Here is a 57671-nt window from a genome sequence, read left to right on the forward strand (position 1 = left end):
CCGGCCGAAAGCTCATCGATCGAAGGTTCATCGGCCGAGAGCTTCGTGCCCGAAGGCTCGCGAACCGAAGGCCTCGCACCCGCAGGCTTCACGTCCAGAGGGTCACGAGCTGCGGGATCCGGTACCAGAGGCCAATCCGCCGAAGGCGCCGAGCCCAGAGGTTCATGCACCGGAGTCATCCCGCCCACAGGCTCATGGACCGAAGCCTTCGGGCCCCCATGTGTCCGGCCCACATGCGTCTGGCCCGCCTGTCCCTGAGCCCCGTGTCCCTGAACCTCATGTCCCTGAACCCCATGTCCCGGCACCAGCGGTTCCTGCGCCCCCGCCCCCGCCCCCAAGGCCTCCGCACCCGGCCGGCCCACCCCCAGAGCCCACCGCCGCGCGCGACCCGTACTCGGGGCGCCCGCGGCACCCGTACTCGCGGCGCCCGCGGCACCCGTACTCGCGGCTGTCGGAGTCGCCAGGTGCGCAGGATCAGGGCGGCCGGGACGCCCGCCACCGCGGTCCACGCGGCCGCCGCGGGCCCCGTCTGCCACCAGACGGGGCCGAAGTCGGTGAGGGCGTCCGAGCCGAGGGGGCCGCCCGACAGGGCGGCGAGCACCGTGAGGGCCAGTCCGCAGAGGAGGGCCGCGAGGGCCGCGTTCCCGGCGGTCCGGCCGGGCGACCAGGCCTCACCACGGTGGGCCGCCACCGGAACCCGGACCGTCCCGTTCCCGTTCCCCTTCCCACTCCCCTCGCCCTTCGCCTCTCCCCCCTCCGCGTCCTTCCGCCCCGGCACCCCCGCCCTCACCGTGAACCAGGCCACCACCACGCCCGCCGCCAACGGCACTGCCCCCGCCGCCCAGTTCAGCGGGGTGCCGGGACCCGCGCCCGGAACCGCCGCCAGCAGGGGAAAGGGCGGCAGCAGCGGACCGGGGGACGACATCAGGGGATCGGCCGCGTGCCCCGCGCCGAGGACGAAGCCCGGGCCAAGGGCGTACGCGGCCCCCCACACCGCCGCGTTCGGCACGAGGGCCAGCGCCAGCAGCAGTACCGCGAACCGTCCCGACCAGCTCTCCGTGAGATGCAGGAACGACGCGCGGGCCAGACCTCCGTGCCAGACCAGTGAGGCGCCGACCAGCACGGCCCCGCCCCCCACGAGCACCGCCGCCCCCGCACTCGCCGCGCGCACGGCGGCCGGGAGCCGGAACCCGGGGGCGGAGAGGACGAATGAGGCGAGGGGGAGGCCGCGAAGAGCCCGGCGTACGCGTGGCGGCAGAGGCCCCCGGGGGCGCCCGTACGCCGTCCACGCGCCCACCCCCGCCGCGGTCACCGCGAGCAACGGCAGCCATACGGCGACCGACGCCCAGGACGGCCGCAGCGCACCGCCCGAGGCGTACAGGGCCGCGGCCGTGCCGACCGTCAGATAGCCCGCGACGACACCGACCCACGCCGTACGGACGGCGGGCGGTGCCGACTCCTCGTCGCCGTCCGCCGCGTCGCGCCCCGCGCGGTGCAGCAGCCACGCGGGCAGCACGACCAGGAGCAGCGGGGTCACGCCGACCGGCGCGGGTACGCCCGACAGCGTGTCCGTACGGACGAGTTCGCAGCCATGGGCGAGCAGCCACAGCCCGGCGGCGACATGCAACGCCCCGTCAGGACCACTGTCCGGGTAGGGCGAACTGATCCAAAGGACCGTCACCAGTACGGTGAACGCGGCCAGTCCGAGCCCCGCGGCGAGCGCGCCGCCGACCAGGCTCGCGGCCAGTCCGGGCGACCTCCCGCGCCATCGGGCCAGCAGGGCCGGCTTGGTCAGCAGGGTCGGCGGGGACGGGCTGCGGTCCGGACTGCGGTCGGTCGTCTGGGTCACGCGGCCATGCTCCCAACGACACGCGCTTTCTCCTCGTAACAGGCGAACCCCGGATGTGTCGCTCAATATACGTTTTATGTACTTTTACGTACGAAGGGGCGCCCGGTGACGCAGACCCCTGCCTGCCCGCCGCCGCTTCCGGAGGCCGAGGCCGAGGACGGGACCGAGGTGAACACCGAGGCGAAGAAGCAGGCTGAGAAGCAGCCAGAGAACCAGGCGGAGAACCCGGCCGAGAGCCAGACGGAGAACCCGGACGGGATCGAGGCGGAGGACGACTTCGAACCCGCTCCAGCCGCCCCCGCCCTGACGCCAGGTCAGGCGTTCGACGCGCTCTACTCCTACGCCGCCCCCGCCCTCGTACGGCAGGCCTATCTGCTGACCGGGCGGCGCGAGTTGGCGCGCGAGTCCGTGGAGCGGGCCTTCCAACTGGCGTGGCAGCGCTGGCCGGAGGTGGCGGTCGACCGGGATCCGGCGGGCTGGGTACGGGCGGCGGCGTACGAGTACGCGACGTCCCCCTGGCATCGGCTGCGTCTTCGGCACCGGACTCCCGAGCCACCGCCCGCCGCCCTGGACGACCGCCGGCTGCTCTCCGTGCTGCTCAGCCTGCCGCCCGCGTACCGCCGCACCGTGCTTCTGCACGACGGTCTCGGCATCGGGCTGCCGGAGACCGCGGCGGAGTCGGAGGCGAGCACGGCCGCGGCGGCGGGCCGGCTGCTGCACGCGCGTGACGTCGTCGCCGCGCGCGTGCCCGAGCTGGCGGACCCCGAGGAGCTGCGGCTCAGGCTGACGGAGCTCGGGAGCAAGGAGTCGCTGCGGACCGCCGCGAAACCCGTCGTGGTGCGGTCGGGAAGCGAGCGCCGCGCCCGGCGCTGGACCCGCGCGGCCATCGCCTTCACGGTCCTGCTCATCGGGTCCACCGCGTTCACGCTCCGCACGGCTCCCGACCACTACGAGGCCCCGCAGGCGCCCGCCGCGACGATCAGCGGGGTTCCGCCGCGGTCGGGTCCCGGTCCGCTGTCCGCGGAGGAGCAGGAAGTCCGCACCAAGCTGCGCTCGACGTTCCAGAACGGTCCGGAGAGGCTCCGCCCGGAACTCCGCTGAGGAGCGTGCGTACGAGAACTTCCGGGCATACGGGGACGCGGACGGGCCCGCACCCCTGGAGAAGGGGTGCGGGCCCGTCCGCGTACAGGCTGCGCATCAGCCGTCCGGAAGCTGTGCCGGACGCTGCGCCAGAAGCCTTGCCGGGAGCCGTGCTCAGCCGGCGAGGATGGCGCGGGCCAGCTTCGCCGTCTCGGTCGGGGTCTTGCCGACCTTGACTCCGGCGGCCTCCAGGGCCTCCTTCTTCGCGGCGGCCGTGCCGGAGGAGCCGGAGACGATGGCGCCGGCGTGGCCCATGGTCTTGCCCTCGGGCGCGGTGAAGCCGGCGACGTAGCCGACGACCGGCTTGGTCACGTTGGCCTTGATGAAGTCTGCCGCGCGCTCCTCGGCGTCGCCGCCGATCTCACCGATCATGACGATCAGGTCGGTGTCGGGGTCGGCCTCGAACGCGGCGAGCGCGTCGATGTGCGTCGTACCGATGACCGGGTCGCCACCGATGCCGACGGCCGACGAGAAGCCGATGTCACGGAGCTCGTACATCATCTGGTACGTCAGCGTGCCGGACTTCGAGACCAGGCCGATGCGGCCCGGCTTCGTGATGTCGCCCGGGATGATGCCGGCGTTGGACTGGCCCGGCGTGATGAGGCCGGGGCAGTTCGGGCCGATGATGCGGGTCTTGTTGCCCTTCGACTTCGCGTACGCCCAGAAGGCGGCGGAGTCGTGGACGGCGATGCCCTCGGTGATGACGACCGCGAGGGGGATCTCGGCGTCGATGGCCTCGACGACGGCGGCCTTGGAGAAGGCCGGCGGCACGAAGAGGACGGACACGTTGGCGCCCGTCTTCTCGATCGCCTCGGCGACCGTGCCGAAGACCGGGATCTCGGTGCCGTCGACGTCGACCGACGTGCCGGCCTTGCGCGGGTTCACACCGCCGACGATGTTCGTGCCGTCGGCCAGCATGAGCTTGGTGTGCTTCATGCCCGTGGAGCCGGTCATGCCCTGGACGATGACCTTGCTGTCCTTGTTGAGGAAGATAGCCATGGCTGTGGTTTTCCCTCGTCCCTTACTTGGCCGCGGCCAGCTCGGCGGCCTTGTCGGCCGCGCCGTCCATGGTGTCCACGCGCTGCACCAGCGGGTGGTTGGCGTCGGACAGGATCTTGCGACCCAGCTCCGCGTTGTTGCCGTCGAGACGGACGACCAGCGGCTTGGTGACTTCCTCGCCCTTGTCGGCGAGCAGCTGCAGCGCCTGGACGATGCCGTTGGCGACCTCGTCACAGGCGGTGATGCCACCGAAGACGTTGACGAACACGGACTTGACGTCCGGGTCGCCGAGGATGATCTCCAGGCCGTTCGCCATGACCGCGGCGGAGGCGCCGCCGCCGATGTCGAGGAAGTTGGCCGGCTTCACGCCACCGTGGTTCTCACCGGCGTACGCGACGACGTCGAGGGTGCTCATGACGAGACCCGCGCCGTTGCCGATGATGCCGACCTCGCCGTCGAGCTTGACGTAGTTGAGGTTCTTCTCCTTGGCGGCGGCCTCGAGCGGGTTGGCCGCGTCCTTGTCCTCGAGCGCCTCGTGCCCGGGCTGACGGAAGTCGGCGTTCTCGTCGAGCGAGACCTTGCCGTCCAGCGCCAGGATGCGGCCGTCCTTGGTCTTCACCAGCGGGTTGACCTCGACGAGGAGCGCGTCCTCGGCGACGAAGGTCTCCCACAGGGTCACCATGGCCTCGGCGACACCCTCGGCCACCTCGGCCGGGAACTTCGCCTGGGCCACGATCTCGCGGGCCTTCTCGATGTTCACGCCCTCGACGGCGTTGACCGGGACCTTCGCGAGGGCCTCGGGGGTCTTCTCCGCGACCTCCTCGATGTCCATGCCGCCCTGTACGGACGCCATGGCGAGGAAGGTGCGGTTGGTGCGGTCGAGGAGGTACGAGACGTAGTACTCCGCCTCGATCTCCGGGGACAGCTCGGCGATCATCACCTTGTGGACCGTGTGGCCCTTGATGTCCATGCCGAGGATGTCGGTCGCACGGGCGACCGCCTCGTCGGGCGTGGCGGCGAGCTTGACGCCGCCGGCCTTGCCTCGGCCACCGACCTTCACCTGGGCCTTGACGACGGACTTGCCGCCAAGCCGCTCGGTCGCCTCGCGGGCTGCCTCAGGCGTGTCGATCACTTCACCGGCCAGCACCGGTACACCGTGCTTGGCGAAGAGGTCCCTCGCCTGGTACTCGAACAGGTCCACGCGCGTCCGTCCCTATCAGGTATCTCGCGGTTCGTTGTCTGCGTGGGCGTGCCGCGAAGGGCAACGTGACTGCGCGGTCACAAGGAGGGCGTGGGCACGGTGGCCGGCACGCGGCATGTCCGCCTCGCAGGTTATCCCCGCTCGTGGTGGGGTCGTAAATCGCAGATCACACCTGGGCGGTGATTACGGTCACAGATTGCCAGTTTAAAGGGCCTCACCAGGCTGGGGTTTGCCTGGTGAGGCCCCTCGAACAGCCCCTAACAGTGACCTAAGGGGCGTAGGGCGGGCGGTCCCCACCCCAATGAGGACCGCCCGGCCCTGACCGCAGGGTTTCGGTCGCACGGACCGACGGATTTCGGCCGTACGTGGCCGTCGCCCTGCGGGGTCGGGTGGGTGCCGTACGACCGGCCGCCGGGCACGGTCGCAGGGCGGGGGCGTCCGTCAGACGCCGTAGGGGGAGCCGTACTGCCCGTACTGCCCGTGCTCCCCGTGGTGGGTGGTCGGCGCGTGGTTCGGGTTGACCTCGTACTGGGCCGTCGGCAGATAGCTCGGGGTGACGGACCCGGCGACGTCCTCGACCCCGTCGACGGCGTTTTCGGCCAGCGGGCCGGCGGCCGACCCGACGGTTCCGGTCACGTTCCGCCCGAAGGGCCCGACCTGTCCGGTCACATCGGCCGCGAACGGGGCGACCTCGCCGACGACACCGTCCGCGAAGGGGCGTACGTCGCCCGTGACGCCGTACGCCAGCGTCGTGGCGCTGCCGCCGACCCCGTCCACTACGGGCCGGACGTACTGGACGACCGTGTCCACGACCGGCCGCACCGCGTCGACGGCACCCTCGGCGAACGGCGGCACCTGGCCGACGACTCCCCGCGCGAACGGGTCGACCTCGCCGACCACGCCGTACGCGAGCGGCGGCACCTCTCCGACGACACCGGTCGCGAAGGGCCGCACGTCGCCGACGACACCGTCGGCGAGCACGGTCGCGTCACCGACCGCCCGCCCGGCGACGGGCACCACACCGTCCACCGCCGTGGCGACGACGGGCGGCAGGACGGATTCGACGGTCTCGTCGGCGACCTGGGCGACCACGGCCGTGGCGTACGGGGGGACGTCCGCGACCACGCCGATGGCGTACGGGGCGACCTCGCCGACGACACCGGTCGCGTACGGGCCTACGTTCCCGACCACGCCCGTCGCGTACGGGGTCACGTCACCGGTGACTCCGTCGGTGTACGTGCGCACGTCGGCCACGACCTCATCGGCGAGGCCGGTGGCGTTGCCCACGGCCCGACCGGCGACCGGGACCACTCCGTTCGCGGCGCCGGTCGCGACCCGCGTAACTCCGGTCACGGCCTGGTCGGCGACGGGGGTGACCCCGCCGACGGCCCGACCGGCGATCGGGGTGACCCCGTGCACGGCGGTGGCGGCGACGGGCGGCACGGCGGTGGCGGCCGTCTCGTCGACGACCGGGGTGACGGTCTTCTGGATGTCGCCCTGGACGCCGCGGACCGTGGAGGGGAGGCCGGTGACGGTGGCGGCCGCGTCGGCCTTCACCGAGGTCACGGTGGCCTGGGCCCGGCCGCCGAGCGTGGCGACGGTGCCGTGGACTTCGGCGGTGGTGCCGTGGACCTGGGTCCTGGCCCCGGCGACCGTGTTCTGGAGATGGGCGGGGGTGGTGTCGAGGGTGCCCTGGAGCTGGGCGGGCACTCCGTTCACGGTGTCGCGGGCGCCGGGGACGGTCCGGCCGGCGGTGGCACCGGTCCGGCCTGCGGTGGCGACGGTCTGCCGCATCTCGGCACGGGCGCCGGAGGGGACGCCGGTGGCGGTGCGCCGGGCCGCCCCGAGCTTCGTCTGCGTGGCGGCGAGTGCCTGCTCCAGCTCCGGCGCGAACGCGGAGAGGGGGCCGAAGAGGTAGTCGACGTCGCCGTGGGGGTGGGGGTGGGGGCGGGGGCCGGTGGCGTCGGACAGTGCGTCGGTGGCCGTGGCGGTCGCTTCGGAGGTCGGGTTGGCGGTCACGTGGGGGGTCTCGTTGGGGGTCACGTTGGGGGTGGCCGTCCGCACGGTCCCAGCGACGGGGGTGGTCCGGGCGCCCTGGGCGACGGACTCGGTCCGCGTGACCTGCTGCGCCGACAGTTCGGCCTCGACGTACCGGCGGGCCTGGTCGGCCGCCTTCGTCTTCGCGTCGACGGTCGGCTTCGCCTTGGCGGTGGTGTCGGCGACCGTGTCCTGCGCCTTGACGGTCGTACCGCCGGTGACGTCTGCGACGTCGGTGAGGGTGTCCGCGGTCGTGTCGGTGACCGTGCCGACCACGTCGTTCACGTCGTCCACGGAGAGGGACGCGTCGGGTACGGAGGCGGACGTGGCGGGGAGTTCGTCCGCGCTGGCGACGGCTGAGCCGAGCGCCCAGGCGCCGGTGACGCCGGCGGCTATGACGATGGAACGGCGAATGTTCTTGTGCATGCGTGCGTCAGTCCTTCGGAAGACCGAGAGTTCGGGACGGTGTGTGGGGGGGGGAGGGACCGGGCGTCCGGAGGGGCCGATGCACCGCGTCGGTTGGGGAGTCGAGCACCGACGGCCTTGGCAGCGGCCAGCATCCGGGGCGTGTCCGGCCGATCGCGTCCGGAGGCATCGGAGGGATGTCGGATGTCCGGACGGGCACGGGCAGACCTGTTCCGCCCCCGCGCGGCAGGTCTCAGCGGGGGAAGGCCGGCCCTAGCCGGGGAATGCCGGAATGTCCCGGTGCCTGTCCCGGGTCCCGGCCGCGGTGACGTCCGCGGCGGCGCCGGGCACCAGCGTCGGCCGGGCCCTCTCGTTCAACGCGACGGCCTGCGCGTCGCCGTGCCGCGGCGACCCGTTGTCGCCCGCGGAATGACGCCCCAACGCACCCGTGGGGTCGCCGTCGGGAACCTGGTGCACGGGCGCCTGCACGGCCCGCGTGCCCCGGGTGCCCGCGTGGTGGCGCACATCGTCACCGGCCGCCGCGAGACCACCGGCGAACCGCGGCCCGTACGCCGTCGCCACGCTCTCGTCGTGTGACTGCTTCTCGGCCGCCCGGTGGTTGTCCGTCGCCCCGCCGGGCTGCTGCGGCGCCGCACCGGCCGGCAGGGTCTGACCGGGAACCGCGGGCAGCGGCAGCCCCGGCAACTCGGGGAGCCCGGGAAGGCCCGGCAGCGTGGGCAGTTGAGGCAGCGACGGCCACCACTGCGGCGGAGCCGGCCGCTCGCCCATCCCGCCCGTGATCCCGCCGGTGACCTGATCCACCAGATCACCGATGGGCCGGACGACGTCCTCGGTGACCGGGCGCACCACCTGCTCGGTGACCGGCCTAACAACGCGCTCGGTCACCGGCCGCAGGACAGGCTCGGCAACCGGCCTTACGACTCGCTGCACTTCGTCGGTCACGGGCGTGACCGCCTTGGGAAGCCCAGGCTGTTCGGAACCGGAACCAGAACCAGAACCGGAACCGGAGCTGGTTCCTGGGCCGGAGGCCGCGGTGGAAGCGGTCGGCAGCGGGGCGGTCGGCGATGGCGAGGTGGCCGACGAGGCGATCGCGGGTCGGGAGTTCGAGTCCGGGGACCGCTCTCCGATCCGCGGCTGCTCCGTGCCCTTCGCGAGCTGGATCCGAATCCGCAACTGGGTCTGCGTCTGCTCGGCCGAACCCGTCACCACGGCCCGCACAACCTCTGCGTGCTGCGAGGCCGGCGCGACACCGTCCGCCGCCCGGGACTGCTCCCCGTAGAGGAGCCCCAGCACGAACAACCCACCCACCAGAAGCGCCACTTGCAGCGCACGCCGCCCCGCCACCGTGCGCGTCACGCGCAGAGCGGCATCGGGCAGTACGGCTGACAGGGCCAAGGCGGGGAGAGCCTCCCGTGCGGAGGGACGAGGTGAAGCGAGAGGGGGTGAGGCAGGGTGGAGTGGAGCGGACTGGGGCGCGGCTACGAGGCTGCGCGCCCCCTGAAGACGCGCCGATCCTTGCACGGGACTCCCGAGGTCGCGCAAGTCCCCTGTTACCGATGGATACTCATGTCCGCTTTTTCCGTCGTCTTTCGGCTCCCCTGCGTCGGCCCCGCCTCCGGCCGGCCTCCGACCCGCGTCCGCCCCCGTCGCCGCCCCTACTGCCCCGGGCTCCCGGTGTCCGGTATCGGCAGCGGGCGCTTCTCGATCGCCGCCGCCATCACCTCCGGGAAGAGGTCGGGCGTACAGGCGAACGCCGGTGCGCCCAGCGCCGCGAGCGCCGACGCGTGCTCACGGTCGTACGCGGGAGCCCCCTCGTCGGACAGCGCGAGCAGCGTCACGAACTGCACCCCCGACGCCTTCATCGCCGAGACCCGCTTGAGCATCTCGTTCCGGATGCCGCCTTCGTAGAGATCGCTGATGAGGACGACCACGGTGTCGGCGGGGCGTGTGATCTGCGACTGGCAGTACGCCAGTGCCCTGTTGATGTCCGTCCCGCCGCCGAGTTGCGTACCGAAGAGCACGTCGACCGGGTCGTCGAGCTGGTCGGTGAGGTCGACGACGGCCGTGTCGAAGACCACGAGCCGGGTGTTGATGGACCGCATGGAGGCGAGGACCGCGCCGAACACCGACGCGTACACGACCGACGCCGCCATCGAACCCGACTGGTCGATGCAGAGAATGACCTCCTTCTTCACCGACTGCGACGCCCGCCCGTACCCGATGAGCCGCTCGGGCACGATCGTGCGGTACTCCGGCAGGTAGTGCTTGAGGTTGGCCGAGATCGTTCGGTTCCAGTCGATGTCCTGATGGCGGGGCCGGTTGATACGGGCGCTGCGGTCGAGGGCGCCGGTGAGCGTGGCCCTGGTGCGGGTCGCGAGCCGCTTCTCCAGGTCCTCGACCACCTTGCGCACGACCGCCCGTGCCGTCTCCTTGGTCGTCTCGGGCATGGCCTTGTTGAGCGAAAGCAGCGTGCCGACCAGGTGGACGTCCGCCTCCACCGCCTCCAGCATCTCCGGCTCCAGAAGCAGGGTGGACAGGCCGAGCCGGTCGATGGCGTCCCGCTGCATCACCTGGACGACGGAGGACGGGAAGTACGTCCGGATGTCCCCCAGCCAGCGGGCGACGGACGGCGCGGACGCCCCGAGCCCCGCCGAACGCTCCCGCCCCGCCCGCGCCTTGCCCCCCTTGCCGTTCCCGTACAGCGCGCCGAGCGCCCCGTCCATCGCGGCGTCCTGCCCGGTGAGCGAGCACCCGGTGCCGTCCGCCTCCTCCCCACCGAGCACGAGCCGCCAGCGGCGAAGCCGCTCGTCGCCGGCAGTGGCGCCGACAGCGGCACCGCCACCCGCTGGATCAGGCGCGCTGCCCGGCTCGGGCGCCGCGGCTCGATCGGTCGCTCCCGTGTTCACCGCTCCCTCGCTCATCGGCCCACCCCCACAAGGTCGTTGTCATTGGTGCTGGTGCCATTGGTGCTGGTGCTGGTGCCATTGGCGCCGGTGTCATCGGCGCCGGTGTCGTCGGCGCCGGTGTCGTCGTCCGGACCCAGCAGCAGCCGCAGCACCGGCAGCACCGCGTCGGCGCGTGCGGCGTCGAGGTCGGGAGCGAAGCCGGGTATGCCCGAGGCGGTGGCCGTGGCGCTGCCGCGGGTTCCCGGTCCGCGTCGGACCAGTTCGCCGAGGGTGCGGCGCACTCCGGGCTCGTACGCGGAGAAGGTACGCCTCAGCAACGGCAGCACGTCGGTGAACGCGTCCCCCGGCACGCCGGTCAGCCAGGCGTCAACCAGCCCGAGCAGCCGCTCGTCGTGCACGAGCAGCATCCCGCCCCCGGAGCCCCCGCCGACGAAGCCCTCGATCCACGCCGCCGCGTCCGCCGGCTCCGTCCCCGGCGACAGCACGAGCCCCATGAGCCGCGCCGCCTCCTCCTGCCCCAACTCCCCGTCGTCCAGCAGCAACCGCACGGACCGCCCCCGGATGATCCCGGGAACCGTGTCCCGCCCGGAGAGCGTGCGCAGAACACCGTGCCAACGGCCACGTATCCCGCCACGGTGACCCGGATGGAATCCGGGACGGGGCCCGACCGAGCCTCTCGACACGCCTCCCTCTGCCCCATCGACTTCCTCTGGCTCCTCTGGCTCCTCTGGCTCCTCTGGCTCCTCTGGTCCGTCTGGTCCCTCGGAGTCCTGATGGCCTAGCGCGGAGCCCACCTCGTCCCGCGCGGGGTTGCCCTCGCCCCGTGCGGAGTCATCCTCGTCCCCCTCTCCCTCCCCCAGCAGCCCCACCGCCCCGTGCACCGCGTCCACATGCCCGCGCATCTCCTCCGCGGCGTCCGCGTCGAGTGCGGCGCAGGCAGGGGGCAGCCCCACGAAGACACGCTCGGCGAGCCCCGCGGCGACCTCGGCCAGGGCCTGCGTACCCGTGCCGCGCACGTCGCCGTATCGGAGGGAGCGGACCAGGGCGGGGAGCGCCTGGGCGAGGTGCCCGACATCGGCGTCCAGGGCGGCGCGGTCGGCGAGGATCCGCATCACCACCGGGAGCGCGTCCGGGAGTTCGGCGAGGAGGCAGCGCTCGGCGAGGCCCGTGACGTCGGCGAGGGACCGGGCGCCGACGGCGTCCGCCTCGGCCTTCGCGGTCGCGGCGGCGAGCACGGTCGTGCCCCACACGCCGGCCTCGGCGACGCGCACCGCAAGCTCCGGCTCCCAACGCAGCCGCCAGGTCTCCCGGAACGTACCGGTGCTGCCGCGCGACGCGGTCGGCTCGCCCCACTCGATGCCCAGGAGCCGCAGCCGGTGCAGCAGCCTGCTGCGCTCGGCGTCGTTCTCCTTGCGCAGGTCGAGCTCCAACTCCCGCTCCTGCGCCTCCGGTTTGAGCCTCAGCCGTCGCTGGAGCCGGTCGAGGTCGCGCTGCAGCGGCACGGCGGGCGCCGCCGCGGGCACCTCGCCCAGGACGTCACCGACGACGAGCCGGTCGTGCACGAGCGCGAGCGGCACGTCCGAGCCCTCGCACATCACGGCCCGTACGGCGTCGGTGGTCTCGGTCAGGCCCGGCAGGGGGCGGCCCCGCATCGCGGCGAGCGTGTCGGCGAGCCGCACCGCCTCGATGACGTGCGCGGACGAGACGAGCCGGTCCTCGTCGCGCAGCAGCCGGGCCACCTTCGTCATCCAGCGCTCGATCGGGCGGTCGGCGGCGCCGAACAGGTGCCCGTACCAGCCCGGTGAGTCGATCCCCGCGCCGTAGCCGCTCATCCGCGACAGCCGCCGGTGGGTCCAGGGCACCCAGGTCATGTCGGCCTTGGCCTTGGGCAGCCCCTTCAGCAGTGCCCGGTCGGCGGCGACGGTGGTCCGCTGCCGCAGTGCGGGCACGTGCCAGGCGCCGCACACCACGGCCACGTCGTCCCCGAACTCCCGCTGGGCCGCCCGCACCTGGAGCCGCATGTACGCCTCCCGCACGAGGTCCCGCTCGTGTCCCCCGGTCCCGAACGCCTCCCGCAGCGCCTCCATCGCCTCGCCGAGCACCTCGAACGGCGCGAACGCGTCCCCGTCGCTCGCCCCCCGGTGCTCGATCACGTCCTCCCACCACCGCTCGGCGTCGTCGTACCCGGCGGTCTCGGCGAGGACGGCGAGCGGGTCGATCCGCACGGCCTCCTCGGGCCCGGACGGAAGTCCGCCCGGCTCCCCCTCCCCCTCTTGATCCCCCGGCCGCTCCCCCTTCTCCAGTGCTTCCTCCGGTGCTTCCTGCTTCTGTTCCTCCCTCTCCTCCCGTCCCCATGCCAGCGTGTGCGCGGCCGGGAGGTCGATGAAGCGGGCCGGCACCCCGTGGTCCAGGGCCCAGCGGATGGCGACCCACTCCGGCGAGAACTCGGCGAGCGGCCAGAACGCCGACCGCCCCGGTTCGTCCACGACATGCGCGAGAAGGGCGACGGGCGGCCGCATGTCCTCGTCGGCGGCCAGCGCGATCAAGGCGTCGGCCTCCGGCGGCCCTTCGATGAGTACGGTGTGCGGGCGCGCCGCCTCAAGCGCGGCCCGTACGGCCCGGGCCGAGCCGGGCCCGTGGTGCCGCACCCCCAGCAGCAGGGGCCCGGTCCCCCCGTCGCGGTCGCTCACGCGCTCACCTCCCGGCAGGCGCGGTAGAAGTCCTTCCAGCCGTCGCGCTCGCGGACGACCGCTTCCAGGTACTCCTGCCAGATGACGCGGTCGGCCGCCGGGTCGCGGACGACGGCACCGAGGATGCCCGCGGCGACGTCGCTCGCGCGCAGGACGCCGTCCCCGAAGTGAGCGGCGAGGGCGAGCCCGTTCGTGACGACGGAGATCGCCTCCGCGGTGGAGAGCGTGCCGCTGGGCGACTTCAGCTTCGTACGGCCGTCGGCGGTGATGCCGTCGCGCAGCTCGCGGAAGACCGTGACGACTCGGCGGATCTCGTCGACACCGTCGGGCACCGCGGGCAGATCGAGGGAGCGGCCGATCTGGTCGACGCGGCGCGAGACGATGTCGACCTCGGCGTCGGCGCTCTCGGGCAGCGGCAGGACCACCGTGTTGAAGCGGCGGCGCAGGGCACTCGACAGGTCGTTCACCCCGCGGTCGCGGTCGTTGGCCGTGGCGATCAGGTTGAAGCCCCGGACCGCCTGCACCTCCGAGCCCAACTCCGGGATCGGCAGGGTCTTTTCCGACAGGATCGTGATGAGCGAGTCCTGTACGTCGGCGGGGATGCGGGTCAGTTCCTCTACCCGGGCCGTCATCCCCTCCGCCATGGCCCGCATGACCGGGCTGGGCACCAGCGCGTCCCGGCTCGGGCCGTTCGCGAGCAGCTGCGCGTAGTTCCAGCCGTAGCGGATCGCCTCCTCCGGAGTGCCGGCCGTGCCCTGCACGAGGAGGGTGGAGTCGCCGCTGACCGCCGCGGCCAGGTGCTCGGAGACCCATGTCTTGGCCGTGCCGGGCACGCCGAGCAGGAGCAGGGCCCGGTCGGTGGCGAGCGTGGTGACGGCGACCTCGACGATGCGGCGCGGGCCGACGTACTTCGGCGTGATCACCGTGCCGTCCGGCAGTGTGCCGCCGAGCAGATAGGTCGCGACGGCCCACGGCGACATCCGCCAGCGGACGGGGCGAGGGCGGTCGTCCTGCGCGGCCAGGGCCGCGAGCTCGGCGGCGAACGCGTCCTCGGCGTGCGGCCGCAGCGCCTCGCCCTCCGCTGCTTCTCGTGTGTGCGCGGAGTGGTGCTGGCTCGGTTCGACGGACGTCGGGTCGACGGACACGGACATGGAGCGGTCCCCCTTGCGGCTCGGCCGGTTCGGATCTGGTTCCACCGTGCCCTACGCCACTGACAATCGGCCCTGACCTGCGAAAACGCCCTCGTCGCGGCCGATTGTCAGTGGTGGGATCTACCTTCGATGACATGACTCAGCAGGGGGTGCGCTGGACTGCGGATCAGGTGCTGGCACTGGCGCCTGACGCAGCGTCACGCAAGGCGGGCAGCAAGCTCGGCGCGGCAGGGCCGTGGTCGGAGGCGGGCAGTTCTGACGAGGGGACGGTGTGGGGACTGTGCAGGGGAAGCGGCAGCAGGCCGTATCGGACGGTGATAGACATCGCGGACTCCACCGGGCCCGCGTACAAGTGCAGTTGCCCGAGCCGCAAGTTCCCGTGCAAGCACGCGCTGGGGCTGCTGCTGCTCTGGGCGGGCGAGGACGGCACAGTGCCACGGGGGCAGGTGCCGGACTGGGCGGAGGAGTGGACGGAGGGGAGGAGGAAGCGCGCGGACGACAAACGGGCGGCGAGTGCGGCGGGTTCCCCGGCCTCGGGTGATCCGGAGGCCGCGCGGCGCAGGGCTGAGCGGCGGGCCGAGCACATCACCGCGGGGGCCGCGGAGTTGGAGCAGCGACTGGCCGATCTGCTCCGGGGCGGCCTGGCCACGGCGGAGCAGGCGGGGTACGGGCTGTGGGAGGAGACGGCGGCCCGGATGGTCGACGCGCAGGCGTCCGGACTTGCGGCGCGTGTGCGGGAGTTGGGGTCGATACCGTCGTCGGGCCCCGGCTGGCCGGTGCGATTGCTGGAGGAGTGCGCGCTGCTCCATCTCCTCGACCAGGGCTGGCTGCGCCGCGAGCGGCTGCCTGACGGCCTGGCCGCGACGGTCCGTTCACGGATCGGGCTGACCGGCTCGGCGGCCGGCCCCCCGGTCCGCGACCACTGGCTGGTCCTGGCCCAGTACGAGACGTCGGACAGCCGCCTCACCACCCGTCGCATCTGGCTGCACGGGACGGAATCGGCGCGCCCGGTCCTGCTCCTGTCGTACGGGGCGGCCGGCCGCGCACCCGAACTGGCCCTGCCGGTCGGGCTCGCGCTCGACGCCGAGGTGTCCGCATATCCGGGGGCGGGACAGCTACGGGCCGCGCTCGGCGAGCAGTTCACGCCTCCGGCGCCCACGGCGATCCGCCCACCGGGTGTGAGCGTGGCGCAGGCGGCGGCCCGTTACGGCGAGGCGCTCAGGGACGACCCATGGCTGGACTCCTACCCGGTGACGCTCGGCCGCGTCATACCCACCCCGGACGGCGACACCTGGCAACTGGCCGACGCCGACGGCGAGCTGGCGCTTCCGCTCACCCCGGCGGCCCGGTCCGGCTCGGGCCTGTGGCGCCTGGTCGCCCTCTCCGGCGGCACACGGGTAACGGTCTTCGGAGAGTGCGGCCACCGTGGCTTCACACCCCTCACGGCCTGGCCGGAGGGCCCGGGCGAGGCGGTGCCCCTGTGCTGACGACGACACCCGACACCGCTCCCGGCCCCTCACCGCCTACGGGCCTGACCGATGCGACCGACCCGACCGATCTGACCGATCTGACCGACGTGACGGACCTGGTGGATCCATGGAAGGGACTCACATGAACAGGACCCCCGCTCCCACCGGGACGGCCTCCGACACGGCCTCCGCGGACGCGTCCGGCGGAAGCCGCTGGGAGGAGCTCGTGACCGCGGCGCTCCTCGGGACAGCGCGGCGTACACCGTCGGGGATCCCGGCCGGACGGGAGGCACCGACGGCACTGCTGGACGCGGCGGCCGTGGAGACCGTGCGGCGGCGGGCCGGTATGCGGCCGGGCCGGGCCGCGGCCCGGGTGGAGCCCGCGGCGGCGGACCCGCGTCCGCCGTTGCCGCCCGCGGCCGCGCGCAGACTCGCCATGCTGCTCGCCGACCGGCCCGGGACGGGCGGCGGCAGTGGCGGCCGCAGAGGGTCGGCTCCCGATCTCATGGAGCTGCTGCCCCAGTGGCTCACCACGGCGAACCGGCGTGGGTTCGCGCCCCGCCCGGAGTCACTGCCCGCGCTGCTGGACGCGGCCCGGGGGCGTACGGATCTGCGGCCGGCGGTGCTGGCCTTCGCGGGGCCGCGCGCGCTGTGGCTGGCCCGGCTGAACGCGGACTGGCGGTTCGCGCTGCGCTCGACGCCGGGCGGCGGGGCAGCTCTGCCCGGGCCCGAGGAGCCCGATCGCATAAGGGAGTTGTGGGAGGAGGGGCTGTTCGCCGAGCGGGTCGCGCTGCTCTCAGGGATACGGGCCCGGGACGCGGCGGCCGCGCGGGACCTGTTGGCCACCACATGGGCGACGGAGCGGGCCGAGGACCGGCTGATGTTCCTCGACTCGTTGCGGACGGGGCTGTGCGCGGCGGACGAGCCGTTCCTGGAGCGGGCGTTGGCCGACCGGAGCCGCAATGTGCGGGCCACGGCGGCGGAGTTGCTGTCCGCGCTGCCCGGTTCGGCGCTCGCCGGGCGGATGGCGGAGCGCGCGGTGTCCTGCGTGGCTGTCGACCACACCCAGAGCACGCCGACGATAGCGGTCGAGGCGCCGCACGAGTGCGATCCGGGCATGGAGCGGGACGGAGTCGTCCCCAACGCTCCGGCAGGGCGGGGTGAACGGTCCTGGTGGCTGGGCCAGTTGGTCGAGGCGGCACCACTCGATACGTGGTCGAGGCGGCTCGGGGGACGTACGCCGGAGGAGATCGTGGCGTTGCCCGTGGCGGACGACTGGCAGAGCGAGCTGCATGCCGCGTGGTGCCGGGCCGCGGTGCGCCAGCGCGACCCTTCCTGGTCCAGGGCGCTGCTGGGAGTTCCCGCCGCACCGGAGGCGGGCGGACCGGGGGCGGTGTCACTGGCCGAGCGGGCCAAACTGCTCGGCACGCTGGGGGCCGCGGAGCGGGCCGACTGGGTGGCCGGGTTCATAGCCGTGCACGGTCTGTCCGAGGCGTTCCAGCTGCTCGGAGTGTGCACGGTGCCCTGGTCGGGCCCCTTGGGGCGGGCCGTGGTCGACGCCCTCAACATCGCGCGCGACGCGGGCAGTTATCCATGGAGTTTCAGCGGAGTCATGGGCCTGGCCGAACGCTGCCTGGACCCTTCGGAGGCCCCCCACCTCGAAACCCTCACCGCCATCCCCGACGAACCGGAAAACGCGGCCCCCGGCGCCGGCGGCTACTGGGCGGAATCCTTCCAACGCCTGGTCACAACCTTGCGCCTACGAGCGGCGATGCAGAGAGAACTCACGGAGGAGTAAGCACCCAGGCGTCGGCCGAACCACGACACCGACTCGCAGCACCCTGCAACGGCCTCACCCCACCCACCTCCAAGGGGCGCGGGGAACTGCGCGACCAGCCCCCACCAACCCGCACCCACAACACAAGCCAAGCCACCCACGCACCCCCCGCCCACCTAGCGGAGCGCTACCGCACGTTCGTGCGAACCCACTCCACAATCGACGCCGTCGTAGCCCCGGGCGTAAAGATCTCCGCCACACCCAGCTCCTTCAACGCCGCGATGTCCGCCTCCGGAATGATCCCGCCCCCGAACACCTTGATGTCCTCCGCATCGCGCTCCTTCAGGAGCCGAATCACCGCGGCGAACAACGTGTTGTGCGCGCCGGACAGGATCGACAGCCCGATCGCGTCGGCATCCTCCTGGATCGCCGTGTCCACGATCTGGTCGGGCGTCTGGTGGAGACCGGTGTAGATGACCTCCATGCCCGCGTCCCGCAGCGCCCGCGCGATCACCTTGGCCCCGCGGTCGTGGCCGTCGAGCCCCGGCTTGGCCACCACCACACGGATCGGACCGGCTGCCACACCCATCACTGCCTCCATGAACCGACTTCACCGATCTACCGACCCGGGGAGATCCACTCGGACCTGTATCGACTGATAGCACCCGAGGGCCGAGACGGCGACTCGCCGCCACCGCCGTCACGTCAGATATGCCCCGGTGGCACAGCGGCCCCGCGCGACACGGCCCGGGAAAGTGAACGAACGTTATCGCCACCATCCCGCAACCGGCAGTTTCACGGTGTGGACCGAGGGGGAAATCACACGGTGGGACAAGTTCGCCGCGCACCGGTCCCGCATCACGCGGCACATGGGCCGCAGCCTGCGGCCGATGGACCGCAGCCGAACCGGGGCGCAAGGGGAGCCGCTACGAGGTCGCCGCACCGCCGCGCCGTCAGCCGCGCGGCACGGTGGTGCGGCGCATCGGCGATCGCACGACGACGGGCACGCCCGCCGCTCCACCGGCGTCACACGCGCCGCACGTGCACCTCGCCATCCTCGTCACCGGCTTCCCACTAGGGCACACGGGGGACGGAGTCGTACCCCCGTGCGCCGACGGGAGGTCGGCCATGAAGGTCACCAGGGCAGTGTCGCCCCTTCTTCCGCTCTGCCAGCGCCTGCTCCCCGGCAGAATCGCCGGACTCTCGCTGGCTCTCCTGAAGGCGACAGCCCTGGAGATCGCGATCCTCGCGGGCCACCTCCTCCTCTATCCGACCGGCATCACCCCCGAGCGCCGCCCGGCCCCGAACCCACCCGGGACCCCGACCGACCTGACCGACTCGACCGACACAGGCACACGTACGGGCACGGACACACGTAAGGGCACCGGCACAGGCATCGACGGCACCCCCGACACCACCCGGCTCCCCACCCCCACCAGGCCCCCGGTCGTCCTGCTGCACGGCTTCATCGACAACCGTTCCGTCTTCGTGATGCTGCGCCGCTCGCTGGCCCAGCACGGCAGGCAGCAGATCGAGTCGCTCAACTACTCCCCGCTGACCTGTGACATTCGGACCGCCGCCGAGCTGCTCGGCCGGCACATCGAGGAGATCTGCGAGCGCACCGGCCGTCACGAGGTGGACATCGTCGGGCACAGCCTCGGCGGACTGATAGCGCGTTACTACGTGCAGTGCCTGGGCGGTGACGTCCGCGTCCGGACCCTCGTCACACTGGGCACGCCGCACTCGGGAACGCGGGTCGTCCCGCTGATGAACGCGCACCCGATCGTCCGCCAGATGCGCCCCGGTTCCGGAGTGCTCGACGAGCTGTGCCAGCCGGCGCCGCACTGCCGTACTCGGTTCGTGAGCTTCTGGAGCGACCTCGACCAGTTGATGGACCCGCTGGAGACCGCGTGCATCGAGCACCCGGACCTGCTTGTCCAGAACGTGCGGGTGAGCGGGATCGGGCATCTCGCCCTCCCCGTGCACCCGGCCGTCGCGGCCGGCATCCGACAGGCACTGGACGCCGAGGAGACGGAGGCCCGCCCGGCCGCCGCTCGCCCCGCCGCGCACGCCGACGGCCTGACGGTGGCGTGACCGACTGACCGTTGCGTGACGGTGGCGTGACCGACTGACCGTTGCGTGACGGTGGCGTGACCGACTGACGGTGGCGTGACCGAGAGCGTCACCACGGGGAGTGCGCCAACCGGAAGCGGCGGAGCGCAAGCGGCGCAAAAGGGAACCGGCACAACCGGAACCCGCCGCCGAACCCGTTCAACCGGCTCCGAGGACCGACGTTTCTTCGAACATTCATCGAACGCCAGGCCAAAGCTGTGCCCGCCCTCCGCCGAAAGACGGCCGAATGCCCGTTTCCTGAGAGGAGGAAAGCCGCCGAAGATTGTCGCGCCCTCGTACCGCCGGGTACAGTCGCCGCACTGCTCTGCCAGCCCCTGTCGTCGAGGCGAAAGAGAAGTTGGTGAACGACCGTCACCCGTCGGGGACCGCAACTCCCCCGGCTCCGGCTCCCGAGGCCGCCACGACGCATTACGCGTCCTATGGCGAACAGGGCGTCCAGTACGGCGACTTCACCACGTACGACGGCTACTCCGCCACCGGTTTCGACGCCAACGCCACCGGTGCGTACGGCGCGACGGGCAGCTACGACACGACGGGCGCCTACGCGACGACGACCTTCGACACCGACCCTCTGTTCGGCGACCTCCCCGGCAACGGCGGCGGAACCGACGGCAGCGGCGCGGGCACGGGTTCGTACGACGCCACCCAGTGGGCCACCGGCAGTCACCAGACCCTGAACTACGACCCGTACGCGGCCCAGCACCACGCCGCGTTCGAGACCGGCAGCTATGACACGAGCGGTGTCTGGCAGAACGCCGGTTACCAGCAGCTCGGCGAGATCCCGACGCAGGCCGGGAGCCCGGACGGCACCGGTCAGTGGGACGCGAACGCCTGGCTCCAGGCCGATCCGGTCGACCCCACCCAGCAGTGGACCGCGCCGACCTTCGAGACCGGCACGTACGACGCGACGGCGTGGAACTCGGACGGCGGCGACCAGAACCGGACCCAGGTCCAGCCGCAGCCCCAGGTCCAGCCCCACCATCAGGCGCAGGCCGAGCACGAGTCGTATCCGACCGACCAGCACACGTCGTACGACCACCACGAGGCCTACGACGGGCACGAGTCGTACGAGCAGCAGGCCACCACCACCTTCGAGCAGGTCCCGTACGAGGAACAGGCCACCGCGGACGGCGAGTTCACCCCCTCCGACGACGCCGACGCGGACTCCGCCACCGATGGCCACAGCCACGCCCACGACGAACCCGCACCCTTCGACGACGTCGAGGAGACCGCCTCCGTCGCCACCGCCGCCCCGGCCGGCCGCTCCGCGTCACGTGCGGCCGGCCGTTCCGCGCCCCGTTCCCGCCGCCGCACCCCGCCGAAGCGTTCCGCCCTGCTGACGGTCGCCGTGCCCTCGGCGTGTGTGATGGGCGTGGCCGGAATCGCCGCCGCGTCCGTGACCGGCGGAAGCAGCAGCAACGACGACGTGCAGACGACGGCCGCCGCGCCCGACGCGAGCGCCGTGAAGCCGGCGGCAGCGAACAACCAGCTGGACACCCAGCTCGAGAACCTCTCCGCGGACGCGGACGACTTCGCCGACCGGGCGAGCCGTACGCAGGAACGTATCGACTTGAAGGCCCAGCAGGCCGCCCAGAAGCAGAAGGCGGCGGCGGAAGCGGCCCGCAAGGAGCGGCTGCGGCCGAAGTTCGCGCTGCCGGTCGCGCAGCACGGGCTCAGCGCCTACTACGGACAGGCCGGCATCAACTGGATGTCCGTCCACACCGGCATCGACTTCCCCGTCTCGTACGGCACGACGGTGATGGCCGCGACCGACGGGACCGTCCGGACGCAGTGGAACAGCGCGTACGGGAACATGGTCATCGTGACGGCCAAGGACGGTACGGAGACGTGGTACTGCCACCTCTCCACGTACAAGGTCGCCTCGGGTGCCGTCGTGAAGGCCGGGGATCCGATCGCGTACTCCGGGAACTCCGGGAACTCGACCGGTCCGCACCTCCACTTCGAGGTGCGTCCGGGTGGTGGCTCGGCGATCGACCCGCTGCCGTGGCTGCGCAGCCACGGGCTGGACCCCTCGTAGGGGAGCGCCGACCGGAGCCGGAGTCCTGGGGGCTGCGCCCCCAGACCCCCGAATCGGCCTGAACGGCCTCGTCCTCAAACGCCGGACGGGCTGAAAGTGATGGGCCCGCCCTTCAAGTAGCCCCCGTGGCCATTGCCCTTGAGAGCTACAGCTTCTCCACCGGCGCGTACCGCAGCAGCAGCCTCTTCGGCTTCTCCTCGCCGAAGTCGACCGTCGCCTCCGCGTTCGCACCGGTGCCCTTCACCCCGACGACCGTGCCGAGGCCGAACTGGTCATGGGTGACGCGGTCGCCGACCGCGAGGGACACCACCGGCTTGTCGGTGGCGCCGCGTCGGGTGGCGAAGCCGGACGCGCCCGAGGCGGCCGAGCGGGAGCGCGAGGAGGACAGGGAGGCCGCCACGCCGGACACCGGGCCGGAGGAGACCGGGCCCAGGGAGCCCGTGCGCTTCCACTCCAGATGCGTGTCCGGGATCTCCTCCAGGAAGCGGGACGGCGGGTTGTACGAGGGCTGGCCCCAAGCGCTGCGCATCGAGGAGCGGGTGAGATACAGCCGCTCCCGCGCGCGCGTGATGCCGACGTACGCGAGCCTGCGCTCCTCCTCCAGCTCCTTGGTCTGGCCGAGGGCGCGCATGTGCGGGAAGACGCCGTCCTCCATGCCGGTCAGGAACACCACGGGGAATTCGAGGCCCTTGGCGGTGTGGAGGGTCATCAGCGTTATCACGCCGGACCCGTCCTCCTCCTCGTCCGGGATCTGGTCGGAGTCGGCGACGAGCGCGACCCGCTCCAGGAAGGCGGAGAGCCCGCCCGGTGCCTCACCCTCGCCGGCCTCCTGCTCGAACTCCAGGGCCACGGCGGCCAGTTCCTGGAGGTTCTCGATGCGGGTCTCGTCCTGCGGGTCGGTCGAGGCCTGCAACTCGGCGAGGTAGCCGGTCCGTTCGAGAACCGCCTCAAGGACCGTCGCCGGGCCGGCGCCCGACTCGACGATCGTGCGGAGGTCCTCCATCAGGGTGTTGAACTTCTTGACGGCGTTCGTCGAGCGGGACGCCATGCCGTACGCCTCGTCCACGCGGCGCAGCGCCTGCGCGAAGCTGATCTTCTCGCGCTGGGAGAGCGCGTCGATCATCGCCTCGGCGCGGTCGCCGATGCCGCGCTTGGGGACGTTGAGAATGCGCCGGAGCGGTACGGAGTCCTCGGGGTTCGCGAGCACGCGCAGGTACGCGAGGACGTCACGGACCTCCTTGCGCTCGTAGAAGCGGACGCCGCCGACGACCTTGTAGGGCAGGCCGACGCGGATGAAGACCTCTTCGAAGACACGGGACTGCGCGTTCGTACGGTAGAAGACGGCGACGTCGCCCGCCTTCGCGTCGCCCGCGTCCGTGAGCCGGTCGATCTCGTCGGCGACGAACTGGGCCTCGTCGTGCTCGGTGTCGGCGACATAGCCGGTGATCTGGGCGCCCGCGCCCGCGTTGGTCCACAGGTTCTTGGGGCGGCGCGACTCGTTGCGCTCGATGACCGCGTTCGCGGCGGTGAGGATCGTCTGCGTCGAGCGGTAGTTCTGCTCCAGCAGGATCGTCGTCGCGTTCGGGTAGTCCTCCTCGAACTGGAGGATGTTGCGGATGGTCGCGCCGCGGAAGGCGTAGATCGACTGGTCCGCGTCACCCACCACGCACAGCTCCGCCGACGGGAGGTCGTGCTCACTGGGCGGTACGTCGACCGGGTGCTCGGAGGTGCCGACGAGCTCGCGCACAAGGGCGTACTGCGCGTGGTTCGTGTCCTGGTACTCGTCGACCAGGACGTGCCGGAAGCGGCGGCGGTAGTGCTCGGCGACGTCCGGGAAGGCGCGCAGGAGGTTGACCGTCGTCATAATCAGGTCGTCGAAGTCCAGCGCGTTCGCCTCGCGCAGGCGTGACTGGTACATCGCGTAGGCCTGGGCGAGGGTCTTCTCGAAGCCGTCGGCGGCCTGGGCGGCGAAGTCCTCCTCGTCGATCAGCTCGTTCTTCAGGTTCGAGATCTTGGCGCTGAACGACTTGGGCGGGAAGCGCTTGGGGTCGAGGTCCAGGTCACGGCAGACCAGGGCCATGAGGCGCTTGCTGTCGGCGGCGTCGTAGATCGAGAAGGAGGAGGTGAAGCCGAGCTGCTTCGACTCGCGCCGCAGGATCCGTACACACGCGCTGTGGAACGTCATCACCCACATCGCGTTGGCGCGCGGGCCGACGAGCTGCTCGACGCGCTCCTTCATCTCGCCCGCGGCCTTGTTCGTGAAGGTGATCGCGAGGATCTGGCCCGGGTGCACCTTGCGCTCGCCCAGCAGGTGGGCGATGCGATGCGTGAGCACACGGGTCTTGCCGGAGCCCGCGCCGGCCACGATGAGCAGCGGCGAGCCGTGGTGGACCACCGCCGCGCGCTGGTTCTCGTTCAGCCCGTCCAGGAGCGCGGCCGGGTCCACGTGCGGCCGGGGGGCGCCGTCGCGGTAATACCCGTCCCGACTCGGCGGCACGTCGAAGTGGCCGCCGAACAAATCGTCCGGAACGGGCTCCGACTCCGGTGCCTCGTCCTCGGGCGGCGGCGGGGGCTCCTCCTCGTGGGCCCGCGAGGGCTTGAGGTCCGCCAGGAAGCTGTCATCAAAGAGGCTGCTCATCGCTCTCCGAGTCTAGGCGTCCCCACTGACAGCGTGCCGCCACCCTTGAAACTTGGCGGATCGCTCCAGCGGGGCTGCGGGTATGTCGGGCCGCCCGCCACCGGCCCCGTCACCCTCCGCAGGATGCCCGTGACGATCCGCGATCAGGCGGTCGACCTGCGGCTTCGCCGGAAACCCGGAACGCCGTATCGCGGGTGCGGGTCGGCTGTGGCTGGTCGCGCAGTTCCCCGCGCCCCTTCGGGGGCCACCGTCGGCCCACTTCGGACAACTCTCCGTAGATCATCCCTAATTGACCACGGGGAGTCGGCCTCAAAGCTAAGGTCACGAAAATGTATCGGGCATATCGCGCATCAAACTTCACAGGGGCCACAGGAATTAGCTAACTTTTATGTGGGCCGCACGACCCGCACCGGCGAACACGCCGGGCCGAGCGGCCTCCGCCGAGTCCGGTACGCCCTCGTGGCCGACGGAGCCGGGGACCCAACCGAACTTGGGGTGAATCGGTCCAACTCCCTTCGGGGAAACGGACCGTAGGGCAAACCTTCCGGAGCACCCGCCCGAACCCGACAGCTAACTCGGTAGGCGGATGACGGAAGGAGACGCCCTCGTGGCGCCACACCGCAAGTCCCGGCCCCCCAGTCCGATGGGCATACGGACTCCGGCCATCGCCACCGCGGCCCTGACCTCGGTGGCCCTTCTCTCCCAGACGGCGAACGCGGCCCCCTCCGAGGAGCCCAGGCCGAGCCTCGAGGAAGTCGAGAAGAAGGTCGACGACCTCTACCGCCAGGCGGAGACGGCCGGCGAGAAGTACAACGCGGCCAAGGAGAAGACCACCAAGCAGAAGAAGCGCGTCGACACCCTGCTCGACGACGTGGCGCGCCGCACGGAGAAGCTCAACGACGCGCGCGAGGAGCTCGGTACGTTCGCCGCCGCGCAGTACCGCACCGGGGCCGCCGCCCCCGACACCGCCTCCCTGCTCCTCGCGGACAACCCGCAGGACTACTTCGACCAGACCCAGCTGATGGACCGGCTCACCAGCCGCCAGAAGCAGTCCGTCGACGACTACGTGACGCAGCAGACCGCCACGACGGAGAAGCGGCAGGAGGCGTCCGAGAGCCTGGAGACGCTCACCAGGACGCAGAGCTCGCTGAAGACGTCCAAGGCGGACGTCCAGCGGAAGCTCGCCACGGCGCGCGACCTCCTCTCGAAGCTGACCGCCGAGGAGAAGGCGCGCCTCGCCGCGATCGAGCGGCAGAAGCAGGAAGAGGCTCAGCGCAAGGCGGACGAGCTGGCCCGGCAGCAGGCGGCCGACGCCGAGCGGCGGCGCCAGGAGGCGGCGCAGGGCACCGGGACCTCCACGGGCTCCGGGAGCGCCTCGGGCACCTCCGGGTCGGGCTCCGGCTCCGTCGCCTCCACCGCCAAGGCCGGCAAGGCACTCGCCTTCGCCCGCGCCCAGATCGGCAAGCCGTACGTCTGGGGCGCGAGCGGCCCCGGCTCGTACGACTGCTCCGGGCTCACCCAGGCCGCCTGGAAGGCCGCCGGTGTCACGCTCCCGCGGACCACCTGGGACCAGGTCAAGACCGGCACGACGGTCTCCGTGAACAGCGCCCAGCCCGGTGACCTGGTCTTCTTCTACGACGACATCAGCCACGTCGGCATCTACATCGGCGACGGAATGATGATCCACGCGCCCAAGCCGGGGGCGTACGTCCGCGAGGAATCGATCTTCTACATGCCGATCCACAGCGTGGTGCGCCCGGCGTGAGGGGCTTTTCGTAGACCTGTTCTCCGCTCAGGTCCCTCAGATCCTTCAGGCCCTTCAGGCCCTTCAGGTCCAGAGCACCGCGATGAAGATGTTCGCCGTGGTGAGGCCGCCCACCAGGCCGAACAGGCTGTTCTCCACCTTCTCCTCGTCCCGTTTCACGTACACGAGGCCGAGGATCACGACCAGCAGGGCGAGCTTCACGCCGATCTTGATGTTGTTGACGGTCTGGTCGTCGGCCTGGTTGAGGCCGACCAGGATCGCGCCGGTGACCAGCATGGTCAGCGCGCCGTGGAGCATGGCGGGGCTGAAGCGGGCCGTGCCGTCACTCATGGCCTTCAGCTGCGTGAGAAAGCCGCCGAGGAGGGACGCGATGCCGATGATGTGCAGGGCGACGAAGACATGAATGAGTACGTCCATGAGCCCGGACACTAACCAAACGCCTCCACACCACCGCGCACCGCCCCCGGCCTCGCACACCCGGCCCCGCGGGCCCCTGGCGACTCCCACGCCACACCCCGGCGGAGCCCATAGCACCGGATCGGCGGCCGTTTCCCCACAACCCGCTCATCGGTCACCGCATCACGTCAAGTCGGTGGCCCCGGGCCCGGATCGTGGTCGTACCCGGTCAGCTCATGTCCGAGTCCCACCACTTCCGTACATGCCGTTACCCCCGCCGCGGTCCCAGGTTTAGCGTCCTTCACCAGGTGACCGGCTCCCCACCACCGCCCGGGTCAGGGGCGGCATCCGGACACCACCGCCGAGAAAGGTCCGGCGGCGGCCCGCTCCCCCTGTGCGGGCCGCCGCCGGACGTGCAACCGGCCCCTGAGGGGCCGCCGCCGCGGGACGCACCAAATCCACGGCGGCCGTACGGAAGGACGTGGATCGCACGTGGCAGCGCACCGCAAGCCGAGACAGCGCTCAGTCGGCGGCAGTACGGCCCGCACCGCCTTCACCATCGCGCTGGCGGGCGCGGCGAGCGCGACCGGGTTCGAGGGGACGGGAACCGCCGCCCCGGAGCTGACACCCGCTCAGGTCAGGGCGAAGGTCGACAAGTTGTACCAGGAGGCGGAGGTCGCCACCGAGAAGTACAACGGTGCGAAGGAGAAGTCGACGAAGACGCGGGGCCGCCTGGACACCCTTCAGGACGAGGCCGCGCGCAGGACGCAGCGGCTCAACTCCGAGCGGGACGCGCTCGGTTCGCTCGCCGCCGCGCAGTACCGGGACGGCGGCGTCGACCCCGCACTGGGGCTCATGCTCTCCTCCGACCCGGATCAGTACCTGGAGGGGGCCGCGTTCGCCGAGCGGGCCGGCAGCAGGCAGGCCTCGAAGGTGTCGCGCGTACGCCGACAGCTGCGCGAGATCGAACAGTTGCGCGGCGCCGCCCATGTCGAACTCACCTCGCTCAAGGAGCGGCAGGCGGAACTGAAGCGGCACAAGACGACCGTCACGGGGAAGCTGGGAGAGGCGCGGGATCTGCTGTCGCGGCTGTCGGACTCGGACCGGGCCCGCATCGGCGCCGACGACGCGGACACCGCCCGCGCCTCACGTTCCGCCGCGGGCCCGCGCGACCTGGGCGGCGGCGCCGGTTCGTCGGCCACCGCACCCAACTCCCGTGCGGCGACCGCCATTTCATACGCGTACGGGAAACTCGGCAGCCCGTACGTGTGGGGCGCCACCGGACCCGACGCCTTCGACTGCTCGGGGCTGATGCAGGCCGCGTACCGCGCCGCGGGGATCGAACTGCCCCGCACGACGTACGCGCAGATCAACGCGGGCCAGCGTGTGTCGCGGTCCGAACTGCGCCCCGGCGACCTGGTGTTCTTCTACTCGGGCATCAGCCATGTGGGGCTGTACGTGGGCAACGGGCAGATGGTCCACGCGCCCAATCCGTCGGCGCCGGTGCGGGTGGCGCCGATCGACGAGATGCCGTTCGCGGGTGCCACGCGCGTGGCGTGAGCCGGCCGGCGAACAGGCAGGGGCTGCAGGCAGGGCTACAGGCGGGAACAGGCAGGGATCAAGTGAAGAGAGCGGGGGAGTTCAAGCCGTTCGGGCATCGGTCCGGCTTGGATGGGCATCGCAGGGGTACTGCGGCGGGTAGCGTCGGCGTGGCACTGTTCGACATGCCGCACCGCACGGTCGCGATCCGCTCCGGTCTCATCCGCCTCGCTCCCTTCCGTTCCGTTCCGCCTGGTTCGCCGTCGCCCTCCCGAAGGATTCAATGCCCGGCTCCACGCTGCCGCCGCCTCCGCCGCCGCCCGCGTACATCAGCGGCTGGCCGGACAGGTCGGCGCTGCTGGCGGACCGCGGGCGGGCGTTGGAGGAGCTGCGCAGACGCAGTCTCGGAGTGCACCGGGTGCTGCTGCTGTGGCTCCTGGCGGTCGCGGCGATCATCGGATGGGCGCTGCTGGTACTGCCGTTGCAGCAACTGGAGCAGCGCGATCCCACCGGGTTCATCCTGGGTCCGCTCTTCGCGGTCCTCGGTCTGGCCTCGCTGGCACCCTCCGTCGTGGCCGTCGTACTCGCCGTCCGGCGGGACCGCCATATCAGCCAACTTCTCGACGCCTGGCTGCGGTTGGACAGCCATCCGCCCACCGACGACCGCCTGCGCTCCTCCGGCCTGAGTCTCTTCTGGCTGCTCTCCTCGCTCACCGTCTGCGCGTTCGGGCTGTGGACGTCGTTCGCGGGGGTGGCGGAGGCGAGGCCCGAACATGACGCGTACAGCGATGTGGTGCTCGTGATGGGGATCGGCTTCATCCTCTGGCTGACCGGTCTGATCGGCGTGGTGAAGGCCGTACGGCACTATCGGTGGGCCGTGCGGGTGTTGGGACCCCGGGTACCGGTCGGGCAGCGGACAACGGCCTCGCCCAGCACGGCGATCCCCTCCTCGATCGCCGACACCGAGGACGCCGCGTAGCCGAGCAGCAGCCCCGGCGGGCCGCCCGGCCGTTGACGGTGCCAGGAGAGCGGGTGCACCTTGACGCCACGGGCCAGCGCGGCGGCGGCGAGGTCGGTATCCCTGAAGTCCCCGGTTCCGGGTCTGTCGTCGGTTCCGGCGCTGTCGTCGGTTCCGACAGTGCCATCCCCGCCGAACGTGATCAGCAGATGCAGTCCGGCCGCGGCCCCGTGCACCACCGCCCCCGGCAGACACTCCCGTATCGCCGCGATCATCGCGTCCCGCCGACGCCGATGGCGCCGCCGTACGAGCCGCAGGTGCCGTTCCAGTTCGCCCGACTCCATCAGCCGGGCCAGCACGAGCTGGGGCAGAACCGCGTTGCCGAGGTCGGCGTACCGTTTCGCGGCGACCAGGGCCTCCCGGTATCGCGCGGGCGCCACCACCCATCCCATCCGCAGGGCGGGCGCGAGCAGCTTGGACACGCTTCCGGCGTAGCAGACCCGCTCCGGGAGCATCGACCGCAGCGCGGGCACGGGCGCCCGGTCGTAACGGTGCTCGGCGTCGTAGTCGTCCTCCACCACCAGCCCGCCGTCCCCGGCCCACCGCATCAGCTCCCGGCGCCGCGCGCCCCCGAGCACGACCCCCGTCGGAAACTGGTGCGCCGGGGTCAGCAACACGGCCCGGTGGTCCCGCAGTTCGGAGACGAGGACGCCCTCTCCGTCGACCGCCACCGGGGGCGTACGCATCCCCTGGTTCCGCAGATGCTGCCGGACCCCGAGCGACCCCGGGTCCTCCACGGCGATCTCCTCGATGCCGTCCTCCCGCAGCACCCGCCCGATCAGCGCGAGCGCCTGCGCGGTCCCGGCGACGATCAGTACGTCACCGGCGTCGACCCTGATCCCCCGGTACCGCCCCAGCCACCGGGCGACAGCGCGCCGCAGCTCCTCGGTCCCACGCGGATCCCCGTACCCGAACCCGCCCGCCGCCAGCTCCCCGAACACCCCACGCTCGGCCCGCAGCCAGGCCGCCCGCGGAAACGCCGCGAGATCCGGCACCCCGGGCGACAGATCGATCCGCGCCGCCGCCGTACGGATCAGATCGAAGACGTCATCACCGGGCGGGTTGCTGAAGGGGGAGGACGGAGTGGAGGGGGACGGGGACAGGGACGGAGGGTACGGGAAGGGGGCGGACGGGGAGGGGGCGGACGGGGAGGGGGCGTACACGGGCTCGGCGTAAGCGAGCTGCCCCGAACCGACCTCATGATCCCCGGCACCGGAGCCCGGAGCCCTCACCGTCCCCACCACCGTCCCGCCCCTCCCCCGCCCTTCCACCTGCCCCTCCTCCGAGAGCCGCCGGTACGCCTCGGTCACCACCCCGCGCGATACGCGCAACTCCGCGGCGAGCACCCGAGTCGCCGGAAGCCGGCTGCCGACCGGCAACCGCCCGTCGGCGACGGCCTGTCGCAACTGCCCGGCCAGCCACTCGGCCCGCCCACCGAACGGCGCCTCACGCACATCGAGTTGGAGAAAGTCGGAGCCGGAGACAACCGAACCCGAGCCGAAGCCCGACTCCCCCTCTATGGCCCCATCAACAGCACCCTCTTTGGACCTGTCCACAGGACCATTCTCGAACAAGGCTCGCAGCCATGACCACAAGCGCCGACCCCATCGACTACGTCCACGGCTACTCCCCTCACGAGTCCCGCCGCCTCGGCAACCAGGCAAACACCCTCGCGGAACTGCTCCACGCCGGCACGGCGTACCCACCGGGCAGCAAGGTCCTGGAGGTGGGCTGCGGGGTGGGTGCCCAGACGGTGCACCTGGTCGCGGCGAGCCCGGAGGCCCGCTTCACGGCGGTGGACATCTCGGCCACCTCGCTGGCCCAGGCCCGCGCCCGCGTCACGGCCGGGTTCCCGGACGCGCTGGTCACCTGGCACCGGGCCGACCTCTTCGAACTCCCTTTCAAGGGGGACGAGTTCGACCACGTCTTCGTCTGTTTCGTGCTTGAGCACCTGCCCGACCCGCGACGGGCCCTGACCGCCCTGCGCCGCGTCCTACGTCCCGGCGGCACCCTCACCGTCATCGAGGGCGACCACGGCTCGACGTTCTTCCACCCCGACAGCACGTACGCCCATGCCGCCATCGACTGCCAGGTCCGGCTCCAGCAGGCGGCGGGCGGAAACGCGCTGCTGGGCCGTCAACTGCACCCGCTTCTCACCACCGCCGGGTACGAACACGTCGACGTCCGGCCCCGGCCGGTCTACGCCGACAGCTCCCGCCCGGCCCTGGTCGAGGGCTTCACCCGCAACACCTTCATCGCGATGATCGAGTCCGTACGGGAGGACGCCCTGGCCGCGGGGCTCATGACCCCCACGGACTGGGATCACGGCCTGGCGGACCTGCGCCGCACGGCAGACCCGGACGGCACCTTCCACTACACGTTCTTCAAGGCCGTGGCCGTGAACCCCTCGAACGTGGCCGTGAACCCCTGACGTCAGACCAGCCGTCGGGCCGTCGCCCACCGCGTCAGCTCGTGCCGGTTCGACAGTTGCAGCTTCCTCAGGACCGCCGAGACGTGGGACTCGACCGTCTTGACGGAGATGAACAGCTGCTTGGCGATCTCCTTGTACGCGTACCCGCGGGCGATGAGGCGCAGGACCTCCCGCTCGCGCTGGGTGAGGCGGTCCAGGTCCTCGTCGACCGGCGGGGCGTCCGTGGAGGCGAAGGCGTCGAGGACGAAGCCGGCCAGGCGGGGCGAGAAGACCGCGTCGCCGTCCTGGACGCGGAAGACGGAGTCGACGAGGTCCGTGCCGGTGATCGTCTTCGTGACATAGCCACGGGCGCCGCCCCGGATCACCCCGATGACGTCCTCCGCGGCGTCCGACACGGACAGCGCGAGGAACCGCACCGGCTGCTCGGCGTCCGCCATCAACGGCGAGCAGCGGCGCAGGACTTCGACCCCGCCGCCGCCCGGGAGGTGCACGTCCAGGAGGACGACCTCGGGGCGGGTCGCGGTGATGACCGTGACGGCCTGGTCGACGTCGGCGGCCTCGCCGACCACCTCGACGCCGGTCCGCTCGGTCTGCCCGATCTCCGCCTGGACTCCCGTACGGAACATGCGGTGGTCGTCGACGAGGACCACGCGCACGCGTCGTCCGGGCGCGGCGGCCGCCTGATCGGGGGCGCCCGCAGGGTCGGGGGCCGTGGCGGCCCCGGACGGCGCGCCGGCCCCGAGCGGCGCTTCGGCTCCGGCCGAACCGGCCGCACCGGTCGGCGTGGCAGGGCCGCCGGCCGTGCCCGCGCCGGTCGTGCCGGCGTCCGGCCCGGCCGCTCCGGTCGGTTCGTTCGCGTCGCTCATGTCTCCGCCCTCTCCATCTCCAGCTCGACCTCCGTGCCGCCGTCCGGCACCGCGCGCAGCCGCGCCGTACCGCCGTTGCGCTCCATACGGCCGATGATCGATTCTCTGACGCCCATGCGGTCGCCGGGTATCGAATCCAGGTCGAAGCCCGGACCTCGGTCGCGGACCGACACGAAGACGGTTCTCCCCTCGACCTCGGCGAACACCTGCACCGCGCCGCCCTCGCCACCGTACTTGGCCGCGTTCACCATGGCTTCCCTCGCGGCCTGCATCTGCGCGCCGATCCGGTCGTCGAGCGGGCAGTCGCCGACGACCACGACCTCGATGGGGACGCCGTGCTTGTCCTCCACCTCGGCGGCGTTGCGCTTCACGGCCTCGGCGAGCGTGCCGGGCTCGTCGTCCTCGTCCTTGCCGGTGCCCTCGGGCTTGTAGAGCCAGTTGCGCAGGTCGCGCTCCTGGGCGCGGGCGAGGCGTCGCACCTCGTTCGCGTTCTCTGCGTTTCGCTGAATCAGGGTCAGGGTGTGCAGCACCGAGTCGTGGACGTGGGCGGCGACCTCCGCCCGCTCCTGGGCGCGGATGCGCATCAGGCGCTCCTCGGAGAGGTCCTGGGTCATGCGGACGAGATACGGGCCGGCGAGCAGCGCTATACCGACGAGGACCGCGAGCGCGGCCTGGAGGACAGATCCGAGGTGGGCGGCGGAGCCCTGCAGGACGAAGATCGCGGAGACGCCCGTGGCGACGAGCAGGACACCGGCCGCGGAGCGGAGCAGGGTGATCGTGCGCTTGCGGCGGCCGACCTCCATCCAGCGGGCCCGCCGCGCGTTGTCCGCCTGGCGCCAGACCAGGGCGACGCCCGCGCCCACAAGGACGGTGGGCCAGAGATAGGCCTTGGCTCCGCCGCTCAGGTCCACATTGCCGACGAAGATCATGGCCACCACGACCATGGCGAGCAGCGCGACGATCTGGCCCTTGTCGGGCTTGCGGGCGACGAGTCTGCGGCGGCCGTCGGGCGCGGTCTCGGTGGCGAGGGCGGGGGGCCGCTCGGCGTCCACACCGCCGATGCCGAGCGGGACGAAGAACCAGAACGCCGCGTACAGCAGCGCGCCGAGGCCGTCCGCCATCATCAGGCCGACGAAGACCAGCCGCACCCAGATCACGGGCAGCCCGAGGTGGCCCGCGAGCCCCCGCGCCACCCCGCCGAGCCAGCGTCCGTCACTGCTGCGGTAGAGCTTGCGCGGCGGCCGCGGGTCCTCGACGGTCAGGGTTGCGGCTTCCGGCATGCCATCGATGTTCACACGCCGGACGGCGCCGGGCATCAGGGTCGACCCCCTAGACTCCCCTGATCTTCGAATCGGCTCGGGGGTCTCCTCCGAATCGGCGCGCCATCCCCTCGGTGATCACCGCGTGAGGGTCCGGCCCAGGGTCGATTTCAGGGTTCGGCCAGGGTCGTACCGACTCCCTTCCGGCCGTCGCGGCCGTCACCATGGACACATGACAGATCACCAGCACGCCGCGGCGGGTCCGGGACCCGGCTCCGGCCCGGCCGGGGGCTCGATCCCGGGGGCGGAGCCGCAGGACGCCGTGCCCGCGGCGGGCGCCCGGGCGACCGCGGGTGAGGAGCCGCGCGCGCCCGGGGAGCCGCCCACGCCGGGGAGTCCGGTCACGCCCGGGGAGCCCGGTGTGCCCGGGGTCCCGCGGAAGTTCCGGCGCGACCCGCGGCAGAAGATGGTCGGCGGTGTGTGCGCGGGGCTCGGGCGGCAGTGCGACATGGACCCGGTGATCTTCCGGATCGTGCTCGCCGTGCTCTCGGCGACCGGCGGCCTCGGCCTCATCTTCTACGGCTTCGCCTGGCTCTTCGTCCCGAACGACGACGAGGACGAGAACGAGGTGCGCAAGCTCCTCACCGGCCGGGTGGACGGCCAGGCGCTGGCGGGCGTGCTGTTCGCCCTGGTCGGCTGCGGTGTGTTCCTCTCCATGCTGAGCAACAGCGGCGTGTTGACGTTCGCGACAACGCTCTCGCTGCTCCTCGCGGGCGCCGGGTACTGGTCGCGGCAGCGCGCCACGGAGGACCCCGACCCGCTCGCCGCGCAGGCCGTCGCCGACGCGCCGCCGGAGGCGCAGGCACCGCCCGTCCCCGCCTCGTTCCCGCCCTGGTGGCGCGAGCCCATCGTCAAGGACGGCACGTATGTGGGCGGCACGGGCTATCTGTGGGGCCCCAAGGACGTGCGTGACCGCGACATCGCGGCGGCGATCACCATCGCGCACGGCGGCGGCCATGTCCGGGACATACGGACCCGGGCGCCCAAGCCGCCGGGGCCTCGCGGCATCGGTGGCCGGGTGTTCCTGTTCGCCCTCGCGGCGGGCCTGCTCGGTACGCGCCTGACCTGGGACGACCGCGCGCTGGGCGCCAGCCTGCAGACCGGCCTGGCCTGCGCGCTCGTCGTGCTCGGTCTGGGCATCGCGCTCAGCGCGTTCCGGGGGCGCACCGGGGCGGGCTCGATCTTCCTCGCGATCGTCACGGCGGGCCTGCTGGCCTGCTCGGCGGCACTGCCGAAGGACATCAGCACCCACTGGGTGCGTACGGACTGGACACCCGCGACGGCCGCCGCAGTTCAGGAGCACTACGACCTCGGCACCGGTGTCGGCACGCTCGACCTCAGCCGGATCGACGTGGCCAAGGGCAGGACCGTGACGACGAACGCCGAGGTGGGACTGGGACAGCTCAAGGTGATCCTGCCCAAGGACGTGACGGTGAAGCTGGTGATCGAAGTGGGCGTGGGCGACATCCAGTTGCCGGGCGACGACCAGCAGGACGTGGACGTGGCCCCGGGCAAGCACAAGCAGCTGACGCTCTCCCCCACGGGAGAGGGCACGGACAAGGCCAAGGCGGGCGGCACGCTCGACCTCACCCTCGAAGTCGGCATCGGACAGGCGGAGGTCACCCGTGGCACGTCATGAGTTCCAGCCCGGCCGCCTCGTCGCGGGCTTCTTCCTCACGCTCACGGGCGTCGTCTACGCCGGAGACGCGGGCGACGCCTGGGACACCCCGTGGTTCGTGGTGATCCCCCTGGTCACGGCCGGCCTCTGCCTGGCAGCCGCGGCAGGCACCCTGTCCCACGAAATCCGCCGCCGGCGGCGCCGGGCGCTTCTCGCCCGGGAGACGCAGGGCTCCCGGGCGGACGAGCAGATACCGGGCCGGTAGTCCCTCGCGCACCCCGGCGCAAGCACAGCGACGCGCCGACGGCTGCGGCTGCGGCTGCGGCTGCGGGGAATGCGGTACCGCGCCCCTTGAGGGGCGCGGGGAACCGCGCGACCAGCCCCCACCGGCCCGCGGGTTGATCACCTCGCCGACGGAGCGCCTAGTAAGCGCTGCTGGTCCGGCGCCTCCGCCGGGCCCGAAGCATCGCATCCACCGAGAACACCGACGCACCGGCCAGCACGAGCGGCAGCCAGGCCATCAGGTAGGGGAGGTCATTGCCGTAGTAGTACGGGTCCGACGCCCAGCTCACCGTCAGCCAGAGGCTGAGGGAGATCAGTGCGCCGCCGAACGCGGCGAGACGGGCGAGGAGTCCGATCAGCGTGCCGATACCCACCGCGAGCTCACCGAAGGCGATGGCGTAGCCGAAGCCGACGGGGTTCTTCAGGGCGAGATCGACGAGCGCCGGAATGGCCGAAGAGTCGCGCACGGTCCGCATCAGGTCGCCGACCGACCCGGCCCCGGCGTCGTGCATGAAGGCGCTGTCGGTCAGCTTGTCGATTCCCGCGTAGATGAAGGTGACGCCGAGGAAGACCCGCAGCGGAAGCAGGGCGTACCGCGTCGCGGTGTCCCGCCAGTCACCGCCGCCGTCGTCCATGTACCCGGAGTGCGTGTCCATTCGCATGCCGTGAGCCATCGCTCTCCGCCGCCTCTCGCCCGCCGAACGGTTCACCCCTCAACAGACGATACGTACGACGGCCAGGTCCCGCTCAAGAGCGGACGCACAAATTTTCACCAGGTCCGCCCGAACATCCCTTTTGAGACCGTACGGGACCGGATGATCCGCGTCCGCGGGCCGCTCTCCGCGGAGACGTCCATGCGAGTGGCGGGCGGGAGCCGTGGGCCGGGCGCCCTCGTCACTCGGTCACATCGATGCCCACCCGGTTCGTCTCCAGCCCCGCCGCGGTGACGACCTGTACGTCGACCCGCCCGGGCTCCACATCCGCCGGTACGGGCACGGTGAGCACCGCGTCGGACGGGTTGCTGAACCCGCCGGGCACCGGGACCAGTGGCACATGCACATGCACGGCCCCGATCCGTACGACCATCCGCGACAGCCGGTCGGCGCCCTGGGCGCCGGGCGGCACGAATCCGGCGCCCCGGATCTCGATGTCGTCCCCGGTCCGGATCGGCGCGTCCAGATCCCCCGCCTCGCGCGAGCGCACGACCGAGAGGATCACCGGCCGCCCGCCCTCCGCGTACTTCCCGGCGACATACGTGGCGGCCGACACCAGCACCATCACCGCCAGCCCCCACGGCAGATCGGGCAGCTGCTCGGGCCGCCGGGCCAGCCGCACCGCCGAGAAGACGAGTGCGACGGCGCCCACGACCACGTACTGGATGTCGGCGAAGCTGCCCCGGCCGGAGTCGTCGGTGAGCAGGTCCGCGGCCCGGGGCCGGTCGGCCCGTACCTTCTGCAGTCGCTGTCCGAGGACGCGCAGCCCCACGACCCGCCGTACGAGCACGGCGATCGCGCACACGACGGCGAGCACGGTCACGATCCCGGCTCCCCGCGCAAGTTCGAGCCCGGCGATCAGGGAGTCCCGCTCGTCGGGGGAGGACGCGCCGGCCAGCCGTCCGGCCAGCACGAGCACGGCGTAGACGACGAACAGCACCCAGCCGACCGCCACGGCACGGGAGGTGGACAGCCGGTTGTCCTCGCCGATGACGGGCGCCAGCACCCCGCCCCGCGCCCGGTGGAACCACGAGGCCCCGGTCAGCAGCGCGCTCACGACCACCGCGGCCACCAGCCCCGCCGTCCGCGCGGCCGTCCAGCCCGCCCCGATCGCGGTGAGCGTCTGCACCAGGAGCAGGACGAGGACAACTCCCCATACGGCGATGACGGTTCGCCGCCACACCAGGCCGAGCCAGACCTCGCCCTCGGCCCGCCCGCGCTCCGCGACGACGTCCGCGGACTGGGTCAACTCGTCCGACACCCACTGCCTCGACGCCCCGGCCGAGTACGCGACCGCCGCGGGCAGCCCCCGCCCGGACGCCAATTCATCCCGCTTGGAAAGGAATTCGGCAACGGCACGCCGATGCCCCTCGCGCGCCCCGTGCGGACAGTTGCCGCAGGTGCAGCCCCCCTCGTGCCCGCTCCGACCGGCGCCGCGCCCGGCGTCACGCCCCGCGCCCTGTCCAGTCTCCTGCACCGCCACGCCCGTTGCCGCCTTCCAGACCATTGGGTCGAACCCTCATTTACCGCACGCCCCCACGAACCGACCGCACGCCCTACCGATATGTCACGTTCGCACGCCACCGCCGCACCAAGGACAGCGGCACGACCAACGGCCCCGAGGCCACCGGTCGCACAATCAACCCCCGCACATCTGCACAGCCGCACAACTGCCTCGCGACGACAGCGCATTGTGCCGTACCCCACACCCCGCGCGTCCGCCAGGTCTGGTCAGCGCGGGTGAAGCGCCCACCCCCGTGTTGACCCGGCTGCGAGAATTCCCGTATGGCCGAGATCATCCAGCGCGACGGGACCTGGGCCTTCGACGGCAGCACGGTCCGGATCACCCCGGGACTGCACCGCTCCGTGCCGCTGTTCCGGCAGACGTACGGAGAGATCGCCGTGCCCCTCGAAGCGGTCGCGGGCGTCGCCTACGAACCCGAACGCAAGCGGGGCCGGCTGCGCCTGAGACTCCGCGAGGGCGCCGATCCGCTGCTCCAGGCGACCGGGGGCCGACTGCCCGAGCCCGCGGACCCGTACCGGCTGACGGTGGACATCGACCGCTCGGGCGTCGCGGAGTACGTCGCCGAGGAGATCCGGCGCGCCCTGCTCCTTGAGGAGATCCCCAAGGAACCGGCCAGAACCTACCTCCTGCCCGGCCCGCCCGTCCCCGTCTCGGTCCGATCCAGCGACGGCACGGTGTCCTTCGACGGCACCCAGGTCCGTATCGACTGGAGCGACACCTCGGACCGGGTGAAGCGCGCGACGGGCCCGCGCATCATCGAACTGCCGGACCTGGTCCAGGTGGAGTGGCTGCCCAACTCCGGTTACGAGGACGGCTTCCTGCGCTTCGTGACCCGCGACTCGGTGTTCTCCAAACTGCCGCCGGAGAAGGACCCGTTCGCCCTCGATCTGTGGGGCAGCGCCCGGCGCGATCTGCTCACGGCGCTGGTCGCCACCGCGGTCATGGCCCGGCTCCCGCACCCGTCCACGCGTTCCGGCGAGTACGCCCAGGGCGACCCACCCCGCCTCCCGCCCGCCCCCGAGGACTCCGTACCGCGGCCGCCCCAGCAGGGGCACCACGACGTACTCCTGCGCCGCCTCAGGGAGTTGGGCGAACTGCACCGCGACGGCGTGCTCACGGACGAGGAGTTCGCGACGACGAAGGCGGCGGTGCTGCGGGACTTCTGACACAGGTGACTCGGGAATTCCGACTCGCGCCTTCCGACTGGGGAGATCGGGCTAGCTGAGGAGATCGGGTTCGCTGCGGCTGATGTCCTGCCACAGCGGCTGGTAGTTGATCCACGCCACCAGATCCCCGCCGAGCTGCTCCCGCGTCGCGACCGCCTGCTTGTGGTCGATGAGCAGGGGACGGCCCGCCGCGCACGCGGTCAGCTGCACCTGGCACGAGCGCTCCATCGACAGGAACCACCAGGCCGCCGCGTCCACCGAGTCGCCGACGGTCAGCAGCCCGTGGTTGCGCAGCACGAGCGCCTTGCGGGTGCCGAGCGCGGAGGCGATCCGCCGCCCCTCCTCGGCATCCACGGCGACCCCCGAGTACGCGTCGTACAGCGCGTGGTCCTCGTAGAACGCGCAGCTCTCCTGGGTGATCGGGTCGAGCAGGTCGCCGAGCGCGGACAGCGCGCGGCCGTGCACCGAGTGGCAGTGGGCCACCGCGACGACGTCCGGCCGGGCGGCGTGCACCTGGGCGTGCACGGTGAACGCCGCCTGGTTCACGTGATAGCGGCCCTCGATCACCTGCCCGTCCTCGTTGGCCATGACCAGATCACCGACCGTGACGTGCTTGAACGGCATTCCGAACGGATTGACCCAGAAACAGTTGCTGTACTCCGGATCGCGCGCGGTGATGTGACCGGAGACCCCGTCCTCGAACCCGAGCCGGCCGAAGAGCCGCAGCGCGCCCGCCAGGCGTTCCTTGCGGTGCCGCCGCTCGTCGTCGAGCGACTCGTGCATGGGCGGCATGGCGAACCGCAGCCGGTCGGTGGGAAGCGGCAGGGGCGGTGTGGGCCCGTGCATATGTCCTCCAGCCCTGAGGTACGGACTCCGTACGTGTTTACGGGCGGGAAGTTACCGGCGGTCAGCGCAGGAGAACAGAGATGTTCGTGAAGAGAGTGCACAACCGTTGCACGGGGTCGCTGGTCTGCCTGTCTGGAGCCAACTATTCGGTCGGGCACCTGCACCGACGCCCCCTGGAGGACCCCCGTGCGCAGTCACCCCCCTACGCTGCGCGGACCGCGTCCCGCGACCGCACCCCCCACCAGCCCATGAAGAGAAACGAGCGCCTTGTCACAGGCATGCTCAGACAGATCGCCACGCGCGACGTGGTCGTCCTGGACGACCTCGGCGGATCACCCCGCCGCCTCGCCGCGCTCACCTACATCGCCGTGCAGTACGGATTCCGGTACGAGGAGACGAGCAGACTCGGCCAGACACTTCAGGTCCGCCTGACCCGCGACCCCCGCCCCGAGGCCCGTGAACGCAGCACGGCCGCCCTCGGCCGCCTCGCCGCGGGCCGCGCTCCGGGCATGCGCCCGGGCACGCTCAAACCGCTGCCCGACGTGGCGCCCGCGGTCGGGCTGCTCAAGGCCCGTATCGAGTTCGACTCGCTGGCCGACGACCTGGACTGGCGCCGCAAGGCAGTCTTCATGACCGCCAGCGCGGCCCTCATGGCGCTACTGCTGATCCCCGCGGGCTGGAGGGCCTCGCTCGCCGCGAGCGCCACCATGGCCGCGGTGTTCGCGGTCTTCCTGCGCCTGGAGGTGATACGGAAGGACCGGCTGGCCCGGCGGCTGCGCTCGGCGGGGCTGATCTGAGCGACCCGCCCGGGGAATCCGCCGCCGCAAAGGCGACAGCAGATGTCCGGTATCGGCGCCAGACTCGTCGTATGACTCGCACGACATCGAACTGGGCAGCCGTCACCGCCGCGGAACCGGACCTCGCCAAGACCGTCGAGGACCGGTTCGCGGCCTTCACGCACCACATCGTGGCGACCCTCCGCAAGGACGGGTCGCCACGCACCTCGGGACTCGAAGTGCGTTTCCTGAACGGGGAGTTGTGGCTCGGCATGATGCCGGACTCGCTCAAGGCGCTGGACCTGCGCCGCGACCCGCGCTTCGCCCTGCAGGCGAATCCGGGTCCGGGCACGGAGATGGCGGGCGGCGACGTACGGATCGCGGGCCGGGCCGTCGAGGTCGAGGACCCGGCGGAGCGCTCCCGGTACGCCGAAGAGGTGGAACCGCCGGAGCCGTTCCACCTCTTCCGCACCGAGCTGACGGAGGTCGTACGGACCTACATCGAGGACGACACGTATCTGGTCGTCGAGATCTGGAAGCCCGGAGAGCCGGTGCGGACCCTCAAACGGACGTGAGCTTCACGGCCTGCGGGTTCACTCCCACTCGATGGTGCCCGGCGGCTTCGACGTGACGTCGAGGACGACCCGGTTGACGTCCGCGACCTCGTTCGTGATGCGCGTCGAGATCTTCGCGAGCACGTCGTACGGAAGGCGCGACCAGTCGGCGGTCATCGCGTCCTCGGACGAGACGGGCCGCAGCACGATCGGGTGGCCGTACGTCCGGCCGTCGCCCTGGACGCCCACGCTGCGGACGTCCGCGAGCAGCACGACCGGGCACTGCCAGATGTCGCGGTCGAGGCCGGCCGCCGTCAGCTCCTCGCGGGCGATGGCGTCGGCCTCGCGGAGCAGGTCGAGCCGCTCCTTGGTGACCTCGCCGACGATACGGATACCGAGGCCGGGGCCGGGGAACGGCTGGCGCTGGACGATCTCGTCCGGCAGGCCGAGCTCCTGGCCGACCATCCGGACCTCGTCCTTGAACAGCTTGCGCAGCGGCTCGACGAGCTCGAACTCCAGGTCCTCGGGGAGCCCGCCGACGTTGTGGTGGGACTTGATGTTCGCGGTGCCGCTGCCGCCGCCGGACTCGACCACGTCGGGGTAGAGCGTGCCCTGGACCAGGAAGGACACCTCGGGACCCGCGTCCGCGATGATCTCCGCCTGCGCCTGCTCGAAGACCCGGATGAACTCGCGGCCGATGATCTTCCGCTTCTCCTCGGGGTCACTGACCCCCTTGAGGGCGGTGAGGAACCGCTCCTCCGCGTCCACGACCTTCAGCTGGACGCCGGTGGCCGCGACGAAGTCCTTCTCGACCTGCTCGGTCTCGCCCTTGCGCATCAGACCGTGGTCGACGTACACGCAGGTCAGCTGCGATCCGATGGCCTTCTGGACGAGGGCCGCGGCGACCGCGGAGTCCACTCCGCCGGACAGGCCGCAGATGGCGCGCCTGTCGCCGACCTGCTCGCGGATCACCGCGACCTGCTCCTCGATCACATTGCCGGTGGTCCAGGACGGGGTCAGGCCCGCGCCCCGGTACAGGAAGTGTTCGAGCACCTGCTGGCCGTGCGTGGAGTGCATGACCTCGGGGTGGTACTGGACCCCGTACAGCCGCTTCTCGTCGTTCTCGAAGGCCGCGACCGGGACGACGTCCGTGGAGGCCGTGACCGAGAAGCCCTCGGGGGCCGCGCTGCACGCGTCGCCGTGGGACATCCACACCGACTGCTCGTCCGGGGTGCCCTCGAAGAGGGTCGAGCCCGACTTGGAGACGTGCAGCGGCGTACGGCCGTACTCGCGGGCGCCCGTGTTGTCGACCGTGCCGCCGAGGGTGGTCGCCATCAGCTGGAAGCCGTAGCACATGCCGAAGACCGGGACGCCGGCCTCGAAGAGCTCGCGGTCAAGGCGGGGGGCGCCTTCCGCGTACACCGACGAGGGGCCGCCGGAGAGGATGATCGCCGCCGGGTTCTTGGCGAGCATCTCCGCGACCGGCATGGTGCTCGGCACGATCTCGCTGTAGACCCGGGCCTCGCGGACTCGGCGGGCGATGAGCTGGGCGTACTGCGCACCGAAGTCGACGACCAGGACGGTGTCGGGGGCGACGGGGGACGCTTCTGGCACGGTTTGCCTTCCGGCGGTTCAGCAGGGATGTGCCTCCGAGTCTAACCGGGCCTCCGGAGCCGACGTCCCGTCCCTGGGGGCTCCGCCCCCCGGCCCCCGTGTCACACCGGGGCTCCGCCCCGGACCCCGTGAGGTGCGACTTCGGGTGCGGGTGCGCTGTGGCTGGTCGCGCAGTTCCCCGCGCCCCTGAAAAACTCAGCCCCTCCTGCGGCCCCCTAAGTCTCAGCCTCTCCGGCGTTTGAGGAGCGGGGGTTCGGGGGCGGAGCCCCTGAGTCGGGAACGGGTAGGGGCGGCGGGGGCGAGAGAACCGTCTCAGCATCCGAGCGCGCTTGGCCGACGGCCGCCCCCCGGGCATACTGCTCCCATGCTCACGCACAAGACCTTCGTCTTTACCTATGGCAACCGGCCCACCGGCTGCCATGGTCGTGCTGCTTGAGCAACTGACAAGCGACTTCCGAGGCGCCCCGGGCCGACAAGGCCCGGGGCGCCTCGCGGTTTCCGGACCTTGCCGCTCCGGGGCACCCCACCCCAAGAGGAGCCCCAAGATGAGCACAGCCGCCGACACGACCACCCACACCTCCACGGACCGGACCGGCGCCCGAACAGAAGAGGCCGCCGACGTCATCGCCGGCGCCCGCGAACGCATCGACACCCTCGACGACCGGATCATCGGCCTCGTCCAGGAGCGCATGGCGATCTCGGCGGTCATCCAGGAGGCCCGGATCGCCTCCGGAGGGCGCCGGGTCAACCTGTCCCGCGAGATGGACGTACTCGGCCACTACAGGGACGCGCTCGGCAAGCCGGGCACCTCGCTCGCGATGACCCTCCTGGAGCTGTGCCGGGGCCGCATCTGAGAACCGCGCCCGACGGCCGTGCCCGAGGATGCTGAGGACGGGCGGGACCCCCGTACGACACCCGCGTACGACGGACGTCCGGTGCACGCACGTACGCATGTCCTCTCACCCGTACGGCGCGTGACCGCCCCTCGGCGGGCTTCGTTGGTCCCGGTGTCCGTGTCAGCCAGGGGCGGGCCCGAAGAACCACGCGTGGCTCCGCTGGAACGATGAGGCGTACGGATGTGCGCCGTGGGACCTCGTTCCAGAGAAGTGACCGGACGGCAGGGGACAGCAGCCCGGTCACCCAAGAGAGGTCGGCTCCGGGGACGCTCGGAGCCGACCGGCGGAATCTGTGCAAGGGCGGTCGAAACGGTTGCGGAGGCCGCGGCCCATCGAGCACGATGTTCGGAACTACCCCCAGGTTCCAGAGCAGACAACAGCATTGGATCGTCTTACCGCCATTGGTCGAGACCATGCGCACTCCCCCCGTGCGCCGGGGCGCCGACCGGGCGGAGAAGCCAGTAAACGGCGCACCCCCCGGCGCCGTCCCGCAGGCACCGGCGCTGCCCTGACGTCGGTGCTGACCACGAAGGGCCCCGCGGTTGTCCCGCGGGGCCCTTCGCCTGTCCCGTACGCCGTGCGGCCGGTCCCGTGTCCCGGGCCGTCCGGTCAGGCGGTCGTCCTCTTCAGCTTGGCGAGCTGCGCCTCGACGAGTTCGGCCGGGACCTCGACCTCGTCGGCGTCCAGCATGTTCATCGAGCTGAAGGCCACCAGCGTCGAACCGTCACGCACGACCGTGTACGCGGCCGGGACCTCCGCCCCCTCGATGGAGGCGACCAGCCGGAAAGCGACGGACTCGTCGCCCAGCTTCGGATCGTCCAGCGCCTCGACCTCGGAGTAGTCGTAGCCGACGTACTGGTAGGCAGTGCACTCGCCCGTCGCCTTGCGCAGCCCGGCGAGCACGTCGTCGGCCTCGCCCGATCCGTACGAGAGCAGCGCGAGCGTGGTCACCGAGGCGTTCGTCTCGTCCTTGGCCGTGACTCCGCGGCTGAGGGAGGTCCGTGAGACCGGGTCGGTGGTGAACAGGAACATGTCGGCGACCGGCTGGCACTTGGCCGGGCCCGCCGGGGAGGACGCCCCCTGGAGGTCGGCGGATCCCGCCCCCTCGACCTTGTACCCCTTGACGTCACCCGTCGTGAGCGCCGCCTTCTTCAACTGCGCCCGGGTCAGGGGCCCGTCCGCGTCCGGGGCGACCGAGGAGCCGTCCTTGCCCGGCGCCTTCGCCTTGTCCTCGGCCCCGTCCCCACCCTCGTTCTTGTCCTTCGCCTGCTCCTTCGCCCCGCCGGCCGACTGTGCGGCGGCCGGCGTCCGTGCCGCCTTCTTGTCCTTGTCGCCGCCGCCCGCGCACGCCGAGGCGCATCCGAGGCCTGCCACGACCGATGCGGCCACCAGGGTCCGCACGATCCTTCTGCTCACGCCCGTACTCATGTCCGTACTCATGTCCTGGACACGGTTCCACACTCTTCCGTCCCGGACTTCCCGATGTCCCGGCTGCGGTCGTACGGGTCGGTCGTGGGCCCGCTCGGCGGCGCGCCCGTGGGATCGGCCGAGTCGAACTGCGGGTGCAGGAAGCCGTCGTAGATGTCGCAGGCGGAGTTGGCGAGGTCCTGGTCGTGGCGGTTGACCGAGAGCCGGCCCGGGGTGACCTCGTACTTCGCCGGGTCGAGGAGCTCCAGGTCGAGGACGCGGCGGACGATGGTGCGGGAGACCTCGGTGGAGTCCGGGTCGGCGGGGGCCAGCGCGTAGACGAAGGTGTAGTCGGCGTGGATGGCGACACCACCGTCCCGGCCCGCCTTGAAGGTCGTACGACCACGGGTCTTGACCACGTCGCCGACGAGCCGCACCTCGTCCGGGTCGAAGCGGCTGAAGAGCCAGAGCGGGTCGCTGTTCTTGCCGGGCTTGCGGAGCCAGGACCTCGCGTCGGCGATCATGTCCGGCTGCTTGGGGTCGAGGATCTTGTCGAGCGTGGTCTCGGGGGTGCCGCCGAGCAGGGTCTTGCGGTCGAGGTTCGCGTCGACGAGCAGGGACTTGGTCTGCGCCAGGGCCTTGGCCACCTGGTCCTTGCCGAACGCGCCGACCGGCTTGGCCTCCGGCAGGACGATTCCGGCCACGCCGTCGGCGTACCGCACGGCCGGGGAGCCGGCGAACGGCTTGTCCAGCGTGGGCGTTCCGGGCGCGTTCGAGGGGGCGTTCGTCGGGGCCGCGGTCTCGTCGGGCAGCGGGTTCGCCGACTGCGTGTCCGTGCCGGTGCCGAAGGGGTCACCCGGCAGCAGGGACGGCTTCATGGCCACCACGGCCAGAGCGATCGCCAGCACGACGCCGATGATCGTCCACACCTTGCGCCGCCGGGCCTTCTGCCCGTTCATCTCCTGCCAGGCGGGCCCGGTGCGCCACCCCGGGGGCAGCTCGCCGCGCGCCTCCTGCTGCCGCAGCCGTTCGGTCACCATGCGGGCCCGTGCGGACGGCTCCTTGGGTGCCTCGGACGTACGGATGTCCCGCTCGCTGTCCTGGACGAACTGCGCCCACACATCGTCGGGTATGGACTCCCCGGACTGCCCGGATCTCCCGGACCCCTCGGGCTCCTCGGGTGACTTCTCCGACGGCTTCTCGGCCACGGCGCTCGCGCCTCTCCCCCATGATCGACCCGCGGATCGACGTGTTCTTCGAACTACTCGACGGATTACTCGACAGACAAACGATGGACAGTTCTAAGGCGTGCGCAAGGGAGTTCACAAGTCCGGGCCTGCTGTGACCCAGCCCACATAAAAATTCTGTGAGTTCGGGGACAACCCTTTACAGGAGTCACAGGTCTCACTTGCGGAACCAACGGCCGTACCCGCGTACCCCGCACGCGGAGGCCTCCCAACCTCTCGTACCGCAACGCTGCGGTACGCCGGACTCTCCGAGGTCTTCATGAAGCTTCGCCGTGTCATGGCCGCCGCGGCCACGACGGCCGTCATAGCTCCGCTCGCGCTGCTGTCGGCTCCTGCCGCCTTCGCGACCGACCCGACGCCCACCGGCTCCGAGTCCGCGTCCACGACGCCGAGCGCGACGCCGTCCACCACCGAGACGACGACGCCCAGCGCGACGCCCACGACGACGCCGCCGAGCACCGAGATCCCCTCGGGCACGCCGACCCCGAGCACCAGCACGTCGCCCACCGGGTCGCCGTCCACCTCGCCCGAGCCGAGCGAGGAGCCGACCGACCCGGACGTCCCGTACTGCGAGGACCTCGACGAGAACTACGGCGACGCCAAGGTCTCCGCGGACATCAAGGGTCTGCCCGGCAAGATCGTCGCGGGCGACGGCTTCCACAACTTCAAGCTGGTCGTCACCAACGACTCGAAGGCCGACATCAAGGGTGTCGCCTTCTACGCCGAGATCGAGAACTACGAGCTCGACGAGGCGAAGTTCCTGAGCCCGTACGTCACGCTGGAGTTCAAGAACACCGAGTCCGGCAAGTGGGAGCGGATCGGCGACGAGAACTGGGCCGGTGACTACTTCTTCTACGTCGAGTCCCTGAAGGCGAAGGCGAGCGAGAAGGTCGACCTGCGCTTCAGCGTCGACAAGGGCGCCCCGGCCGGTGACTCGTACTCCTTCGGCTCCGGCGCCTACCTGGACAACATCAAGGGCCAGGACTGCATCGCCGAGGGCTGGGCGCAGTACGACTTCGAGGTGCTGAAGGCCGGCTCCGCCAACCCGAGCCCGGGCACCGCCCAGCCGGGTGACAACGGCAGCAAGGACCCGGTGAAGAAGCCGCAGGGCAACGTCTCCGAGCTGCCGACCGGCAACCTCGCCGAGACGGGCTCCAACTCCGCCCTGCCGACCATCGGTCTCGTCGGCGGCGCGGCCGTCGTCGCCGGTGTCGGCGCGGTGTTCGTCGTCCGCCGCCGCAAGGCCGGCGCCGACGCGTAAGCGCTCCGATGGGTGCGTGTGATTCGTCTGCGGGCCGGTGGGGGCCGGTCGCGCAGTTCCCCGCGCCCCTGAAGGGGCACGGAACGCGTAAGGCGTGATGCGCTTCACGCAAGACACGAAGGACCTGCACTCGGAGGGGGGTGCAGGTCCTTCGTCGTTACTTCTTCGGTGGGACCGTCGGGATTCCCAGGAACGGCAGGCGCAGCGCGCCGAAGGCGTCCGCGGGGACGGCGGGCGCCAGGGGCTCGACCGGCTTCAGGCGCTCGTACGCGGCACCCTGCGCCGGACGCGGGTCCTCCTCGCCCTTGTTGGGCCAGTACGACATCGCGCGCTCCGCCTGCGCGGTGATCGTGAGCGAGGGGTTGACGCCCAGGTTCGCCGAGACCGCGGCGCCGTCGACGACCGAGATGCCGGGGTGGCCGTACAGCCGGTGGTAGGGGTCGATGACACCCTCCTCGGCCGACGCGCCGATCGGGCAGCCGCCCAGGAAGTGGGCGGTCAGCGGGGTGCCCATCAGCTCGCCGACGTTCGAACCGGCGAAGCCGTTGATCTCCGAGGCGATCGCGGAGGCCGACTCCGAAGCGGCCTTGATCTGCTTGGGGTTGGGGGCGCCGTGGCCCTGCCTGGCCGTGAGCAGGCCCTTGCCCGCGCCCTTCGGCTTCAGGTACGTCGTCAGGGAGTTGTCGAGGGACTGCATCACCAGGCCGATGATGGTCCGCTCCGACCAGCGGCGGTTGGAGAGCGAGCGGGCCACGAGGGTGGGGTGCCTCACCGCGTTGACCAGCCAGCCCAGCACCCTCGACGAGCCCTCCGCGTAGGGGACTTGGAGGATCGACAGACTGCCCATCGAGTTGGAGCCCCTGCCGTAGCGGACGGGCTCGATGTGCGTGTTCTCGTCCGGGTGGATCGACGAGGTGATCGCGACTCCGCGCGTGAAGTCGACCTTCGCCTCGCCGGTGGCCTTGCGGTAGCGGCGGTTGTCGGTCTGCGCGCCGACCAGGGCCTCGGAGTTGGTACGGGTCAGCTCGCCCAGCCTGCCGGACAGGTAAGGGAGTTGTCCGCTCGACTTCATGCGGTGCAGCAGGGTCTGGGTGCCGTACGTACCGGCGGCGAGGACGACCCGGCGGGCCTTGAAGGTCCTGCCCTCGCCCTTGCGTTTCTCGTCCGTCGGGAGCGTCGCGACGGCGTAGCCGCCCTGCGAGTCGTCCGTGACGGACACGACGGTCGTCATGGGGTGGACGACCGCGCCCGCCTTCTCGGCGAGGTAGAGGTAGTTCTCGTTGAGGGTGTTCTTCGCGCCGTGCCGGCAGCCCGTCATGCACTCGCCGCACTCGGCGCATGCCCTGCGGGCGGGCCCCGCCCCGCCGAAGTACGGGTCGTCGACCTGCTGTCCGGGCCCCGCCTTCGCGGTTCCGTCGGCGTCCTCGCCGTCACCGAAGAAGACACCGACCGGTGCCATGTGGAAGGTGTCGCCCACGCCCATCCGCTGGGCGGCCGCCTTGAGATGGACGTCCGAGGGGGTCATGGTCGGGTTGAGCCGTACGCCGAGCATGCGCTGCGCCTGGTCGTAGTACGGCTTCAACTCCTCCTGCCAGTCGGTGATGTCCTTCCACTGCGGGTCCTCGAAGAACGGCTTCGGCGGTACGTAGAGGGTGTTGGCGTAGTTGAGCGAGCCGCCGCCGACGCCTGCGCCCGCCAGGACCATGACGTTGCCGAGGAGGTGGATGCGCTGGATGCCGTACATGCCGAGTCTCGGCGCCCAGAGGTAGTTCTTGAGGTCCCAGGAGTTCTTGGGGAGGGACTCGGGGGTGAAGCGGCGGCCCGCCTCCAGGACGCCTACGTGGTAGCCCTTTTCTGTCAGGCGAAGGGCCGTGACGGATCCGCCGAAGCCGGAGCCGACGACGATGACGTCGTAGTCGTAAGCGTCCTGAGGCACGTGCTTTCTCCCCTTTGAGTGTGCAGTGCGGGTGCTCTGTGGTTGCTCGCGCCCACGCGGCGGAGCCGCAAATCGATACAGCCCCGCGCCCCTACGGGGCGCCTACCTGAACCGGAACGCCTTCATCAGGCGGAGGCTGCGGCTCATGAACTGGGCGTAGCCCTCGTCGTCCATGCCGAGGGACGGGGCCATGGGCAGCAGGCGCTGCTGGGCGACCGTCTGGGCCTCGGTGTACTTGAGGATGCCCTCGGAGCCGTGGCGGCGGCCGAGACCGGAGTCCTTCATGCCGCCCATCGGGGACTGGACGCTGCCGTAGGCGGGCGCGTAGCCCTCGTTGACGTTGACCGTGCCGGTGCGCAGGCGGGCCGCGACCTTGGCGCCGCGGCGGCCGTCCTTCGTCCACACCGACGAGTTGAGGCCGTAGGGCGTGGAGTTGGCGAGTTCGACCGCCTCGTCCTCGTCCTTGAAGCGGTAGATGGAGACGACCGGGCCGAAGGTCTCCTCGTTGCAGACCGCCATCGGCGCCTCGACGCCGTCGAGGATGGTGGGCTCGAAGAAGTACGGGCCGATGTCCGGGCGGGCGACACCGCCCGCGACGAGCTTGGCGCCCTTGGAGACCGCCTCCTCGACATGCCGGGTCACCGTCTCCAGCTGGCGCTCGCCGACCAGCGAGCCCATCTCGGCGCCGTACGCGAGGGACTTGCCGAGCCGCATCGCCCTGGTGCGCGTGGCGAACCGCTCCACGAAGGCGTCCGCGATCGACTCGTGGACGTACAACCGCTCGATGGAGATGCAGAGTTGGCCGGCGGACGAGAAGCAGGCGCGGACCGCGCCGGCCGCCGCCTTGTCGATGTCGGCGTCCTCAAGCACCAGCATCGCGTTCTTGCCGCCGAGTTCGAGGGAGACGCCGACCAGACGGGCCGCCGCGCTCTGGGCGACCTCGCGGCCCGTGCGGGTGGAGCCGGTGAACGAGACGTAGTCGGCGCGCTTGACGACCTCCGGGCCGACGACCGGTCCCTCGCCCAGGACGACCTGGAAGACGTCGGCCGGCAGGCCCGCCTCGATCAGCAGGTCGCGGGCCCACAGGGCGGTGAGGCAGGTCTCGGTGTCGGGCTTCATCACGACGGCGTTGCCCGCGACGAAGGCGGGGATCGCGTCGCCGACGGAGAGTTCCAGCGGGTAGTTCCAGGGGGCGATCTGGCCGACGACACCCCGGGGGTGGCGCAGCTCGGTGACCTTGGTGAGGGTCGGCACGGCACCCGCGTGACGCTTGGGCCTGAGGTACGAGGTGGCCTTGCGGCCGTAGTGGCGGGCCGCCACGGCGACGGCCTGCACCTCCTCGTGGGCGTGCAGACGGGCCTTGCCGGTCTCCAGCTGGATGAGGTCCAGCACCTCGGCCTGGCGGGCGAGCACCAGGTCGTGGAAGCGGAGGAGGACGGCGGCGCGCTGCCTGACGGGGGTCTGGGCCCAGACGGCCTGGGCGGCGCGGGCCTTCTCGTAGGCCCGCTCCACGTCCTCGGGGGTGGACTCGGGCAGGTCGGCCAGCTTCTCGCCCGTGAACGGCGTGTGGTTGGCGGTGCGGCCCGAACCGACCACGCCACGCGTGAGCTGCGCGATCAGCTCCGGCGTGACCACGTCAGCAGCCGTGCGGGCGCCCTCGGGGGCGGGCGCGAGGGGGTTGGTGCCGGTCTTTTCCGGGGCCTGTACCGGGGCCTGCGAGTCGGTCATGGGCCGCAGCGTATGCCCGGGCCCGCCGCTTTGGGTACCCGGCGGTAATAGGGTTTCACCGACTGCACACACGACGCCAGCGATCACTGGCAATGAATGGCCTGATCAGGGGGTTGTCCGGCGACGATCAGGAACCGGCCGAAAAATCGGAGCGCGGCGACCACTTCCTCGACCCGCCGATCTCCAGCCGGTCGCGCGCCCCCTTGAACACCTCCGTGCCCCTTTTCTCGTCCGCCGTCCCCTTCGGCATGTCGACGCGCAGCTCGTACAGCCGGCTGTCGTCGGTGAGGATCATCAGCTCCATGACGCGAACGAGCCTGCCCTCGGTCTCGTAGGTCGTGTCGACGAGCACGGCCTCGTTCCCGTCGAGGGACGTCTTCGTGTACTGCGTCTGCGACCGGCCGTAGCCGGCCCATGTCTCGGCCGAGTCCTTCGCCTGGCCCATGGGCGAGCGCGGCGCCTCGTCCCACTGGGTGAGGCGGACCTGGATGACCTCGTCGTTGTCGTAGATGGCCATGCGGGGCTGGTCGTCGGGGCCGCCCTGCTCGTGGAAGCGCACGTACTGCCTGGGGAGGGAGAGGACGGCGTTCAGGTCCTGCTCCTCGTGGGCAACCCAACTGTCCCTTGTGGTCGGCGAGTTCGGGGTCACCGACGGCTCGCCCCCTACCGCGGTCGCCCTGCCGTCGGTGAGCGAGGTCCCGGCCCAGACACCACCCGCGACGAGGACGGCACCGGCCAGGACTCCGGCCACGAGACGCGCGGTGGAACGCTTGCGCCCGGGGCGTACGGGGATGGAATCGGCCCGGGTGTCCTCCGAAGGGGCGGGCGACTCGGACGGCTCCGGCGAGCTCGGCTTCTCCGGTGCCTCGTCCGAGGCGGGGGGCCTCACGAGTTGGACCGTCCCCGAGTCGTCCGCGAACTCCCGTAGCGCGGAGGCATCCTGAGGGATCGTCAGGTCTCCCTGTGGAGCCGGGGCCGGCACCGGCCACCGTTCCGCCACCGCCTCCAGTGCGACGACCACCTCGTCCGCGTCCGGTCTCTCGTCCGGGTCCTTCGCCAGGAGCCGCACGATCAGGGCGCCGAGTGGCCCCGCCTGCTTGGGTTCCGGCGGCTCGGCGGACAGGATCGCGGCGAGGGTGGACTCCAGCGTCGTACGCCGGAAAGGGGACCAGCCCTCGACGGCCGCGTACAGGCAGACGCCGAGCGACCACAGGTCCGCGGCGGGGCCCGCGCCGCGGCCGGACATCCGCTCGGGTGCGATGAACTCCAGGGAGCCGACGAACTCCCCGCTCATGGTGATGGATTCCTCGCCCTGGATGTGGGCGATGCCGAAGTCGGTGAGGACCACGCGGCCGTGCTGTCCTAGCAGCACGTTGGCCGGTTTCACGTCCCGGTGCACGATGCCCTTGGCGTGCGCGGCCTTCAGCGCGCCCACGACGGCGAGCCCGATCCGGGCGGACTCGGCGGGCGGGAGCGCGCCGCGCTGCAGCACCTCGTGGAGGGACTCGCCGCGGATCAACTCCATGACGATCCAGGGCAGTCCGTCCTCCACGACCACGTCATGGATGGCGACGGCCGCCGGGTGCTCCACGCGCGCTGCCGCCCGCGCCTCCCGCTGGAGCCGGTTGTACGCGCGCCGGTGGGCCGCGTCCTGCGGATCGCCGGGCAGCCGCGGCTCCTTGACCGCGACGTCCCGCTCCACGAGTTCGTCGACGGCCCGCCATACGGTGCCCATCCCGCCGGAGCCGATGCGCTCGGCCAGCCGGTAGCGGCCGCCGATCAACCGCCCCCCGTCATCACTCATGCCCCATCAGTACCGTGCGGGGCCTGAGCTTGTCGATGTCCTGCGGTGGGTCACGCGGTGGGCGGGGTCCGGTTCTCCGGCAGAGGCTCGTTCCTGGGCAGGGCCCGGTGCTTGGGGAGTGCCGTACGGCCCACCGCCGCGGCGAGTTTGCGCAGTCGGCGCCAGTCCATCGGCGGCTTGGTCTCCGGCACGCCCGGCCGGTTCCGGGGGACGCGCACGCGCAGCGCGCCGGGCTCGATGCGGCACCGTACCGGGGTGGGCAGGACGAAGGCCTCGCCGTCCACACCGACCTCGATCTCGGGGCGGTCGGCGTCGACGACCACCTCGCGGGCCGTGAGCACCGTGAGCCCGGTGGAGTGCACCCCAAGGAGCAGCCCGGCGGCCTCGGCAGCGTTCTCCACCTTGATGCCGAGGACACCGAGCAGACCGGACTCCAGCCGCTCGCGGTAGCCGAGGCCCGCCGGATCGTCCATGCGGTAGGGGTTGTTGCTCACGAGAAGGGCCTGGGGCGCGTCGATGACGGCCGCCTCGGCCGCCCCGGCGCCCGTCCCACCGGTCCCACTCGTCGTGCCGGTCCCGGCGGCCCCGGCGGTCGCGCCCGGCTCCTCGATCCGGGCGCTCAGCCGCGGCCCCCGCTGGTGCGTGAGCAGCTCCGGCAGCAGTTCCAGCGTCGTACGCACCTTGTCGTCCCGGTACTCGGGGCTCTGCACGACCACCGCGTACGCCCCGAACGAGGCGTTGTTGACGAAGGGGTGCCCATCGGCGAAGCCGAGGTCGACACGGACCTCGACCCCGGCCTCGGTGAGCGCGTCGAGGCAGGTGGCGGGGTCGGTCCGGTCGAGTCCGAGATCCATGGCGAAGTGGTTGCGGGTCCCGGCGGAGACGACGAGGAACGGGATGTCGTGCTCGGCGGCGATCGCCGCGACCAGCGCCTGGGTGCCGTCACCGCCCGCGACGCCGATCAGATCGGCCCCGTCGGCGACTGCGCGCCGGGCGAGTTCGGTGACGTCCTCCTTGTGCTCGGGGTCGAGGAGGTGGACGCGCGCTCCGAGCCGCTCGGCCTTCTCCTTCAGCCCGAACTGCTCGACCTTCCCGCCGCCGGACCGCGGATTCATGACGAGGAAGGGCCTGGCGGGTGCGGGGGTCCGCCGCTCGGACACGCGCACGGCGTGCGACTTGGTCAGGCTGAGCGCGAACTTCCCGGCCCAGACGGCGAAACCCCACAGTGCCAGGGACACCACGACGACCCACAGCAGGTTCGCGGCGGCGAAGAGCCCGATGACCGTGGCCGGTGTCGCGAGGGCCAGCACCCCGGCCGCGGCCCGGGCGGGCCCCCGGAGGGTCAGTACCCACCAGAGCGCGGCGACCGTGACTGCCGTACCGAGCACCCCGACCACGACGAGCAACACGCTCGCGGCCCTGGCGAATCCGAGCGGCAGCAGCACGGCGAGGCCGGCGGCCGTCAGGGCACCGCGCGCCGCCCAACGCTGGCGGGCGTGCGCACGCCCGTCGAGATCCAGGCCCACGCCCGTCACCTCTCTCCACAGAGCCGCGGGGAGGGTCGGCGGCTGTCGTCCCTGTTGTCCGTCGGTGCAGAGCAGTATGCCGTTTTCGGTACCGGCTTGACGTTTTCTTGACCGGCCCTCAGACTCCCAGCTTCACCGCAATACCACCGAAGGAACATTCGAATAATGAAGAGACTCGCGCTGCCGCGTCCCGGCGCCGCAGCCGTTGTGTCCGTCCTCTCGCTCGCCCTGGTGACCGGCTGCTCCGACAGCGGTTCCGACTCCGTATCGGGCAAGGACGACAAGGCCGCGGGCAAGGAGCCGGCCGCGGCAGCGAAGACCCTCAGCGAGGGTGAGCTGGAGAAGCTCGTCATCGCGACGGCCGACGTCAAGGGCTTCAAGGTCGGCCCGGCCGACCAGTCCGAGCAGTTCGCCTCCTCCAAGGAGGAGATCAAGGTCGACGACGAGAAGTGCAAGCCCGTCGCGTACGTCCTCACCGGCTTCGCGCCGGGCGACTCGGCCGCGGCTGTCAACCGCATGGCCCAGGAGGACCCGACGGCCAAGGCGAGCGCGTCTCCCACCAAGGACCTTGAGGACATGACCGAGGAGGAGATGGAGGACGCGATGAACTCGATCACCGACGCCCTCGGTTCGACCGTCACCCTCGTCGCCCTGTCCTCGTACGAGGGCGACGGCGCGAAGAAGACCATGTCCTCGCTCTCCACCGCGATCGAGGGCTGCGGCGGCGGCTTCACGGCCACGGCCAAGGACGAGCCGCAGAAGTTCAAGAAGGTCGAGGCGGAGAAGGCCTCCGGGAACGGCGACGAGTCGCTGGCGTTCGCGGTGACCGCGGACTCCGAGGGCAGCCCGGTCGTGCACGCCGAGGTCGCGCGGCACGGGAACACGATCGCCACGTACTACTCGATCAGCATGGCGGCGTTCGCCGACGACGCCAAGGTGTCCGACTACGACGTACCGGCCGCCCTGATCAAGGCCCAGGCGGCGAAGCTCGGCTGAGCCGACGCCCCTTGGGGCAACACCGACGAAGAGGGCGGGCCGGGGTCACCGGCCCGCCCTCCGTCGTTCGCGGGCGGCAGCGGCATCCCGGCCGGCCGCTTCACGGGACCGCGCCGGCGAATCGAATCGGTCGGGCAGCGGGCCCGGGCGTGTCAGCCGATGGGCTGCGGCATGGGACGGACGTCGTAGGCGAGGGCGATGGTGTCGCCGCCCGCCGGGTCGGCCAGCTCGACGCGCCAGCCGTCGGCGAACTGGTCCACGCCGGGAGCCATCGGGATGGTGCCGGAGATCAGAACCGTCCCGGGCGTCAGCTCGCCGCGGGACCGCAGGACGTCGACCCAGTAGCCCGGGGTGAGGAGTTCGGCGAGCGTCCCGGTCTGGATCTCGGTCTCGGTGCCGTCGTGGCTGACCCAGGCGCGCAGGGTGAGCTCGTCGATACGGGACTCCACGTCGGCCAGCCGCCAGGCGCGGCGGGCGAGGACGTCCGGACCGGCGTTCTTGCTCCACGCCACCCCGTGCACCTCCAGGTCGCGGTCGGTGTGGTCACAGGCGGCGGTCAGCAGCAGTTCCCCGTCCTGAGCGACGACCAGCGCCCATTCGGCCTCGCCCGAGGTGCGTCCGTGCTGGACCGCGACCCGCTCGGTCTGCTGGGCGAGGTACGGGGAGACCGGGTAGAGCGCCGGCGTCACGGACGGACCCGGCACGCCCAGCTCGGCGAGCTCCGCTACGTGCGCGGCGACGTCGTCCTGGCTGCGTCCGGCGTACCCGGCGTTGAGGACCTGGACGACATCGACCTCGCGCGTCGATCCGTCGGGCAGTTCGAAGGTCAGCAGGGCCATGAGGGCACTCCCAGGGATCGGGGAACAGGAAACGGGATCGGCGAACGGGATCAGGAACGGGACCGGGGAACGGGTCCGCCGATCGTGATTTCTCCGCGGTTGACTTCCGGCGCAGGGCTTGCGCATACGACCTGTATACAAGAAGTATGCCGGAAGGTCGATGTCCCCGAGCAAGGATGGGCACCATGCACGACACCCCGAAGAGCGACGCCGGGGCCGCGGAGAAGCGCTCCGGCGTCCGCCGCGCCTTCGTCGCCAGCCTCACCGGCACGGCCCTGGAGTGGTACGACTTCGCCGTCTACTCCGCCGCGGCCGCCCTGGTCTTCGGTGATCTGTTCTTCCCGTCGGAGGACCCGCTCACCGGCACGCTCCTGGCGTTCTCCACATACGCGGTCGGCTACATCTCCCGTCCCCTCGGCGGATTCGTCTTCGGCCGCCTCGGCGATGTGATCGGCCGCAAGAAGGTGCTGATCGCCACACTTGTCCTGATCGGCGTGGCGACCTTCCTGATCGGTCTGCTGCCCGCGTACGGGACGATCGGTGTGGCCGCTCCGATCGCCCTGGTCGTGCTGCGCTTCGCCCAGGGCGTCGGCGTCGGCGGCGAGTGGGGCGGCGCCGTGCTGCTGTCCAGCGAGTTCGGCGACCCGCGCCGCCGGGGCTTCTACGCCTCCGCCGCACAGGTGGGCCCGCCCGCGGGAAACCTGCTCGCCAACGGTGTGCTCGCCGCCCTCGGCGCGCTGCTGACCGAGGCGCAGTTCGAGTCGTGGGGCTGGCGTGTGGCCTTCCTGCTCTCCGGCGTACTGGTCGCCTTCGGGCTGTGGATCCGGGCCAAGCTGGAGGAGACCCCGGTCTTCAAGGCGATGGAGGCCGAGAAGTCCCGTCCCGAGGCCCCCATCCGCGAGGTCTTCACCACCCAGCCCCGCGCCCTGACCGCCGCGATCCTGTGCCGGGTCGGCCCCGACGTGCTGTACGCCATGTTCACCGTCTTCGTGCTGACCTACGCCACCCAGGAACTCGACATGTCGCGGGGCTCCGCCCTCACGGCCGTCCTCATCGGCTCCTCCGTCCAGGTCTTCCTGATGCCGCTGGCCGGCGCGCTCTCCGACCGCGTCAACCGGCGTCTGCTGTACGGCGTCGCCGCGGTGGCCG

44 protein-coding genes and 1 riboswitch (1 of these 45 running past the window's edge) are annotated in these 57671 nt (G+C 71.6%); of the genes, 19 read left to right on the top strand and 25 right to left on the bottom strand.

What is annotated here, in order from left to right; all coding sequences use genetic code 11:
- Nucleotides 1–175: 175 nt before the first annotated feature.
- Nucleotides 176–1849: a cell division protein PerM gene (locus JEQ17_RS18695; protein WP_200396306.1), complete on the bottom strand. Its 1674-nt coding sequence runs from the start codon at nucleotides 1847–1849 to the stop codon at nucleotides 176–178.
- Between the two features lie 258 nt (nucleotides 1850–2107).
- On the opposite strand from JEQ17_RS18695, the gene JEQ17_RS18700 reads away from it, so the two are divergent.
- Nucleotides 2108–2950 carry a SigE family RNA polymerase sigma factor gene (locus JEQ17_RS18700; protein ID WP_200401577.1) on the top strand — a complete coding sequence of 281 codons (843 nt, stop codon included), beginning with the start codon at nucleotides 2108–2110 and terminating at the stop codon, nucleotides 2948–2950.
- 153 nt (nucleotides 2951–3103) lie between these two features.
- Here the strand turns inward: JEQ17_RS18700 and sucD are convergent, their stop codons facing one another.
- The 7 genes from sucD to JEQ17_RS18735 form a co-directional block, all read right to left on the bottom strand.
- The gene (gene sucD / locus JEQ17_RS18705) at nucleotides 3104–3988 is read right to left on the bottom strand and encodes a succinate--CoA ligase subunit alpha (RefSeq protein WP_200396307.1); all 885 of its coding nucleotides are present in this window, start codon (nucleotides 3986–3988) and stop codon (nucleotides 3104–3106) included.
- 22 nt (nucleotides 3989–4010) lie between these two features.
- Complete coding sequence (gene sucC, locus JEQ17_RS18710; RefSeq protein ID WP_200396308.1) at nucleotides 4011–5189, bottom strand: ADP-forming succinate--CoA ligase subunit beta; 1179 nt, start codon at nucleotides 5187–5189, stop codon at nucleotides 4011–4013.
- A 441-nt stretch (nucleotides 5190–5630) separates the two neighbouring features.
- Nucleotides 5631–7652: a hypothetical protein gene (locus tag JEQ17_RS18715; protein ID WP_200396309.1), complete on the bottom strand. Its 2022-nt coding sequence runs from the start codon at nucleotides 7650–7652 to the stop codon at nucleotides 5631–5633.
- Between the two features lie 252 nt (nucleotides 7653–7904).
- On the bottom strand, nucleotides 7905–9047 hold the full coding sequence (locus JEQ17_RS18720; protein ID WP_200396310.1) for a hypothetical protein: 1143 nt from the start codon (nucleotides 9045–9047) through the stop codon (nucleotides 7905–7907).
- Nucleotides 9048–9307: 260 nt separating this feature from the next.
- Nucleotides 9308–10573: a vWA domain-containing protein gene (locus JEQ17_RS18725; protein WP_234048261.1), complete on the bottom strand. Its 1266-nt coding sequence runs from the start codon at nucleotides 10571–10573 to the stop codon at nucleotides 9308–9310.
- A complete protein-coding gene (locus tag JEQ17_RS18730; RefSeq protein ID WP_234048262.1) occupies nucleotides 10570–13248 on the bottom strand; it encodes a DUF5682 family protein in 2679 nt (892 codons plus the stop codon). Before JEQ17_RS18730 ends, JEQ17_RS18725 begins: the two co-directional genes overlap by 4 nt.
- A complete protein-coding gene (locus JEQ17_RS18735) occupies nucleotides 13245–14399 on the bottom strand; it encodes an ATP-binding protein (protein WP_200396311.1) in 1155 nt (384 codons plus the stop codon). The genes JEQ17_RS18730 and JEQ17_RS18735 overlap by 4 nt, the downstream gene beginning before the upstream one ends.
- Before the next feature lie 134 nt (nucleotides 14400–14533).
- Between JEQ17_RS18735 and JEQ17_RS18740 the strand changes: the two genes are divergently transcribed.
- From JEQ17_RS18740 to JEQ17_RS18745, 3 genes are read left to right on the top strand one after another with little or no spacing between them, the layout of a single operon-like run.
- Entirely contained in the window at nucleotides 14534–15886 is a 1353-nt protein-coding gene (locus JEQ17_RS18740; protein WP_200396312.1) for an SWIM zinc finger family protein, read from the top strand.
- Nucleotides 15880–16014, top strand: coding sequence for a hypothetical protein (locus JEQ17_RS50495; protein ID WP_267924787.1), 135 nt, complete (start codon nucleotides 15880–15882; stop codon nucleotides 16012–16014). The genes JEQ17_RS18740 and JEQ17_RS50495 overlap by 7 nt, the downstream gene beginning before the upstream one ends.
- Nucleotides 16011–17666 (top strand): DUF5691 domain-containing protein, encoded by a 1656-nt coding sequence (locus JEQ17_RS18745; protein ID WP_234048263.1) that lies wholly within the window; start codon nucleotides 16011–16013, stop codon nucleotides 17664–17666. The genes JEQ17_RS50495 and JEQ17_RS18745 overlap by 4 nt, the downstream gene beginning before the upstream one ends.
- Nucleotides 17667–17832: 166 nt before the next feature.
- Here the strand turns inward: JEQ17_RS18745 and JEQ17_RS18750 are convergent, their stop codons facing one another.
- Nucleotides 17833–18234, bottom strand: a complete 402-nt coding sequence (locus JEQ17_RS18750; RefSeq protein ID WP_200396313.1) for a cobalamin B12-binding domain-containing protein — start codon at nucleotides 18232–18234, stop codon at nucleotides 17833–17835.
- 539 nt (nucleotides 18235–18773) lie between these two features.
- On the opposite strand from JEQ17_RS18750, the gene JEQ17_RS18755 reads away from it, so the two are divergent.
- Both JEQ17_RS18755 and JEQ17_RS18760 read left to right on the top strand, forming a co-directional pair.
- Nucleotides 18774–19739, top strand: coding sequence for an esterase/lipase family protein (locus tag JEQ17_RS18755; RefSeq protein WP_200396314.1), 966 nt, complete (start codon nucleotides 18774–18776; stop codon nucleotides 19737–19739).
- Between the two features lie 379 nt (nucleotides 19740–20118).
- Complete coding sequence (locus tag JEQ17_RS18760; protein ID WP_200396315.1) at nucleotides 20119–21816, top strand: M23 family metallopeptidase; 1698 nt, start codon at nucleotides 20119–20121, stop codon at nucleotides 21814–21816.
- A 145-nt stretch (nucleotides 21817–21961) separates the two neighbouring features.
- Here JEQ17_RS18760 and pcrA read toward each other — a convergent pair whose 3' ends face one another.
- The gene (gene pcrA / locus JEQ17_RS18765; RefSeq protein WP_200396316.1) at nucleotides 21962–24454 is read right to left on the bottom strand and encodes a DNA helicase PcrA; all 2493 of its coding nucleotides are present in this window, start codon (nucleotides 24452–24454) and stop codon (nucleotides 21962–21964) included.
- 428 nt (nucleotides 24455–24882) lie between these two features.
- Nucleotides 24883–25054, top strand: a riboswitch (cyclic di-AMP (ydaO/yuaA leader).
- Nucleotides 25055–25061: 7 nt separating this feature from the next.
- On the opposite strand from pcrA, the gene JEQ17_RS18770 reads away from it, so the two are divergent.
- Nucleotides 25062–26219 carry a C40 family peptidase gene (locus JEQ17_RS18770; protein ID WP_200396317.1) on the top strand — a complete coding sequence of 386 codons (1158 nt, stop codon included), beginning with the start codon at nucleotides 25062–25064 and terminating at the stop codon, nucleotides 26217–26219.
- Nucleotides 26220–26282: 63 nt separating this feature from the next.
- Here the strand turns inward: JEQ17_RS18770 and JEQ17_RS18775 are convergent, their stop codons facing one another.
- A complete protein-coding gene (locus JEQ17_RS18775; RefSeq protein WP_189837204.1) occupies nucleotides 26283–26636 on the bottom strand; it encodes a hypothetical protein in 354 nt (117 codons plus the stop codon).
- 471 nt (nucleotides 26637–27107) lie between these two features.
- On the opposite strand from JEQ17_RS18775, the gene JEQ17_RS18780 reads away from it, so the two are divergent.
- Together JEQ17_RS18780 and JEQ17_RS18785 are read left to right on the top strand one after the other, a co-directional pair.
- Nucleotides 27108–28175 carry a C40 family peptidase gene (locus JEQ17_RS18780; RefSeq protein ID WP_200396318.1) on the top strand — a complete coding sequence of 356 codons (1068 nt, stop codon included), beginning with the start codon at nucleotides 27108–27110 and terminating at the stop codon, nucleotides 28173–28175.
- A gap of 262 nt (nucleotides 28176–28437) precedes the next feature.
- Nucleotides 28438–29133: a hypothetical protein gene (locus tag JEQ17_RS18785; RefSeq protein ID WP_200396319.1), complete on the top strand. Its 696-nt coding sequence runs from the start codon at nucleotides 28438–28440 to the stop codon at nucleotides 29131–29133.
- Here JEQ17_RS18785 and pdxR read toward each other — a convergent pair.
- The gene (gene pdxR / locus JEQ17_RS18790) at nucleotides 29019–30728 is read right to left on the bottom strand and encodes a MocR-like pyridoxine biosynthesis transcription factor PdxR (RefSeq protein WP_407700062.1); all 1710 of its coding nucleotides are present in this window, start codon (nucleotides 30726–30728) and stop codon (nucleotides 29019–29021) included. The two genes, JEQ17_RS18785 and pdxR, sit on opposite strands and share 115 nt — an antisense overlap.
- 29 nt (nucleotides 30729–30757) lie before the next feature.
- Between pdxR and JEQ17_RS18795 the strand changes: the two genes are divergently transcribed.
- The gene (locus JEQ17_RS18795; RefSeq protein WP_200396320.1) at nucleotides 30758–31603 is read left to right on the top strand and encodes an L-histidine N(alpha)-methyltransferase; all 846 of its coding nucleotides are present in this window, start codon (nucleotides 30758–30760) and stop codon (nucleotides 31601–31603) included.
- A 2-nt stretch (nucleotides 31604–31605) separates the two neighbouring features.
- Here the strand turns inward: JEQ17_RS18795 and JEQ17_RS18800 are convergent, their stop codons facing one another.
- Together JEQ17_RS18800 and JEQ17_RS18805 are read right to left on the bottom strand one after the other, a co-directional pair.
- Complete coding sequence (locus JEQ17_RS18800) at nucleotides 31606–32469, bottom strand: response regulator transcription factor (RefSeq protein ID WP_325176269.1); 864 nt, start codon at nucleotides 32467–32469, stop codon at nucleotides 31606–31608.
- Complete coding sequence (locus JEQ17_RS18805) at nucleotides 32466–33749, bottom strand: ATP-binding protein (RefSeq protein WP_200396321.1); 1284 nt, start codon at nucleotides 33747–33749, stop codon at nucleotides 32466–32468. The genes JEQ17_RS18800 and JEQ17_RS18805 overlap by 4 nt, the downstream gene beginning before the upstream one ends.
- A 211-nt stretch (nucleotides 33750–33960) precedes the next feature.
- On the opposite strand from JEQ17_RS18805, the gene JEQ17_RS18810 reads away from it, so the two are divergent.
- Together JEQ17_RS18810 and JEQ17_RS18815 are read left to right on the top strand one after the other, a co-directional pair.
- Nucleotides 33961–35427, top strand: coding sequence for a PspC domain-containing protein (locus JEQ17_RS18810; protein ID WP_200396322.1), 1467 nt, complete (start codon nucleotides 33961–33963; stop codon nucleotides 35425–35427).
- Nucleotides 35414–35671 (top strand): hypothetical protein, encoded by a 258-nt coding sequence (locus JEQ17_RS18815; protein WP_200396323.1) that lies wholly within the window; start codon nucleotides 35414–35416, stop codon nucleotides 35669–35671. The genes JEQ17_RS18810 and JEQ17_RS18815 overlap by 14 nt, the downstream gene beginning before the upstream one ends.
- Before the next feature lie 157 nt (nucleotides 35672–35828).
- Here the strand turns inward: JEQ17_RS18815 and JEQ17_RS18820 are convergent, their stop codons facing one another.
- Together JEQ17_RS18820 and JEQ17_RS18825 are read right to left on the bottom strand one after the other, a co-directional pair.
- Entirely contained in the window at nucleotides 35829–36362 is a 534-nt protein-coding gene (locus tag JEQ17_RS18820) for a DoxX family protein (RefSeq protein ID WP_200396324.1), read from the bottom strand.
- Nucleotides 36363–36582: 220 nt separating this feature from the next.
- A complete protein-coding gene (locus tag JEQ17_RS18825; RefSeq protein ID WP_200396325.1) occupies nucleotides 36583–37884 on the bottom strand; it encodes a hypothetical protein in 1302 nt (433 codons plus the stop codon).
- A 302-nt stretch (nucleotides 37885–38186) separates the two neighbouring features.
- On the opposite strand from JEQ17_RS18825, the gene JEQ17_RS18830 reads away from it, so the two are divergent.
- Complete coding sequence (locus tag JEQ17_RS18830; RefSeq protein WP_200396326.1) at nucleotides 38187–39092, top strand: DUF4429 domain-containing protein; 906 nt, start codon at nucleotides 38187–38189, stop codon at nucleotides 39090–39092.
- 51 nt (nucleotides 39093–39143) lie between these two features.
- On the opposite strand, the gene JEQ17_RS18835 is transcribed toward JEQ17_RS18830, so the two are convergent.
- A complete protein-coding gene (locus tag JEQ17_RS18835) occupies nucleotides 39144–39938 on the bottom strand; it encodes a class II aldolase/adducin family protein (RefSeq protein ID WP_200396327.1) in 795 nt (264 codons plus the stop codon).
- 278 nt (nucleotides 39939–40216) lie between these two features.
- Between JEQ17_RS18835 and JEQ17_RS18840 the strand changes: the two genes are divergently transcribed.
- On the top strand, nucleotides 40217–40735 hold the full coding sequence (locus tag JEQ17_RS18840) for a hypothetical protein (protein ID WP_200396328.1): 519 nt from the start codon (nucleotides 40217–40219) through the stop codon (nucleotides 40733–40735).
- Between the two features lie 71 nt (nucleotides 40736–40806).
- Nucleotides 40807–41289, top strand: coding sequence for a pyridoxamine 5'-phosphate oxidase family protein (locus JEQ17_RS18845; protein WP_200396329.1), 483 nt, complete (start codon nucleotides 40807–40809; stop codon nucleotides 41287–41289).
- Between the two features lie 18 nt (nucleotides 41290–41307).
- Here JEQ17_RS18845 and guaA read toward each other — a convergent pair whose 3' ends face one another.
- A complete protein-coding gene (guaA, locus tag JEQ17_RS18850) occupies nucleotides 41308–42882 on the bottom strand; it encodes a glutamine-hydrolyzing GMP synthase (RefSeq protein ID WP_200396330.1) in 1575 nt (524 codons plus the stop codon).
- Between the two features lie 545 nt (nucleotides 42883–43427).
- Between guaA and JEQ17_RS18855 the strand changes: the two genes are divergently transcribed.
- A complete protein-coding gene (locus JEQ17_RS18855; RefSeq protein WP_200396331.1) occupies nucleotides 43428–43736 on the top strand; it encodes a chorismate mutase in 309 nt (102 codons plus the stop codon).
- Between the two features lie 651 nt (nucleotides 43737–44387).
- Here JEQ17_RS18855 and JEQ17_RS18860 read toward each other — a convergent pair.
- Both JEQ17_RS18860 and JEQ17_RS18865 read right to left on the bottom strand, forming a co-directional pair.
- Nucleotides 44388–45194, bottom strand: a complete 807-nt coding sequence (locus JEQ17_RS18860; protein WP_234048264.1) for a hypothetical protein — start codon at nucleotides 45192–45194, stop codon at nucleotides 44388–44390.
- A gap of 20 nt (nucleotides 45195–45214) precedes the next feature.
- Entirely contained in the window at nucleotides 45215–46393 is a 1179-nt protein-coding gene (locus tag JEQ17_RS18865) for a hypothetical protein (RefSeq protein ID WP_407700063.1), read from the bottom strand.
- Nucleotides 46394–46691: 298 nt separating this feature from the next.
- On the opposite strand from JEQ17_RS18865, the gene JEQ17_RS18870 reads away from it, so the two are divergent.
- Nucleotides 46692–47693 (top strand): LAETG motif-containing sortase-dependent surface protein, encoded by a 1002-nt coding sequence (locus JEQ17_RS18870; protein WP_200396333.1) that lies wholly within the window; start codon nucleotides 46692–46694, stop codon nucleotides 47691–47693.
- 157 nt (nucleotides 47694–47850) lie between these two features.
- Here the strand turns inward: JEQ17_RS18870 and JEQ17_RS18875 are convergent, their stop codons facing one another.
- The 4 genes from JEQ17_RS18875 to JEQ17_RS18890 form a co-directional block, all read right to left on the bottom strand.
- On the bottom strand, nucleotides 47851–49629 hold the full coding sequence (locus JEQ17_RS18875; protein ID WP_200396334.1) for a GMC oxidoreductase: 1779 nt from the start codon (nucleotides 49627–49629) through the stop codon (nucleotides 47851–47853).
- A gap of 102 nt (nucleotides 49630–49731) precedes the next feature.
- Nucleotides 49732–51357: a succinic semialdehyde dehydrogenase gene (locus JEQ17_RS18880; RefSeq protein WP_200396335.1), complete on the bottom strand. Its 1626-nt coding sequence runs from the start codon at nucleotides 51355–51357 to the stop codon at nucleotides 49732–49734.
- A 127-nt stretch (nucleotides 51358–51484) separates the two neighbouring features.
- On the bottom strand, nucleotides 51485–53161 hold the full coding sequence (locus tag JEQ17_RS18885) for a serine/threonine-protein kinase (RefSeq protein WP_200396336.1): 1677 nt from the start codon (nucleotides 53159–53161) through the stop codon (nucleotides 51485–51487).
- Nucleotides 53162–53211: 50 nt separating this feature from the next.
- Nucleotides 53212–54687 (bottom strand): diacylglycerol/lipid kinase family protein, encoded by a 1476-nt coding sequence (locus JEQ17_RS18890; RefSeq protein WP_200396337.1) that lies wholly within the window; start codon nucleotides 54685–54687, stop codon nucleotides 53212–53214.
- Between the two features lie 165 nt (nucleotides 54688–54852).
- Here JEQ17_RS18890 and JEQ17_RS18895 point away from each other — a divergent pair, with 165 nt between their 5' ends.
- On the top strand, nucleotides 54853–55683 hold the full coding sequence (locus JEQ17_RS18895; protein ID WP_200396338.1) for a hypothetical protein: 831 nt from the start codon (nucleotides 54853–54855) through the stop codon (nucleotides 55681–55683).
- 152 nt (nucleotides 55684–55835) lie between these two features.
- Here JEQ17_RS18895 and JEQ17_RS18900 read toward each other — a convergent pair whose 3' ends face one another.
- Nucleotides 55836–56522: a DUF2848 domain-containing protein gene (locus tag JEQ17_RS18900; protein WP_200396339.1), complete on the bottom strand. Its 687-nt coding sequence runs from the start codon at nucleotides 56520–56522 to the stop codon at nucleotides 55836–55838.
- Between the two features lie 185 nt (nucleotides 56523–56707).
- Here JEQ17_RS18900 and JEQ17_RS18905 point away from each other — a divergent pair, with 185 nt between their 5' ends.
- On the top strand, nucleotides 56708–57671 hold the 5' portion of the coding sequence (locus tag JEQ17_RS18905) for an MFS transporter (RefSeq protein ID WP_200396340.1). Its footprint extends 401 nt past the window's final position; only the first 964 of its 1365 coding nucleotides appear in the window; the start codon lies at nucleotides 56708–56710; its stop codon lies beyond the right edge, outside the window.

The sequence above is a fragment of the Streptomyces liliifuscus genome, from assembly GCF_016598615.1.
Lineage (GTDB): Bacteria > Actinomycetota > Actinomycetes > Streptomycetales > Streptomycetaceae > Streptomyces > Streptomyces liliifuscus.

Coding starts and splice junctions, on each gene's coding strand:
- sucD (WP_200396307.1), bottom strand. CDS start 3,988: ATGGCTATCTTCCTCAACAAGGACAGCAAGGTCATCGTCCAGGGCATG.
- JEQ17_RS18715 (WP_200396309.1), bottom strand. CDS start 7,652: ATGCACAAGAACATTCGCCGTTCCATCGTCATAGCCGCCGGCGTCACC.
- JEQ17_RS18725 (WP_234048261.1), bottom strand. CDS start 10,573: ATGAGCGAGGGAGCGGTGAACACGGGAGCGACCGATCGAGCCGCGGCG.
- JEQ17_RS18735 (WP_200396311.1), bottom strand. CDS start 14,399: ATGTCCGTGTCCGTCGACCCGACGTCCGTCGAACCGAGCCAGCACCAC.
- JEQ17_RS18740 (WP_200396312.1), top strand. CDS start 14,534: ATGACTCAGCAGGGGGTGCGCTGGACTGCGGATCAGGTGCTGGCACTG.
- JEQ17_RS18745 (WP_234048263.1), top strand. CDS start 16,011: ATGAACAGGACCCCCGCTCCCACCGGGACGGCCTCCGACACGGCCTCC.
- JEQ17_RS18750 (WP_200396313.1), bottom strand. CDS start 18,234: ATGGGTGTGGCAGCCGGTCCGATCCGTGTGGTGGTGGCCAAGCCGGGG.
- JEQ17_RS18755 (WP_200396314.1), top strand. CDS start 18,774: ATGAAGGTCACCAGGGCAGTGTCGCCCCTTCTTCCGCTCTGCCAGCGC.
- pcrA (WP_200396316.1), bottom strand. CDS start 24,454: ATGAGCAGCCTCTTTGATGACAGCTTCCTGGCGGACCTCAAGCCCTCG.
- JEQ17_RS18775 (WP_189837204.1), bottom strand. CDS start 26,636: ATGGACGTACTCATTCATGTCTTCGTCGCCCTGCACATCATCGGCATC.
- JEQ17_RS18785 (WP_200396319.1), top strand. CDS start 28,438: ATGCCCGGCTCCACGCTGCCGCCGCCTCCGCCGCCGCCCGCGTACATC.
- JEQ17_RS18795 (WP_200396320.1), top strand. CDS start 30,758: ATGACCACAAGCGCCGACCCCATCGACTACGTCCACGGCTACTCCCCT.
- JEQ17_RS18800 (WP_325176269.1), bottom strand. CDS start 32,469: ATGAGCGACGCGAACGAACCGACCGGAGCGGCCGGGCCGGACGCCGGC.
- JEQ17_RS18805 (WP_200396321.1), bottom strand. CDS start 33,749: ATGCCGGAAGCCGCAACCCTGACCGTCGAGGACCCGCGGCCGCCGCGC.
- JEQ17_RS18810 (WP_200396322.1), top strand. CDS start 33,961: ATGACAGATCACCAGCACGCCGCGGCGGGTCCGGGACCCGGCTCCGGC.
- JEQ17_RS18820 (WP_200396324.1), bottom strand. CDS start 36,362: ATGGCTCACGGCATGCGAATGGACACGCACTCCGGGTACATGGACGAC.
- JEQ17_RS18830 (WP_200396326.1), top strand. CDS start 38,187: ATGGCCGAGATCATCCAGCGCGACGGGACCTGGGCCTTCGACGGCAGC.
- JEQ17_RS18835 (WP_200396327.1), bottom strand. CDS start 39,938: ATGCACGGGCCCACACCGCCCCTGCCGCTTCCCACCGACCGGCTGCGG.
- JEQ17_RS18840 (WP_200396328.1), top strand. CDS start 40,217: ATGCTCAGACAGATCGCCACGCGCGACGTGGTCGTCCTGGACGACCTC.
- JEQ17_RS18845 (WP_200396329.1), top strand. CDS start 40,807: ATGACTCGCACGACATCGAACTGGGCAGCCGTCACCGCCGCGGAACCG.
- JEQ17_RS18855 (WP_200396331.1), top strand. CDS start 43,428: ATGAGCACAGCCGCCGACACGACCACCCACACCTCCACGGACCGGACC.
- JEQ17_RS18870 (WP_200396333.1), top strand. CDS start 46,692: ATGAAGCTTCGCCGTGTCATGGCCGCCGCGGCCACGACGGCCGTCATA.
- JEQ17_RS18880 (WP_200396335.1), bottom strand. CDS start 51,357: ATGACCGACTCGCAGGCCCCGGTACAGGCCCCGGAAAAGACCGGCACC.
- JEQ17_RS18885 (WP_200396336.1), bottom strand. CDS start 53,161: ATGAGTGATGACGGGGGGCGGTTGATCGGCGGCCGCTACCGGCTGGCC.
- JEQ17_RS18895 (WP_200396338.1), top strand. CDS start 54,853: ATGAAGAGACTCGCGCTGCCGCGTCCCGGCGCCGCAGCCGTTGTGTCC.
- JEQ17_RS18900 (WP_200396339.1), bottom strand. CDS start 56,522: ATGGCCCTGCTGACCTTCGAACTGCCCGACGGATCGACGCGCGAGGTC.